Consider the following 57,671-nt stretch of genomic DNA (forward strand, 5'->3'; position numbering starts at 1 on the left):
CGGCGCAGGCAGCGGTCAGGGCGGCGCAGGCGGCGGTCAGGGCGGTGCAGGCAGCGGTCAGGGCGGTGCAGGCGGCGGTCAGGGCGGCGCAGGCGGCGGTCAGGGCGGCGCAGGCGGCGGTCAGGGCGGCGCAGGCGGCGGTCAGGGCGGCGCAGGCGGCGGTCAGGGCGGTGCAGGCAGCGGTCAGGGCGGTGCAGGCGGCGGTCAGGGCGGCGCAGGCAGCGGTCAGGGCGGTGCAGGCGGCGGTCAGGGCGGTGCAGGCAGCGGTCAGGGCGGCGCAGGCGGCGGTCAGGGCGGTGCAGGCGGCGGTCAGGGCGGCGCAGGCGGCGGTCAGGGCGGCGCAGGCGGCGGTCAGGGCGGTGCAGGCGGCGGTCAGGGCGGTGCAGGCGGCGACCCATGCCAAGAGTGCTACGAGGGGCCTCCGGGGACGCTCGGCGTTGGAATCTGCAAGGCTGGGATACAATGCATGGACGCGTCCTACCCATGCATGGGCGAAGTCGTGCCGTCGCCGGAGGTATGCGACGGCCTGGACAACGACTGCGACGGCGTGGTGGACAACGGAGCTTTGGAGGGAGGACAGCCCTGCGTGGTCCCGGGGCAGCTCGGCGTATGCGCGCAGGGGGCGTCGACATGTGTCAACAGCCAGCTCGTCTGCGCGCAAGTCATGTTTCCATCGGCGGAGCAATGCGACGGCCTGGACAACGACTGCGACGGCGCGGTGGACGACGGAGATCCCGGGGCATGGCAGCCCTGCGTGGTCCCGGGGCAGTTCGGCGTATGCGCGAAGGGGGCGACGAAATGTGTCAATGGACAGCTCGCCTGCGCGCAGCTCGTCCAGCCGTCACCCGAGGCGTGCGACGCACTCGACAACGATTGCAACAACGTCGTCGACGACAATCCTCCTGCGCTCTGCCCGGGCATCAGCGTTTGCTACAATGGCACGTGCCCCATCGTCATGTGTATCACCTGCGGAGCGCCGCCCTGCCCCCCCTGTGACGTAGGCGCGCCCTGCGTGAAAGACACGGAGTGCGCCAGTGGCATGTGTCATGCCGGCAAGTGCGTCGCCTCGATCAACGGTTGTGATGTGATGACGGCCGTCGAGAAGACGACCGTCCCTTCCGTGGCAATCACGTTTCCCGGGCCCGGGCTCGCGTTCTCCCCGGCGTGCATCAAGGTGAAGGTCGGGACGAACGTGACCTTTTCGGGAGATTTCTCCCTTTACCCGCTCGAAGGTGGGCACGTGGAGAATGGCGCCGTGATTCCCGCCGCCGCCGGGCCCTTCGTCCCCGCGACGAACGCTGGGACCTCGAAGACGTTCACGATGGGCAAGGCGGGCACATTCCCGTACGTCTCGCCCGCCCACGCGAATGCCGGGATGATCGGGGCGGTCTTCGTGGTCCCCTGAGCGTGTTACTTCTTGCGCGGCGCCTTGAGCGTGAGCTTCAAGAGCACGTCGTCGCGGATGAGGTCGTCGGGCTTGCCCGCGATCGTGATGTTGAAATCCTTCCGGTTGATCGAGAACTCCGCGGTGCCCGTAGCGGCATCCGCCGCGATCGTGATCGTCACGGGGAACGTGATCGACTTCTTCACGCCGTGGAGGTCGAGATCCCCCGTGACCGTGTGCGTCGCGCCGTTCGTGCCGCCGGCCTTGATCGCCGTCGACGCGAACGTCGCCTTGGGGAACTTCTCGACGTCGAAGAAATCGGCGTTCTTCAGGTGCTTGTCGAGGTCGGCCGCGTCGGTCTTGACCGACGCCGTCTCGACCTCGAACGAAATCCGGCCGCCCTCGGCCTTGCCGTCCGCGAGCGTGATCTTGCCGGCGATCTTCTCGAACTTGCCCTCGTGCTTGCCGGTGACCTTCGAGCCGATGAACCCGACCGTCGAGGCCGTGGCGTCGACGTCGAGCGTCTCGGTGGTCGCCGCGGCGGCGGGCTTGGTCTCGGCCTGCGCCGACGAGGCCGGCGCGACCGTCGCCTTGGGCTTGTCCTTGGCCGGATCCTCGCAAGCTGCGAGCGAGAGCAGGGCGGGAACGGCGGCGGCGAGAACGGCAAATCGAATCGTGCGCATGGTCGGATCGTCCCTTCGGGGTGGTTTCGAGGGCGTACCATGCGCCCCGAACGGCCGCTTGATTAGGGGGGCGGACCGGGTAACACTGTTCGCCCAGGCGAACAATCGATGACGGCAGCGCTCGACGATGTGGTCTCCATGGCGGTCTTCGCGCGCGTCGTGGAGGCGCGCTCCTTCACGGGCGCGGCGGCGCTCCTCGGCCTGTCCAAATCGGTCGTGAGCGCGCGGATCTCGGGGCTGGAGGAGCGGCTCGGCGTGCGGCTCCTGCATCGTACCACACGCCGCCTCTCGCTGACGGAGGAAGGCACGCGTCTTTACGAGACGTGCGCGCGGATCGTCTCGGCGGCGGACGAGGCGCAGGGCGTCCTGGAGAGCGCCTCGGCGGAGCCCGAGGGCCTCGTGCGCGTCACCGTACCGGTGGGCATTGGAATCCTGCAATTCCCGAGCATCCTGCGCGAGCTCCACGAGCGATATCCGCGGCTCGTGGTCGAGCTCTCCTTGTCGGAGCACCGCATCGACATCGTCGCGGAGGGCTTCGACGTGGCCCTTCGTGTCGCCGATACGCTCGAAGATTCGGCGCTCGTCGCGCGCCGCATCGGCGCGGTGCGCATGAACCTCTGCGCGTCGCCCGACTACCTCGCGCGCCGCGGGACGCCGGACTCTCCGCAGGATCTCGTGCACCACAATTGCCTGCGCCTCTCGCCGGTCCGGCGCGAATGGTCGTTTCGATGCGGCCGCCGCACGCACCTCGTCGCCGTCTCGGGCAGCCTCATCACCGATAACATCGCCGTGCTCCGCCAGGCGACGCTCGACGGGATCGGCGTCGCGCGGCTGCCGCGATCGTTCGTCGCGACGGACATCGAAGAAGGCCGGTTGCGGCGCGTCCTGCCGGAGCACGCGCTTGGCGAGACGAACGTCTTCGTGGTGCACCCGTACCACAGGCACATGCCGACGAAGGTGCGGGCCTTCGTGGATTACGTGGTCCAGCGGTTTCGCAGCGCGCGTGACGAATAGAGGCGGGCGGGCTGTGGCGCACCCGGGCGCGCGGGAATGAGAAAGGGATCGCTCCGAAGGGACATCTTGTCGCCCCTTCCCGCAGGCTTTATCGTCGCTCTGCCATGGCCTTCCCAAAATATTTTCTTCTTCCGCAGCTCCTCTCGTACGCCGTCCGCGCGCCGCGTGATCCGGCGAAGGCGTGGGACCGCTTCTGGAGCGGCATCCGCCGAACGGGCCATCACGGGGAGGTTCTTTGGGACACGGAGGACGCCCGCGAAATCGAGGAGGTCACGAGACGCGTCTCCAGCCATTTCATCCCCGATCTCCCCGTGATCGACATCGGCTGTGGCAATGGCCGTTTCACGCGGCTCCTTGCCGCCCGGTTTTCCAAGGTTGTCGGGCTCGACGTTTCGAGCCACGCCATCGAGAAGGCGCATGCGGAGTCCGTCGGAATCACGAACCTCTCGTTCCACGTCGCCGACGTCAGCATGCCCTACGCGCTCCGATGGATCACGGACGAGCTCGGCGAGGCCAACGTCTTCATGCGCGGCGTCCTCCACGTCCTCGATCCGCAGCGCCGCGCCGTCGCGGTCGAGAACATGCGCGGCGCGCTCGGCCCGCGGGGCGTGCTTTATTTGTCGGAGAGCAGCATCGACGGCGATCCGCTCGATCACATGGTGCTCCAGGGCGCGACCCCGACGTACCTGCCCGAGCCGGTGCGCAAGGTCGTCGCCGCCGGCGTGAGGCCGCCCTCCCGCTTCGGCGACGCCGAGGTGCGCGAATACTTTCCCGGCGCCGCATGGGAGATCCTGGAGAGCGGCCCCACGGTCATGTACACGCTTCCGTTGCGAACACCTGACGAAATCGAGGCGCTCCCGAGTTATTTCGCGGTCGCGCGCCGTCGGGGATGAGGCCTACTTCATTCGAGGCACGTAACGCTGCACCGAGACGTACTGGTTCGGCCACGGCATCACGTATCCCTGCTCCGCCGCCGCGTGCCGCGTCCAGTAAGGGTCGAACAGGTGCGCCCGCGCCAGCACGCAAAGATCCGCTCGTCCCGCGGCGATGATGCTGTTCACGTCGGCATAACTCTGGATGTTGCCCACGGTCATCGTCGGGACCTTCGCTTCGAGCCGCACGAGCTCGCTGAAGGGCGTCTGAAAGAGACGACCGTACACCGGCCTCGACGACGGATCCGTTTGGCCCGCCGATACATCCACGATGTCGACCCCGTGCTCCCGCAGCGCCGCGGCGAGCCGGATCACGTCCTCCGGCGTGATTCCGCAGGGCGCCCAGTCCGTCGCCGAGATACGCACGCTCGTCGGTTTGTCTTTGGGCCACGCCGCCCGCACCGCGTCGAAGATTTCGAGCGGGAAGCGCATGCGGTTTTCGATCGAGCCGCCGTAGGCGTCGGTCCTCCGGTTCGTGATCGGCGACAAGAAGCTCGCGAGCAAATACCCGTGGGCCATGTGCACCTCGACGAGGTCGAACCCCGCCTCGTCGGCCATCTTCGTCGCTGTCACGAAATCGGCCTTCACGCGGTCCATGTCCTCGCGATCCATCGCGCGCGGCACGGGGCTCTGCGGCAGGTAGGGGATCGCGGACGCGGCGAGGAGCGGCCAGCCGCCCGATTCGAGCGGCTGATCCATGCCCTCCCACATTCGCTTCGTCGCGCCTTTTCGGCCCGCGTGGGCGATCTGTACGCCGATCTTCGCCGTGGAGCATTGATGCACGAATTCGGTCACGCGCCGCCACGCGGGCACGTGGCTCGCGCGGTAGAGGCCCGTGCAGCCGGGCGTGATGCGGCCTTCGGGGCTCACGTCCGTCATTTCGGCGATCACGAGGCCCGCGCCGCCGACCGCGCGGCTGCCGAGGTGCACGAGGTGCCAATCGTTCGGCGCGCCGTCCTCCGCCGAATACTGGCACATCGGCGAGACCACCACGCGGTTGTCGAGGAGGAGCTTGCCGAGTCGGTACGGCGTGAACATCGGCGGCGGCGGCTCCTTGCTCTCGATCCGCACGCCCGATTGCGCCTCCGCTTCCTTCGCGACCCACGTATCGACCGCGCGCACGAGCGCCGGATCCCGCACCTTCAGGTTTTCGTGCGTCACGCGCAGGCTGCGCGTCAGCATGCTGAAGTTGAACTGCATCGGGTCGAGATCCATGTATCGCTCGGTGTTCTCGAACCACTCCAGGCTCACCTGCGCCGCGCGCTGGAGCGTCTCCACCTTTGGACGCCGATCCGCCTCGTACGCGGCGAGCGCGTCGGACAGGCGCGCGTGCCCGTCGAGCGCGTCCGCCAGGCTGATCGCGTCCTCCAGCGCGAGCTTCGTCCCCGAACCGATGGAGAAATGCGCCGTATGCACGGCGTCCCCCACGAGCACCACGTTTTCCCAGGAAAACCGCTCGTTGTGCACGGTGGGAAAGCTGCGCCACACGCTCTTGTTCTTGAGCAGCCGGTGTCCGGCGAGCCGCGGCGCGAAGAGCTTCTCGCAATACGCGAGCGTCTCGTCCTCGGTCGCCTGATCGAGCCCGGCGCGGCGCCACGTCTCCTCGCGGCACTCCACGATGAACGTGGATCGTTCGGCCTCGTAGCGATAGGCGTGCACCCGGAAGAGGCCGTGCTCGTTCGCGTCGAAGTAAAATGTGAACGCGTCGAACGGGAACGTCGTGCCGAGCCAGACGAAGCGGTTCGGCCGGCCGTCGACGCGCGTGCCGAAGTGCGGCTGGTAGCGGCTCCGCACCGCGCTGTTCACGCCGTCCGCCGCGATCACGAGATCACTCGTGCGCCGGATCGCGTCGAAGTCCGTGGCCTCGTGCTCGAAGCTGAGGACGACGCCGAGCTCCTCGGCGCGGGCCTGCAGGATGGCGAGCAGGCGATGGCGGGAGAGGCCGCTGAAGCCGTGCCCGGTCGAGACGAGCCGCTCGCCGCGGACGAACGTGTGGATGTCGTCCCAGTGCGAGAGGCTCTGCCGGATCGCGTCGTACACGGGCCGATCGACGCCCTCCAGGTTGTCGAGCGTCGCGTCGGAGAACACCACGCCGAAGCCGAACGTGTCGTCCGGCCGGTTGCGCTCGAGCACCACCACCTCGCGCGAGGGATCGCGCTTCTTGGCCAGGATGGCGAGGTAGAGGCCGCTGGGTCCGCCGCCGATGCACGTGATCTTCAACGTCGATCCTCCGGTTCCTGCGCGGAGGGGAGACCACGATGGCGAAGGCGTCAAGGGGTATGGTACACGCTGGAGGGCATGACTCGCTTCGCCGCGCTCGCCTTCCCGCTTGCCGCGCAGTTGGCCTCATGCGCGTCGGCTCCGACCGAGCAGACCCGCGGAAACCCCGCGCTGTCGCCGCGGGAGCCCGCGGCCGCGGAGGTGCCCAAGCCCGCGGCCCGCGCGCCCTCGCCGCTCGTCCGCGTGGCGGCGCCGGACAAACTCCCCGCGAACCTCGTGATCGACGGCAACGTCGCCGAGTGGGGTTCGCTGCTGCCGCCGCCGCCCGCGGGGAGACCACCTTCGGCCGATCCGAATCCGCGTGACGCGCCCTCGCATCTGGCCTTTGCGCTCACGAAGGACGGCGCGTTCGTCGCGGCGGACCTCGCCGAGCTCTCGAAAGACGGGATCTGGCTCGCCTTTGGGTTTCCGCCGTCGGCGCCCGCTCCCTCCGGCGGCGTGGAGGCGCACGAGGCGCGATTCGAGCGGATGTTCCGGCTCGACAAGAGGGGCCTTTTCCAGGTGAACGAGGGCGGCGCGCTCGTCCCGGTCCCGGGCTCCGTCGCGTCCATGGCATTCACGGCGCGCGGAATGACCATCGAGGCCCGGATCCCCGTCGCGGCGTATCCCCGCGCGTCGGCCGCGCCGATCCCCGACGTTCTCGTCCGCGCCATTGCGGCATCGACCCCCACGCCCCCGAAGGCCTCCGGCGACGATCGAATCCGCGTCGCCGCGCCCGAGCCCGTCGCATTCGAGCCACACGTCGATCTCCGCGCCGCCGTCTATCGGCAGAACCTCGCCGAGCGTCGACCGTTTGGCCTCTCGTATTCCCCCGCGGCCCCCGACCTTCTCGAAACGGCCCGCCACCCAGGCAAGGACACCTCCTCCGTCGTGACGTCGGAGCACCCTCTTTACGTGCCCGAACGAAAGTTCGGCGAGGTCGAGATCGGATATTCGAACGCCGTGGTGCCCTCCATCGCCGTCTTCAAGGGGGGCGAATTCGTGGATCTCGTCGACATCGGGGACATCGGGGAGGAGCCGATGGGCATCGTTGAACGAAACAAGCAGATCCACGTCTTCAGTTATTCGCAGACGGACACGCTCGACACGGCGGGCACCCAGGCAGGATGGTCGGTCCTCGCCGTGGGCGAGGACGGCTCCGTTTCGTATCCGTTCAACGGGGAGACGGGGGTCGGCCGCTGGGAGAAGGTCTACGAGATTCATTCGGAAAAATTCGATTGGTTCGGGATGCGAGGCGTGCCTCGCGAGTATGCGGACGAGGAGACGCCGCGGGCGATCGAGATTCTGTGGCGCTTCGACAAGCAGTTTGGCGGTTACATGCCGACGACACGCCCGCTCACCACGCTGCCGGCCCCGAGGCCGAAGCCGAAGAAGAAGCCTTGATCCGAGGGCCGGACCGCAGGCCTTGCGGCGCCGGCGCTCCTACGCCATCCTGCCGGCCATGAACGGATCGCCCCGCCTCCTCCCGCTGCTCGTGATCGCCGCGCTCGGCCTCGCGGCGTGCAAGGATGACAAACCCGCCTCCACGAAGGCCGATCCGGCCGCCGCAGGCGCGAACCCCCACGCGGTCGATGAATCGAAGCCGCTCGAAGTGGGGGATGCCGCGCCCGACATCACGCTGAAGCTCAACGACGGCAAAGAGGTCAAGCTGTCGAGCCTGAAGGGCAAGCAGGTCCTCGTGTATTTCTATCCCAAGGACGATACGCCGGGGTGCACCATCGAGGCGCAAGGCCTGCGCGACGGCTGGGCCGACATCCAGGCCGCCGGGCTCGAGGTGTATGGCGTCTCGACACAGGACGCCGAGAGCCACAAGGCGTTCATCGACAAATACAAGCTGCCGTTCCCGCTCGTCGTGGATACGGACGCCGCCGTGTCGAAGGCGTTTCGTGTGCCGCTGCGCCTCTCGTTCGCCGCGCGGCAATCGTTCCTGATTGGCAAAGACGGGAAGATCAAGCACGTCTGGCTCGAGGTGGACCCGAAGGAGCACGCCTCGACCGTGATCGCCGCCGCGAAGAGCTGAGCGAACAAGGGGGCCCGGCACGCGCCGCGCCCCCTTTGTTCATTTCTGGGTTTCCCGCAGGATCAGCTCACTCCTTCGGCGCGCCGTTCTTCGCGAGATCGTCGAGCGCCGCCTTGAAGTCCGCGGGCACGTCCGCGAGCGCGGGCACGCCGAGCTCGGACAACGACGCCTGGAACAGGCCGCAGCTCGCGAGGTCACCCTCGGAGGCCGCGCTGTCCTCCGTGCCGTTCGTCGAGGTCTTGAACGACAGATAGCTCTGCGCGAGCGCGTCGTCCCAGCACTCGATCGCGTCCGCCACCTGGCCCGATGCGAGATCCCCGCCGGCGGCCCGCGCCTCGGCGCGGCCCTGGCCTTCGTTCACGAACGCGAGGCGCACGCCGACGTCCTCGGGCTTCGCCATCGCGGGATCCTCGTGCACGTCGAACGCGCTCTTCCAGTCGACGAAATCGATCTTGTTCGCGCCGTCGTCGACGCGGCCGTAGAGGTAATCGAGATCCGCGGGCATCGCGCCGGGTTCGTCCTTGGACACGAAGCCGCGCAGGGCCGCGAAGACGAGCGTCAGATCGCCCTTGTCCGTCGCGTCCTTGCCATAGACGGCCACGAAGCGGCCGCGGTCCATCGGCATGTTCGCGCCGTTCGGGTTGTTCGCCTGCTCGAATGCAGCATTCGCCTCGAAATCGATGAGCGTGATGCCGGAGCCGTGATCCTTCGTGTCGGGATCCGGGTTCGCGCCGCCCCAGAGGATCGGCACGAGGCCCGCGACGTCGTTGTCCTTGCCGCGGAGGATCGCGTAATGGTAGCGGAAGTCCTGCCCCTCGCCCGCGTCCTTGATGTACGCGGCGATCGTCCCGAACCCGTTTTCGTTCTTGTACGGGCCCCAGAAGAACTCCTTCGTGTCGCTGTTGTAGACCGTGGGCTCGATGCTCACGATGAGCTCCAGCCCCGTGAGGATGTACTCGATCGAGCCATTGATCCCGAGCACGATCTCCGCCGAGCCGGACGGATAGAGCGCCGGATCGCCGATCTTCGCCCCGCTCGAGGCCTCTGGCGAGGAAGCCATGATCTGCGCCTCGCTGGGGATGGCCGCGCGGTATTGCGCGAGCAGCGAGGAATCGATCGCGTCCCCCTCACCGCCGTCGCTGCCGCCGCAGCCCACGATGCCCACGGACAGCGCAATGCCAGCGTACTTCGCAAGTGCCTTCATGTCGTCGTTCCCCTCGTTAAGAAAATGCCGGCGCACGTGCGCCAGGATGGCCAGAAAATCGCGAATGCGGACCCCTGTCAAGCCCCCGAGAAGGAGCGGGTCATGGCGCCTTCGCGAGGGCGTTCCTGTTTACGTGGGAGGGGGCGTTTCGGATCAAACGCGGAACAAATGGCGGAACGATGCCACGATCACTTCGCGGTAATGCCACGTGAGGGCCCCGCCGAGCGCGATGACGGCGAGCACGATGACGATGCGGCCCACGGGCACCTCGTCTTCGCCGGAGACGAAGACGGGCAGGACGCTGCGCTCGCGTACGCTCCCCCGCGGCAGCGGCGGCACGCGCGTGAAGCGGAGGCTCAGGTTCCGCCGGAGGTAGATGCGGACGTTGAACGCCCAGCCCGACGCTTCGAGCAGCGCCGAGACGTCGCGCTTGCGAAGCTTGAGCCAGCCGAGGAACCCCGAGACCGTCATCACGCCGAGCGCGACGCCCGCCACCGCGAGCAAGGCCTTCAGCGGGTTCGTATTCGAGAGCGTCTGGAGCGCGAACGCCGCGGCGGAGCCGACGGCCGCGAATGCGATGCCGCCGCCCACGATCGAGCTTTGCAACCCCGGAGCCACGACGGGCGTCGCGGCGGGCGTGCTCGGCGGCGGGGGCGGCGGGGGCGGCGGAGGCGGCGGGGGCGGCGGGGCCGTCGGCGGGCCGGCCGTGATCTGCGCGTCGACCTGCTGGGAGACGCTCTTCTCCATGGCTTCGAGCTTGCTGCCGAAGAGCTTCGCCACCTTGTCGCTGATGAAGTCGCCGAGCTTCACGAAAGGCGCGAACGCCGCCTCCTGGATGGAAATGGGTTTGACGATCACCTCCGTGACCCTCGCGTCCCATTCCTTGCCTTCGCGATCGTAAAACACGCCGCGCTTGCCCACGGAGATGCCGCGCCGCGAGCCCGACGTCACGCCCGCGGCGATGTGCATCTTCGTCGTCAGGTCGCCCTCTTTGCGATCCAGATTGACGTACGCGACGAAGATGTTGCTCGTCTCCGCGATCGGCAGGTGCTCGGCCTTGTCGGGGACGCGGACGCAGAGGTTGATCTCGCGCCCATCGAGCACGAGCGTGCCGACCTCGAACAAGCACCGCTCCCCGACGGAAAAGAGCGCGGGGAAGCTGACCATGTTGTTCGCGAGATCCAGGATCCACCGCTGCAGGAGCGCGAGCTTCTCCAGGTCAAAGAGCCCCACGAGCTCGGCCGAGGCCTTTTCGTCCTCGGTCACCAGCGCGCGCAGCGCCTCCGGCAAGGGACCTTCGAGCAAGGCGCGGAGCTCGTCGCCCACGAGCCCGCTCGGCAAAGGTGCGGGCCGCTTCGATTGCCACGCGCGGTACGGCTCGAAGAGCGCGCGGACCCGCTCCCAGCTTGGGCGATCGAGCTTGCGCACGGGGCCCGGCTCGCCGAGCGCGCGCGGCAAGACGTCGACCGAGAGCCGCCGCACCTCGTCCGCGAAGAGCGGATTCACGCTGGATTCGAGGTCGAGCACGCCCGAGCGGTTCGGCGGCGCGAGCGGGGCTTCGCGTAGGTACCCCCGGATCGCCGCGGCATCGTTCACGTCGAGCTCCGCGAGCCGCTCCGGTTTGACGGCGAGCCTGTCCTCCGCGACCGGGCCTTGTCCGAGCAGATCACATTGCGCGAAGAATTGATCGAGCTTGCCCGCGAGCGTGTCCACGACCTCGAACGCGGCCCCCGTCCCGGCGCCGAAGGGCAGCACGAGGCTCGCCTCCGCGTTCCCGCGCAGCGCGCCCGCCGCCTCCCACGCGAGCTCCGCGTGGCCGAGCGCGAGGAACGCATCGAGCTTCGTCGCGTCCACGCCGAGGTCGCCCGAGAGATCCATCACGCCGCCCGTGGCCTCGACGATCAATGTCGCGAGGCGCGCGAGGGCCGGATCCTTGATTTGGGAGGGCGCCACGATCCCGTCCCCGTTCGGCGATTTTCGCGCATAGCCGTCGCGGAAGGCGCGAATCTCGGCGAGGGAGAGCGTCGCGCCGGCGCGCGTGGCCTGCCCGCTCGCCTTGATGCGTTTTTTCGCGAGGGCGCGGAGGCGCGCGCCTTCGGGCTGTGAGGGGTCGAGGTCGTCGAGGTGGACCGTATCGGTCCGCTCGGTGATGCGGTTCATGTTCCGCAGGCGCGCCCGCAGCCAATCGTGCGCGGCGAGCAGCTCTTGCACGCGAATGCGTCGGTTCTTGTCGACGTCGATGTACCGCAGCAGCGCCTCGTCGCAGAGGAGCTGGTCGATCGGGACGCTCGTCGCGGACCAGCGGGCCGGCGGGAGCGCGTGGATCAGCTCGAGGTCCTCGGCCGTCTCCAGCTTGAGCTGCACGAGGCCACGATAATCGTTAAAAATGAAGGGCCCTTTTGCCACGTGGGGACGCTCTTGCCACGGTTTTGCAGACCAGGCAATGCCTTCGCGCGTGGAACGTGGGCGGATTCACCGTCAGCAGACCCACGATGTTACGGGACATCGGTTCCGTGCGTGACGCACGCGGGGGTTTCTCCGGGCTGGATAATTCTCGGAATGCTGCGTGATCATGGGGGATCTCGGGGCATGGACACGAAACGCGGCGCCTGGATCGCGCTGTTTTCTTGACTTTCGACCCGGCATTTCGTAATGCGCGCGAGATGCCCAGCGAGCCTCGGACGTTCGTGCTCGGGAGCCGGCCCACGGCCGCGGGGGCTCCGCGCGCCGAGCGCCATGTCGGGCGTCGCGTCGTTATGGGCGCTTGCCTCGCGACGGCCCTCGCCGCCCTGGCGCGATACACGTTCCTCTCGGGGTCGGCGGCCGGGCGCCGCAGCGCGGAGAACGTCTTCCAGGCCGCTCGGGAGGCCTCCCAGGCCCTCGCCGCCGGGCGCGTTTCGCCCGCGACGTGGCAAGATCTCGTGGAGCACGCTTTCCGCGGCGCCTCCCCCGAAGAAATCGCCCGGGCCATCGACGTCGAGTCGCTCGTCGCGCGTGCGCCCGCGGCGATCCGGGGCGCCGCGGTCGTACCGTTTTCCCCCCCGCTCCCCGAAGACGAGGGCCCGCGGATCGTAACCAAGCTCTTCGTCCTGCGCGCCGGACGGGCGAACCCGCCGCACGCGCACGACAACATGGTCTCGATGCATTACGTGCTCCGGGGCCGGTTCCGCGTCCGCCATTACGATCGCGTGCGCGACGAGCCCGGCGGTATCGTCCTCCGGCCCACGATCGATCGGATCCTCGGCCCGGGCGAGGCGACGAGCATCTCCGACGCGCGCGACAATGTGCATTGGCACGTTGCCGAGACCGACGGCGTCCTGCTCGACGTGCTTTGCGCCGATCTCGGAAGCCAGCCGACGGACACGCACCTCGTCGATCCGGTGCACGCCGAGCCCCTCGAAGGAGGCCTGCTCCGCGCGCCGCGCTTCTCCACCGTGGGAGAGGCGCTCGAGCGATTCGGCTGAGGGGACGTTCCCGACGCACCCAGGCGGTGCCGCGGCGTCCTGGCCGACGCTTTCGTGTGCGCGCGGGGCGCGCGGCTCCGTCCTCGATTCGGGCGCGCGGCGCACCGCGGGCGGTATGGTTTCTCATTGCACGGCCCGCGTACGTCCGCGGACCGAAATACGTTCGCGGCCGCGCGTCGTAGCCGGCGTGCGAGCCCATATCGCACGCTCCCGAACGACCATGGCGCGCCGCCCCCGCGGCCGCGACCTTGCAATGCTCCGGGGCGCGCGGCACGCCGGCGAGCCGCTGCTTGATGTAATGAAGCGCCGGCCCTTCTCGCGTCGATGTTGGGCGCGAGAGGAGGCAGAGAACCGAAAAGGGGGTTTTCATGAAGAAGTCGCTCCGCGTCCTTTCCGCTGCGTTCGCTTCTGCCATGCTCCTCGCTGCTTCCGACCAGGCGATCGCGGGGGGCTGGGGCCTCGATGACAGGTTTGGAGCCGGATACTATGGCGGATACGGAGCCCGCGGCGGGGTTGGATACCGTGGCGGGTACGGATACGGCGGCTACGGCGGGCCCCGTGGCCCGTTGGGCGGCTATTACGGCGGCGGCCTCGGCGGCTTCGGCGGCCTCGGCGGCCTCGGCGGCCTCGGCGGCCTCGGCGGCTACGGCTACGGCGGCTACGGCTACGGCGGCTACGGTGGTTACGGTTATGGCGGCAACTTCGCGTTCAACGACGTCAACGTCTGCTTCGACGGCGACCAGATTTTCTGCCGCTTCGAGGCCGCGGGCTTCGTGGCGAATCAGGTCGAGATCAACGCGTTCCTCACGGGCGGCGCGACCTGCGGCGGCCTCGGCGGCCTCGGCGGCATCGGCGGCGTCGGTGGCGTCGGTGGCATCGGTGGCATCGGCGGCATCGGCGGCGGGTGGTACGGCAATGACGGGCTCTTCAGCGACGTCGCGATCGGCGGCTACTACGCCTACCCGCTCGCCGGCGGAAACCTCTGGCAGGGCGCGATCGATCTCGACGGCTACTTCGACGATTTCTGCGGCGGCGGCGTTTACGGGGGCGGCCTCGATTTCAGCCGCGTGAGGCTCGCCATCGCAGGCCGCGAGTTCGCCTTCAACGATATCGGGCCCTGCGGCGACGGCTGGTTCGACTGAGCGAACCGCGCGTTCCCTCGCGCAACCCCGACGCGCCGTGGTCCCCGAGCTCGCGCTGGGCTCGGGGACCCCTGGGGGAAGGCACGCGGGCCTGTGGGTCCGTCCGCTCGTTTTTCCCGGGCAGCCGGGCTCGACGTCCGAGTTCGATGACGTGCGCCCCGAAACCGACTAGAACACCCGCCATGACGCAGCGCGCCCCCCGCGTGGGGATCATCATGGGCAGCACGAGCGACGCGCCGACCCTGCGAAAGGCGGCCGAGATGCTCGAGCGCCTGGAGGTGCCGTTCGAGATGCGCGTGGTCAGCGCGCACCGCACGCCGGACCTCCTGTTCCGCTACGCAGAAGAGGCCGAGGCGCGCGGGCTCCAGGTGATCATCGCCGGCGCAGGCGGCGCCGCGCACCTGCCCGGGATGGTGGCCGCGAAGACGGTCCTGCCCGTGCTCGGGGTGCCGATCCTGTCGCACGCCCTGCATGGGCTCGACTCGCTGCTTTCCATCGTGCAGATGCCGGGCGGCATCCCCGTGGGGACCCTGGCGATCGGCGATGCGGGCGCGAAGAACGCCGCGCTCCTCGCCGCTTCCATCCTCGCGCTCCACGACGCCCCGCTGCGTGAGCGCATCCAAGCATTCCGCGCGGAGCAGACCCGGGCCGCGCTCGAAAGCGAGGTTTGACGACGTGACATCCCGCGGCCCCATTCTCCCCGGACGCACGGTGGGCATCCTGGGCGGCGGACAGCTCGGCCGCATGTTCGCGATCGCGGCGCGGCGCATGGGCTACCGCGTGCACGCGCTCGACCCCTCGCAGGACGGACCCGCGGGGCAGGTCGCGGACGTCGAGGTCGTCGCGCCGTACGAGGACGTGGACGCGGCGCGGCGCTTCGCCGAGGCGGTCGACGTCGTGACGTTCGAGTTCGAAAACGTCCCCTCCGAGACGCTCGCCGCCGTCGCGGAGATCAGGCCCGTTCACCCTTCGCCCGCCGTGCTCGACACGTGCCGCCACAGGCTGCGCGAAAAGCGTTTCCTCGCGAAAGGTGGCTTTCCGGTGGCGGGCTTCGCCGAGATCCGGACCGAGGACGAGCTCCGCGCCGCGCTCGTTCGCCTCGGCACGCCGGCCATTTTGAAGACGGCGGAGTTCGGCTACGACGGCAAAGGCCAGGTCCGGATCGACGCGCCCGAGAGCGCAGGCCGCGCGTTCGAGGCGCTCGGCGGAAAGCTCGGCGTGCTGGAAGCGTTCGTCCCGTTCGCGTGTGAGCTCTCCGTGGTCGTCGCGCGCTCGCACGCGGGCGACATCGTCCCGTTCGAGGTCGCCGAGAACCGGCACGCGCGGCACATCCTGGACGTCTCGCTCGCGCCCGCAGGTGTCCCCGCGGCGGCGCGCGCGCGCGCAACGGAAGTCGCCTCGGACATCGCGAAGGCGATCGACCTCGTGGGCGTGCTCGGCGTGGAGATGTTTTACCTGCCAAACGGCGACATCGTGGTGAACGAGCTCGCCCCGCGGCCCCACAACTCGGGGCATTACACGTTCGACGCCTGCGTGACGAGCCAGTTCGAGCAACAATTGCGCGCGGTCTGCGGTTTGCCCCTCGGCGAACCCACCTTGCTTCGGCCCGCGGCGATGGCGAACCTGCTCGGCGATCTGTGGGAGCACGGCGAGCCGCAATGGGATCGGGCCGCGGCGTTCCCGGACGTGAAGATTCATCTGTACGGAAAAACCGAGGCGCGGCCGGGGCGGAAGATGGGGCACCTCGTGGCGATGGCGGAGACGGCGGAAGAGGCCTCCGCGCGGGTGCTCGCGGCGCGTAGCGCGCTCGTCAGCGGCCGACCGGGGGCAGACCCGTGCCCGTGAGCAGGTGGCGGACCCGGGCCTCGTTCGCCTCCTCGAGCCTCCCCGCCGCTTTCTCCCGCGCGTGGTCGTCCGCGTAGCTCTGGACGTACCCCGCGTACCAGACGAACACCTGCCCGCGGATCTTCTCGACCGCGCGCGTGGCGAGCGCCGCCTCGATGTCGCCATCGGAGGGAGGACGCAAGGGATCCCCCGCCGCGACTTCCTTGCATCGCCCGGACTCGGCGCGGAAGGTCTCGTCCGTCGCGCGCATCGAGATCGGATCCGGCGGCAAGGTCACGGCGCTGGTCTCACCGAGGACGTGGGCGCGGAGCGCGAGGGACGTCGCGGCGCTCCACGTGTGCAGCTCGACGCCGTAGTTGTGCGCGCAGATGCGATCGACGAGGATCGTCGTGGGCGTCCGCCGGAGCTCGGCGACGGCGCGCTCCCAGGCGTCGCGCTCGTTCGAGACCGTTTGCTGGGCGTCCGCGTGCTCCTTCTCTTTGCGCTCGGCCTCGCGCCGCGCCTCGTCCTCGCGCGTCTCGGCCTCGGCCCGCGCGCGGCGCGCGTCGTCGTGGCGATCGTCCTCCGCTTTGCACTCGGAGGGCAGCTTGTGCGTCGCGCGGCATTGATCGAGCTCGCGCTGCAGGCGCTTCTCGTCGGCCTTGGCGCGGTCGTGGAAGCTCGTCGCCGTCGTGAGGTTGCGGCGCGCGTCCTCGGCGGTCTTCTTCGTGCGGCGGGCGGACCCTTCGGCGGCGCGCGCGCGTCGCTCGGCCTCGTCGACCTCGCGCGAGGCGGCGTCGTAGGCGGGGTTCGGGAGGCGATCGGTCCCGCACACGTACTCGCAGGTGCGGCCCTGCGTGGCGACGTCGTGGTCCCGGGCGATCGTGTCGAACGCGGCCTGGATCCGCACGCCAGCCGCGTTCGGCGGCGGCTCCTGGCTGGTCGCCGCGACGAGCCGCGCGCGCGAGTCGCCCCTCCACCGGAGCAGTTCGGACTCGACGAGGGCGGAGACGCCGCTCGCCTTCGTGTCCGCGGGCTTCTCGATCACGAGGAAAAACCGGAGCTCGTCTTCGAGCGAGCGACGGATCTCGTCTGCGCGTTGCTTCGTGTCGCGGAAACCCGGGCGGGCGGCCTCGACGTCGCGAAACGCGAGCAGGGCGTTGCCGCGTTTGCCCTCGGCGGCGTACTTGACGGCGCGGTCGTAGGCGCGTGTCGCCATCCGATCGAGGATGCGGCCTTCGAGGGTGGCGGCGGCTTGATCGTTCGGATCGCACTGCCGCGCCGCGCGCGCGAGGGAGAGGGCCGCGTCGTCGTGGTCGCTCGCGAGCAGCTCCTCGGCGCGCTTGAAGACGGCGGCGCGCGTCTCGACGTAGGTGCGGCGCGCCTCTTGGTTCACCGGATCAAACGCGACGGCGTCGCGGGCGAGGAACAGGGCCTTTTCGAACTCGCCGCGCCCGAGCGCCTCCCGGCTTTCGACCGTACGCCCCTCCGACTGCTTGCGGCGCGCGCTCGCGAGCTTTTGCTGCGCCAGCTCCTCGTCCGGATCGATGCGCGTCGCGCGCTCGTACTCTGCGGCTGCGGCGTCCCAGTCGCCGGCGCGGGCGAAGGCGTCACCGCGCTCCATCGCGCGCTTGTAGGCGCGTCCGCAGCCCGCTGCGGAGAGCGCGAGGGTCACGGCGAGGAGCAAGGCGGGGAGGGCAGGGCGGCGGGGAAGCATTCGCATTTTGTTCGAACGACGCCCCTCGACGTATGGAATTCGCGGGCGCGGGCGTCAAGAATTTGCGGCGGTCACGCGCGGCGGGCGCGGCGCGTCAGGCCTGCATCCGGGAGAACGAGCGTACCGCGAGCGCGCCCATCAGGGCGAGCGTCCCGAGCACGACGCCCGCGTCGAGCAGGATCGGGAAATGGTGCACGCCGACGCAGAGGCCCCGCGTCGCGTCGACCGCGTACGACATCGGGTTCAGCCGCACCACGACCGCGAGCGCGGGCGGCAGGCCGTCGAGCGGATACAGCGCGCCCGAGAAGAAGAAGACCGGCTGGATGAGGAAGTTCACGATCCCGCCGAAGCCCTCGAACGTCTTCATGCGCGAGGCCACGGTGATCCCGAGCGCGCTCACGGCCATGCCGAAGGCGACGAGCAGGGGGATCGCGAAGAGCGCGCCGAGCGGGTCGATCCGCGCGCCGAGGAGCGGCGCGACGAGCAGCACGACCGAGACCTCGAGGAGGGACGTCACGCTGGCGGAGATCATCTTCGCGAGGACCAGCGTGGCGCGCGGGACGGGCGCGACGAGCAGCTCCTTCAGGAAGCCGAACTCGCGGTCCCACACGATCGAGATCGCGGAGAACATGCTGGAGAAGAGCACGGCCATCGTGGCCACGCCGGGCACGAGGAAGGAGACGAAGTCGACGCCGGTCGCGCCCAGGTCGAACGCCCTGCGGAGGCCGAAGCCGACGGCGAGGATCCAGAGCAGCGGGCGCACGAGCGTCGCGACGAGGTTCTGCCGGTCGCGCAGGAACTTCACGACGTCGCGGCGGGCGAGGTGGTAGACGACCTCCGCGCGCATGCTCATCTCCGCCGCGCCATGGCGCGCATCCTGTCGCGCCCGGCGTCGCCGTTGCCGTTGCGGATCTGTCGGCCCGTGAGGGAGAGGAACACATCGTCGAGCGTCGGGCGCCGCACGGCGATGCCCGTGACCGCGACGCGCGCCTCGGAGACGAGCCGCACCACGAACGCCTCGCCGTCCTCCACGCGGAAGCAGAGGCCCTCCTCGGTTCGATCTGGCGTGAGGCCGTACCGCTCGGCGAGCACGTCGCAGAGCGCCGCGGGCTCGTTCGTCCGCACGAAGACCACGTCCTTGCCCACGGCGCGCTTCAGCGCCTCGGGGCTGTCCTCGGCCACGATCCGCCCGTGATCGATCACCGCGATTCGATCGCAGTGCTCGGCCTCGTCCATGTAATGGGTCGTCAGGAACAACGTCATGCCGTTCCGGTCGCGCAGGCCGCGCAGCACCTCCCAGGTCGCCTTTCGCGTCTGCGGATCGAGCCCGGTCGTCGGTTCGTCCAGGAAGAGCACGCGCGGGCGGTGCACGAGGCCGCGGGCGATCTCGAGCCTCCGCTTCATGCCGCCCGAGAACGTGCGCACGAGGTCCTTTTTTCGATCCGCGAGATCCACGAACGCGAGGGCCTCGTCGAGGCGCGCGCGGCGCTCGGCGCGGGGCACGCCGTACACGACGGCGTGGAGCAGGAGGTTCTCGTCCGCGGTGAGGCGATCGTCGAGGGACGGGTCCTGAAAGATCACGCCGATGGCTCGCCGCACGTCGTCGGGGCTCTTCGTGACGTCGAAGCCGGCGAGCCGCAGGACGCCGCTCGTCGGCGCGAGCAGCGTGCAGAGCATCTTGATGGTCGTGGTCTTGCCGGCGCCGTTTGGCCCGAGGAACCCGAAGATCTCGCCTTCCTGCACGGTGAAGCTCACGCCGCGGACGGCCTCGACGTCGCCGAAGCGCTTCGAGAGGTCACGGACCTCGATCGCGGGGGAGGAGTTCATCGTGCGGGGAGCGGGCCTGCGGAGGCCGTCTTCATACGTCTTGCAAGCCGGGGGCCGCAAGGGGAGGGGAGGCGCGCGCGACGTCGAGGACGCTCAGTCGTCGTCCCAGTCGCTGCTGCCGCCGGTGCTCGACCGGGCGCAGGCGATGTTGATGTTGTTGGTCACGTCGGCGCAAATCGTCTGGAATGCGTAGGCGCGGATCTGCACGTCGTCGCACGAACTCGCTTGGATGAGCTTGACGCAGCTATCGACGTCCACCGTGGCGGAGCAGCCGGAAATGCTGCTGCAGTTGGTCGTCGACGTCGAGCAGACGTCATTCTCGTCGACGGCGGGCTTGCCGCAGGTGCTCAGCACGCCGTTCGCGGCGTCGGTGAGCTTCTGGCACGCGGTCGCGCCGTCGAACTCGTCCTCGTCGCAGCTACAGCCGACGCCGAGCAGGGCGGCGAGGCCAAGGGAGAACGAGATCGCGAGCACGCGAGATAAGGGATTCGTTCGCATCGTCAAGGATCTTTCCAGGAAGGAGCTATCGCCGGACGGAACGGCCGGGGCGCGCCGACGCTAGCAGGAAGCCCGTACCCCTGCAAAGCCGCACCGCTGCGTCGTTTGCCCATCTCGTGACGAACAATGTCCGCTCTGACCTCCGTGTTCGCCATTCTCGAACGTAGGGTCGAACAATGTCCGCCCCATAGGAATCGTCAATGGACAATCGCGTCGAATGGACGCACATTGGACGAACCAATCGCGACGCGGTCGCGACCTACGGAGGGCTTCGTTATGATCGACAATAGGATCGAGGTCGTCTTCTCTTTCGACACCACCGGCAGCATGTACCCCTGCTTGACGCAGGTCCGGCGCAAGGTCGGCGAGACGGTGCGGCGATTGATGAAGGAGATCCCGGGGATCCGGATCGGCATCATCGCCCACGGCGACTATTGCGACGCCGGCTCGACGTACGTGACGAAGGCCCTCGATCTGACCGACGACGGCGACGCGATCGTGCGTTTCGTGGAGAAGGTCGGCCCCACGGGCGGCGGCGACGCGCCCGAGTGTTACGAGCTCGTCCTGCACGAGGCCCGGTCGATGTCCTGGACCAAGAACTACACGAAGGTCTTCGTGCTCATCGGCGACGACGTGCCGCACGGGCCGAACCAGAACCCGAAGAAGCTCGATTGGCGCAATGAAGTCGACGCGCTCGGCGCGGCCGGCATCCCGGTCTACGGCGTGCAATGCCTCGGCCGCCGCCACGCGACGCCGTTTTACGCGGAGCTCGCACGGAAGAGCGGCGGTTTCCACATCGGCCTCGACCAGTTCGCCTACGTGACCGACATGATCCTCGCGGTCTGCTACAAGCAATCGTCCGACGAGAAGCTCCAGGATTACGAGCGCGAGGTCAAGAAGCAGGGCCGCATGAACCGCGGCCTCGACAAGATGTTCGGCGCGATGATGAAGCGCGAGGCGTCCGCCGAATACGGCGACACCGACCTCCGCGCCGTGCCGCCCGGCAGGTTCCAGGCGCTCGAGGTCGACCGTGACATGCCCATCAAGCAGTTCGTCCTGGAAAACGGCCTGACCTTCAAGGCGGGCCGCGGCTTCTACGAGTTCATGAAGACCGAGACGATCCAGGGCCACAAGGAGGTGGTGCTGCTGGACCGCAAGACGGGCGATCTCTACAGCGGCGAGCGCGCCCGCGAGATGCTCGGCTTGCCGCCCGGCGCGACCGTGCGCATCAAGCCCGCGAGCCTGGAGAAGTACGTGGTCTTCGTGCAGAGCACCTCGTACAACCGCAAGCTCATCGGCGGCACGCGCTTCCTTTACGAGGTCGAGGACTGGGCCAAGGCCGAGGCCGCCTGAATCGAAGTCCGATACGTGCTTTCAGGGCTCGGTCCGCCTGCCTCCTCGGGCGGCGTCGGATATGCTTCCGTCAGCCGAGGACCGTCCCTGGAGGTAAAGATGCGGCGAAACCTTTTCCTCATTTCCGTGATCACCGGCCTGGGCGTGGTGGGGTTCATTCCTTCCACGGCCCAAGCTGGCCTTTCGCTGGGCGCCGACATGAACGTGGGCGTGGTGACCAGCGGCGCGGGTCCTGTCGGCGACGTCGGCAGCGGCATCGGCGGCCGGATCGGATACCGCGCGAACCTCGGGCCTTTCGCGATCACCCCGGAGATCGGAGGATCCTACCTGCGCCTGAACGCGGTCGAGACCCCGATGCGCGGGGTCGTGGGCGGGCGCCTGGCCTTGCGCGGCATGGTGCAGCCCTCGATCTTCGCCCATTACGGGATTGCGATCGTGCAGCAGGACGTCCGCGGACCCACGTACGACCTGGGCGCAGCGGTCGATTTGAGCGCCGCGATCGTCCGGGTCGGCGTGCACGCGGGGTACGTTGCCGTGCAGAGCACGGCCGATCGAGGGCTCGATTCGGTGTACGTGCCCCTCGAATGGGTCGAGCTCGGCTTGCACGCCGGCCTCGGGTTTTAACGGAAGAGGTCTTCGAGCGCGTCGAGCTCGCCGAAATCGAGCCATACGCCGCGGCACTCGATGCACGTATCGACCATCACCTCGGAGCCGAAGCCCCAGTTGCGCGCGGCCATCTCGCCCCCGCACGACGGGCAAACGAGCGCGGCGGCCTCTCCCTCGGTCCCCGCGCCGCGCTCCCGGGCGTGCGCGTAGACGCGCTGGAGGGCCGTCGTCGGGGTGCGCGTCGGCTTCGTTTCGCCGTTCGCCGCGGCGATCTGGATTTTTGCGAGCTCGCCGTGATCGAGGAAAACGCCGCCGCACCCCGTGCAGCCGTCGAGCTCCACGCCGGCTTCGTGCGCGATGGTTTCGAGCCGCTCACGGCGGTGATGGCGCTCGCCGGCGCCGCGGTAAGGGTCGTTCGTCAGGTCGAGCTTGCAACGAGGGCATTCCATGGGTTCCCGATACTACCAGATCTTTCGACGTATCCCAAAGCGAGGACACCACCTCCGAGCCCCCTGCGCGCCCCTCGCGCCTGTCGTTCGGTCGGTCCGCGTGGATATGCTGCTCGGCGCGTTCGGGGCCGAGGCGGAGTTCTCCGATCCGCGGTTTGCCCGGACATGCGATCTGCCGCCCAGCGTGACGACGGAATGAAATCGAGGATTCTCCGTTCGTTTGGCTTGCACGCCTCGGGCCCCCCTGCTATTCACCTCTCGCGCGCCGCGTGTTGACCTATCCCCCCCCGAGGTCCACGTGGCGCGTCTTTTTTTGTGCGCAGTTCGGCGCGTGGCCCCGTCCGATTCGTGCGTCTTCCGGGCTTACCCGGCCGACCGGGCCGAGGGAGAGCGCGATTTTTTGAGGCGCTGGTCCTTCGCGACCCGTTACACTCGGTGCGTCGAGAGGCACCGATGCGTATTGCGCTCCTGTATCCCCCGCCCTGGAAGATCCCGGCTCGCGGCGAGCCGTATGACATGCGCGGCGACGGGCCGCCCGCCGAGTACCGCGAGGGGGATCTCGACGCGGATTTCTACCAGATCCCCTATGGCTTGTTGTCGATCGCGGCGCAGGCCCTTCGCGCCGGTCATCAGGTCAAGGTCCTGAACCTCTCGGCGATGACGTGGGCGAAGGTCGAGGAGGTGCTCGCCTCGCTCGACGCCGATCTCTACGCGATGTCGTGCTGGACCGCGAACCGCCGCGGCGTCGCGCTCGTCGCGAAGGCCATCCGCGCGCGCCGCCCGAAGGCGCCCATCATCGTCGGGGGTCCACACGCGAGCCCGTTCGCGAAGGAGATCCTCGAACACTGGCCCGAGGTGGACGTCGCCACGATCGGCGAGAGTGAAATCACGTTCCTGGAGATCGTGGATCGCCTCGCGGCGGGTCGCAGCTTGCGCGGGCTCGCGGGCGCGGCGTATCGATCCGAAGGCCGCGTGGAGATGGGGCCGAGCCGCGCGTCGATCGAGGATCTCGACACGCTCGCCTCGCCGCACGCGTTTTTCGACACGCACATCCTGATGACGTCCCGCGGCTGCCCGTGGGCGTGCACGTTCTGCGGGGCCGAGAACACCTGGGGACGCGGGTTCCGAGGGCAATCGGTGTCGCACGTGCTCGACGTGCTCGAAACGACCGTGGCGCGGTTGCCCGTGAAGATGATCCTCGTCAAGGACGACACGTTCACCACGAACCGGAAGCGCGTCCTCGACCTGTGCCGCGGCATCCGGGAGCGGAACCTTCGTTTCTTGTGGAGCTGCGATACGCGCGTCGACGTGCTCGGCGAGGAGCTGCTCTACGAGATGCGCCTCGCGGGCTGCGAGCGGCTCTCGCTCGGCGTGGAGAGCGGCTCGCCGCAGATCTTGAAGGCGGTCGACAAGAAGATCACGGTCCAGAAGATCCTCGATTCGACCGCGCTTGCGAAGAAATACGGCATCAAGGTCCGTTATTTCATGATGCTCGGCAACCGCGGCGAGACGGCCGAGACGTTCCGCGAGACCCTCGCGTTCCTCGACCGCGCGCGGCCCCACCAGTACATCTTTTCGTGCCTCTCCATCTACCCCGGCACGCGTGATTACGACGAGGCGACGGCCTCCGGGTGGCTCGACCCGGAAGTGTATTTCACGGGTGATTTCCAGGAGCTCAAGGTCCCGTTCGACGCCTCCGAGGAGGACACGAAGCTCATGAGCGACTGGTTCCGCGAGAACAGCGGCCTGCGCGATCATTTTCGGGAGAGCGCGGCGGAATGCGAGGCGATCCTCGCGCGGCTCGGCGAGCACCACGCGGCGCACCTCGACTGCGCGAGCGCCCATTACCGGGAAAACAACCTGGACGCGGCCGAGCGGCACGCGGCGCGGGCGCTCGAGCTCGGGCACCCCTTGCCCGGGCTCTGCTTGAACATGCTCGCGGTGATCGCGGCCCGGCGCTCGGCCTGGAAGAACATGCAAGACCTCTTCACGGAGGCCTGGCACAAGGACCCGCAGCATTGGGTGCTCGTGCGCAACGTGCAAAAGGTGAAGGCGTGGCTCGATCAGGCGGGGCCGCTGCGGGGCATGCCGCTCGAGCTCGAAGCGCACAACGAGTTTCAGCTCCTCGAACGGACCGTGCAGCCGATGCTCCCGGGGCCGCTCCCGCCCGATTACGCGGCCTGGAGCGCGACCGCGTCGCGCGCGCAGAACCCCGAGATGCGCGCCCCGCAGGCCGGCAGCCACGCTTCCTTCCAGCCGAAGACGCGGCTGCGCGTGGTGACGTGAGGGCTCAGTTGCAGCTCGCCTCCGTCGCTCCGCCGAAGACCGTTGTCCAGTACACGCCGTAATCGCCGCCGCCGGTCGCGCGGCCGATGCCGATCACCGTGTACGAGCTGCCGAGCATGTTTGCGTTGTGTCCGGACGAGTTCTTCCATTGCGTGAAGACCGCGTCGGCGGTGCTGTTGCCCGCGGCGATGTTCTCGCCCATCGCGGTCTGCACGGGACACGCGTGGTCGTAGCAGGCGTCGCACGCGCGGTCGCTGAAGCCCGAGCCGTTCTGGCCGGTGTGCGAGAAATAATTCTGGTCGCGCATGTCCTCGCTGTGGCCCTGCGCGGCGCGGTTCAACGAGGTGCACGCCGCGAGCGGCGGCAGGCCGCTCGTCGCGCGGTAATCGTTCAGGATCGCTAAAAATCCCTTCTCCTCGGCGTCGAGCGCCGTCGTGGCCGCGCCGGCGCCCGTGCACATCGCGCACGCGCCGCAATCGGAGGCGCAGTTCATGCACGTCTCGGCGCCGCTGCAAACTCCATTGCCACAACACGCGCCGCAATCCATCGGGCACGTCTCGCAGCTCTCGCCGCCGCTGCACGTCTTGTCCCCGCAGCCGACGCCGCCGCCGGAGCTCGCCGTGGACGAGGCGCCTCCACCCCCGGCGCCTTGCCCCGCGCCACCCGTGCTTGTCCCCCCCGCACCACCGCCGCCCGCGCCGCCTGCACTGCCTGCGCCGCTGCTCGCAGGGCCATTGTGCACGCCCGCCGAGCCCCCTTCACCTTCGTCCGGGGCTTCGCCATCGTCGGTCCCGCCGATGACGCCGGTGCAGGCGCCGAGCGCGAGCAAAGAAAGGAGCGCGAGGGACGCCGTCACGAAAGCCGAGCGAATTTGCATGCGCCGATTCTACGCCGGACGCGGCGCGCACCTCTACCGAGAACATGCACGATTGCGTGCTTTGCGGGCGGTATCGGTTTGCCGCCGGCGCATTTTTCCGACAAGGGAGCGCTTGTTGCGCTCCGCGCGCGGCGGCAAGCCGCATGCATGGGGGAGAGACCTGTCTCATGCGAGCGCGGCTCCCGACCCCGACCGTGCACCGGCTGATCAGCTCCCCGCTCGGGGCCCTGCTCGATACGCCCACCTATGAACGATTCAAGCTGGAACGTTTGCCGTTCGAGCTGCGCCTCCTGCGCCTTGGCGCCATGGCCGCGGCCCTCGGCTCGTCCGACGCGGACGAATTGATCGCGCGCCTCGGCGTGAAAGACGAGGTCCCGACGACGATGCGGCGCCGCCTCGCCCGTGGGCTCACGCAATTCGCGCGGGCGCGCGCGGCGCGGGAGGACATCACGCGCCGCTGGGAGCGCGCGCTCTGGGGTGAACCCTGGCCGTCGCCCGGACGCGACGAGCTCATCCGGCTGGAAATGGAGCGGCGCGTGCGCGCGCGGCGGTGCCTCGTCCCCCAGCGAACGCTCGGTTTCTTCGCTGCAAAGATCCCCTTTGATCCGATCGCCTTCCACGTCCCCTCGCCCGGCGAGGTCGCGGCGCGGTGGGCGCGGGAGATTGCGCGGCCGGAGCTGCTCTATGGATTGCCCGCGGAGCTGCCTTCGATCGAGCGGTCCCGCGCGCTCCCGGGGCCTGTCGGACCCGAATACTTCCTCCGGTTTCGTTCGCCCTCGCGCATCGGCGATATCGTTCACGCCCGCGTCTTCGAGCCGGAGCGGCGCGAGGAGATCGCGGCGACGTTCCTTTATGCAGGCGGCCTCTTCACGGCCTGCGACGACGATGTGTATTGGCCCGAGGAGGAGGCCATGGGGCGCGGGCTCGCCGCGCGGGGGCATCGCGTCATCCTGCTCGCGCTGCCCTGGCATGGGAGGCGCGCGCCCGCCGGAAAGGCGAGCGGCGAGGCGAGCCTTTCGGCGGGGCCCGAGGGGCTTTTTCGTTTGTGCGCGGCCGGCGCCCAGGAGATGGCGGTGCTCATTGCGTGGGCGCGCGAGCTTGGTTCGTCCGTGGTCGGCATCGGGGGCACGAGCATCGGGGCGCTCGTGGCGCAGGCGGTTTGTGGCCGCGCGCGGAGTTTTCCCCGCGGGATGCGCCCCGACGCCGTCTTCCTCGCCGGCGCGGCCCTCCGGCTCGACGAGGCGATCCTCGACGCGCCCCTCGCCGAACGAATGGGGCTGTCGCAGGCGATCCTGGACGCGGGCTGGACCCGTGAGGCCCTCGCTTGCCTGCGGGATGTCTTTGATCCCCCGAGCGAGCCAGGCATTCCGCCGGAGCGAATTCACGCTGTGCTCGGGCTCTCCGACCCGTTTCTCCCGGCCACGCTCGGGCGCGAGCTTCTGCGCGCGTGGCACGTGCCGGAGGGGAACATAACATTGCGGCCCGGGGGCCAGGTCGGTTTGCTCCTCCACCTCGTTCGGGATTCGGATGCGCGCCTCACCATCGCGGGTGCGCTTCACCGCGCGGCGCGGGCCGTTCGCGCGTGACGTCGGGCCGCGAAGGTGTATCCTCCGCGCCCGCTCATGTCGAACTGGTCGACCTTCACCCTGCCCTTCGAGGGCCTGGAGCTGCCGCGATTCCTCCTCACGCTGGAGCAGTCGCTCGCCGCGTTTCCCGGCGCCCGCGTCACGTTCGTCGAGCTCGACGTCGCTGACGACCCCGACGAACCCCTTTGCGGCATCGAGATCGCCCTGCCGCGCCCGCTCGTCGAGCACCACCGCGCGCCCGACGACCCCGAATTGCCGGAAGAGGAGGACGCCCCGAGCGCCGAGATCACGCTCTCCGCCGAAGGCGAAGAGACGACGCTCGCCGTGGACCTCGAACGAAACGCCTTCGTGATGCCGGTGCTCGTCAAGATCGTCGAGGATGTCCTGCGTCGCCTCGAGGTGATCGAGGAGGACGAAAACGAGGACGAGGAAGAGGACGACGAGGAATTCGAGGACGAGGAAGACGAAGACGAGCTGGACGAGGACGAAGACGAGGAAGAAGACGAGGAAGCGGAAGAAGACGAGGACGACGAGGACGAAGACGGCGAGGACGAGGAAGAGGACGAAGAAGACGAGGTTGGCGAAGCCTTCGAGGCGCTTCGGGTCGTCGCCGCGCGGACGTTCGGGGCCGTAGAAGCGGGCGAGACGTCCTTTTCGTTCATGGTCTCCTGGGAGGAGCCGCCCCGCAAGAAGGGCGTCCGCGTGCGCGCATTCGAGCCCACGTTCGCCATGGGCGAGGGCGCAGGCGCGTCGTGGGTCGCGCTCGAATGCGAGGTTTGCCCACTCGCGGCGCTCGCGCCGTCCGAGGCCGTCGGCATCAATACGGCCGCCGATTTCCAGATCTCCCTCGACGGCGAGACGTACCTCCTCACGACGAGTTATCCCGTGCGCGCGCTCGACGCGTCGTTGTTCCTGGAGATCTCGCTCGCGCTCGCCGAGCAGGCGGACATCCTCGGTCTGGCCATCGAAGAAGGCAAGCTCGCCCGTTCCTGAGAGAAAACCATGCCCCGTCCGTTTTGCTTCACGCTGCCCTACGCTCGGTTCTCCCCGGCCCACGCGCTCGCGAGCCTGGAGGAGGCCATGGCCTTTTTTCCGGACGCGCGCATCGCGCGGGCCATCGTCGACATGGAGCAAGAAGCCCCGCAAGGGCTCGACGTCGACATCGAGCTCGGTCCCTCGCTCCTGCCCGAGTCCGCCGGGGAGGAGCTGCGCATCGGGACGCTCTCGGTGCGATTCGACGGCCAGGCCGTGTCGCTCGTGATCGACCCGCGAGATTCGAGCGCGGTGCTGCCCGCCATTTTCGCAATCGCCGAGACCATGCTCGCGAGCGTGCGAGACCTCGCCGCAGTGGCCGCAGGCGAGGATGTCGAGGAAGAGGAAACGACCGAAGCAGACGTGGATCCGTGGAGCAAACCGGCGTCCTTCGACGATCTCGCGCGTCGCGCACGCCACCTGTTTTCGCTCGATGGGCGTGGCGAGACAGCCTTCGGCGTGACGGTCGCCTGGCAAAAGCCGGTGGGACGAACGCAAGGCCTGCTCGCACACGCGCACACGCCGCGTTTCGAGGAGGAGAGCGGCGGTGAAGGAACGTGGGTGACGCTGGAGAGCCCCGTTTGTCCCAAGAATCGTCTCACGCCGGAGGAGGCGCTGCGCCGGAGCCGCTCGCTCGACGTGGGCGCGCTCTGCGAGCGAGCCGAGCATTACACGATCGTGGCGCGGTATCCGCTGCGAGCGCTGGACCGGGCCCGCTTCGTGGCTATCGCAATGGCCATCGCCGAGCAGGCCGATCGGCTGGAGGCGATGCTCACGGGTGGGAAGGACGAGCTGTAGAGCGAAGCGCGGACAGCTCGATGGCCAACGTCCCGTCGCATGACGTCGTGTCGTGATGCGGTGGCCTCACCTTCCAAACGGCACGCCTCCGTCCCACGCCGCGATGGGGCCGTAGGTCTTCGGCGACGAGCCCGTCTCTCGACGCCACGAGCCCGCCGCGCCTTCCATCGCCCTCGTTCCTCCGAGGCACGACCCCGTATCTCCGGAGACTCGGCCGCACGCTTCCGAGACACGACGTCGTTCCTCCGAGGCACGACGTCGTGTGTCCGGAGACTCGGCCGCACGCCTCCGAGGCACGTCCTCGTTCCTCCGAGGCATGACGTCGTGTGTTCGGAGACTCGGCGGCACGCCCCCGAGACACGTCCTCGTTCCTCCGAGGCATGACGTCGTGTGTTCGGAGACTCGGCGGCACGCCCCCGAGACACGTCCTCGTCCCTCCAAGGCACGACCTCGTGTCTCCGGAGACTCGGCGGCACGCCCCCGAGGCACGACGTCGTTCCTTCGAGGCACGACGTCGTGTGTCCGGAGACTCGGCCGCATGCCCCGATGGTCTTGCCACCGGCCCGCTGGAAGAACTGCGCATCGCGCAGTTCTTCCACCTTCGGTCCAGGGCTGGCCCTGCAAAGGGGGGCGGACAGTTACAAATGATTTCCCCGCATCGACTGCGCTTCGCGCAGTCGATGCTTAGAGGTCCAGGGCTGGCCCTGGTTCGGGTCGAGGGGCGAACAGCCCCCGCGGGGCCCGGGGCAGCGCCCCGGCGCGACGGCTTACGCGTGAGACGCCTCAGCCCATCGACTCGAGCACGAGCGCGATGCCTTGGCCGCCGCCGATGCACATCGTGACGATGCCGTAGCGCTTCTTCGTCCGGCGCAGCGCGTAGGCGCACGTGAGCGTCAGGATTGCGCCTGTTGCGCCGAGCGGGTGGCCGAGCGCGATGGCGTTGCCCATCGGGTTCACGCGCTCCGGGTCGATGCCCATTTTTTCGAAATCGCGGACGCAGGCGATGGCTTGGGGGGCGAACGCTTCGTTGATTTCGACGATGTCGACGTCCTTGCCCGTGATGCCTGCCTTCGCGAGCGCTTTTTTCACGGCGGGGACGGGGCCCCAGCCCATGATTTGCGGGTCGCACGCGGCGACGCCCATGCCTGCGATGCGCGCGAGCGGGCGTGCGCCGTGACGCTCGGCGTCTGACTCTTTGCCGATGAGCATCGCCGCCGCGCCGTCGACGACTGCGCTCGCGTTGCCTGCCGTGATGATGCCGCCTGCCTCGAAGGCGGGCGGCAGGCGCCCCATCTTTGCGGGGCTCGGATCTTCGAGGATGTGCGTGTCGTATTTGAGGACCGTGGGATCTCCGCCGTCGTCTGCGGGGAGCGCGACCGGCTCGATCTCCTCGTCGAAATGGCCTGCGTCGCGGGCGGCCTTCGCGTTCTTGTGGGAGCGGTAGGCGAATGCGTCGGCCTCCTCGCGCTGGATGCCATACCGACGACCGAGCTCCTCGGCCGTGTTTGCCATGGCCATCTTCGCGCTCGGGTCGTAGAGGCTCATGAGGAGCATGTCCTGCAGGTGCGTGCCCGCGGGCAGGCCCTTCGCCTCGATGGGGCCGTATTTTTGCGTCGCTGCGCCGACCTTCTTGCCGCGGTAATCGTAGAGGCAGAAGGGGTATTGCATGCTCTCGGCGCCGCCGACCACGGTGAATGGGCGCTCCTCGTCGTTGCGCAGGCCCGCGAGGAGGATCTCCGCGCCGACGCAGATCGCCTCGGCGCCGCTGCCGCAAATGCGCGCGACCGTGAGGGCCGGGACGTCTTTGCCGAGGCCGCCACGCCAGCGCATGCCCTGCGCGCCGTAGATCGAGTCCCGGTGGCTGTGCTGGGCCATGCCCATCACCACGTGGCCCACGAGGCTGGGGTCGATCTTCGTGCGCCCGAGCGTCGCCTTGATGGCCATGCCGCCGAGCTGGGTCGTGGAGAAACGCGAGAAGAGGCCCGGGGCCTTGTTGTCCACGAGGATGTCGGCGCGCGGGGTGCGACGCCCGCCGTCGAGGATGACGATGCTGGTCTCCTTGCTCATCGAACGCTCCGATCTCATTCGTGGAGGAACGCCGCCGGTACACGCGGGCCGTTCTGGATGAAGTTCTTCATGCCGATGTCGAGGTCGACCGTCTCCTTGCATTGCCCGAAGCCCTTCGCTTCGAGCGCGAGGCCCTCGGCGAGCGGCAAGGCATTGCCGCGGCGGACGACGGAGACCAGAATCGCGTCGATGGCCCGCGAATGATGGCCGAGGTCCGTGGCGGGGAGTTTTTCGGGGACCGCGATCGGGGCCGCATCGACGGGCGCGAGCTTGATCTCGCCCGCGAGGTGCTTTTGCACGAGGGCCTTCGCCTCCCCGAGGAAATCCTTCACGGGGGCGATCGTGGCCCAGCCCCAGGCGTGTGCTTCCTTCGCGCCGACCGAACGGCCCGTGCGGAGGAGGTCGAGCGCGCGCTCGAAGCCGATGAGCCGCGGCAATCGTTGCGTGCCGCCATAACCGGGGATGATGCCGAGGTTCACCTCGGGCTGGCCGAGGACGAGCTCCGGACCGACGACGCGGCCGTGGCACGCCATCGAAATCTCGGCGCCGCCGCCGAGGACGGGGCCATTGAGCGCTGCCACGACGGGCTTCTTCATCGAGGCGATCGTGTCCAGCACCGCGTGGCCGAAATGGCAGATGGCTTCGCAATCGGCCGGCGTCTTCAGCGAGGCGAGCTCGCCGATGTCCGCGCCCGCGAGCGCGCCGTCCTGGCTCGTGAAAATCACGCCCTTGACCGTGTCGTCTGCGGCGAGCTCCTTCATCGATGCCTCGATCTCGGAGAGCGTCTCGCGGTTCAACGCATTGCGCACCTCGGGCCTGCGCACCGAGACGAGCGCGAGGTCGCCGTCCCGCGTGACGACGACGTTCTTGCGGAAGCGCGGGAGGTTCTTCTCGGTGATGCTCTTCGGGACGTGGAATCCCGGATGCGCAGCGGCGTACGTGGTGCAGACGGCGTGCACGCGCTCGATGCCGAACTCCTCGGCGAGCGAGAGCAGGCCCTTGCGGAAGCCGAGCGACATACGCGTGAGCCAGTCGAGGTCCGAGGGGGCGCAGATGTTCTCGTCGGCGACGAAATAGGTGCGCGCGAAGAGCACGGCGAGGATGCGATCGAGGACCGTCTTGCCGAGCGCCGCGTCGTACCGGCCGTCGCCGCGGTTCTTCGGGTCGTGCCAGGGGCGATTGCCGACCTCGCGCAAAATGGCCGGCGGCTCGAACCAAGCGCTGCCCGTGGGCGCATCCCGCATGAGCTCCTGGCAATGGACCGTGAGCAGGTTGCCCCGGGTCAAGTCCATCACGTTGAGCGGGCCGCCGCCGCCGATCGCGTCGTTGACGATCGCGTCGACCTGCGCCGGCGTCGCCACGCCCTCGGCGACGATACGCGCAGCCTCGGAGACGTAATTGCAGAAAATGTCGTCGGCCGCGAAACACGCGACGTCCGCCGTGATGATGGGGACCTTGCCGAGCTTCTCCAGCGTGCGGATCATCCGCTCGCCGAACGTGTCATCCCCCGAGAGGACGACCTCGACCGGGAGAGCGCGCCACGCAGGATAAAAGGGGTGGTTCACGAAGCAACGTTCGGGGTGCTTCGTGCCTTTCGCGATCTCGGCGCGCGGGATGCCGCTCGTGGCGAAGCCAATCAGGCAGTCGGGCCGGACCGTGGCCTCCAGCGCGGCGATGATCTTGCGCTTGATGGGGAGATCCTCGGTCGCAGCCTCGAGGACGTAATCACACGCGGCGAGGTCCGCGAGGGAGAGGGTCGGGACGAGGGCCTCTTTCACGGCGCGCGCGGCGCTCTCGGAGAGCTTGCCGCGGGCAAGGGCCTTCGTCACATAGGTCCCGATACGAGCCATGCCCGCGTCGAGCGCCTCTTGCTTGATGTCGTGCAAATAAACGCGGCCACCTTCCCTGGCGATGGCAGATACGAAGCCGTACGCCAGATCCGGGCCGATCGATCCCGAGCCGATCACGCCAACGATCATGTGTGAGAACACCTCCGGCGCGTCGGGGCGGCCCGCGGGCCGGGTGCCTCCGAAGCAGGGCCGGCCCTTATCACCGGAAGGCCGCGGCGCCAAGGCTCGGCGCGGTTCGCTGTCGACGGCGCAGAGCTGGGGCGTTGCCCCAGGCCCCACCCGGGGCTGTCCGCCCCGGGACCCGGACCAGCGAGGCGCTGGACCCAGGACGATGAACTGCGCGACGCGCAGTTCATCGAACAGCCGGGGTCAAGACCGCCGACGACCCTGCCAACGGAAGCCGCTGCGCCGCAGGCTCAACCGGCAGCGTGCCCGTCGCCCGCTTGAACCCCACCTCCATGGTCTTGCCACCGGCCCGTTGGAAGAACTGCGCATCGCGCAGTTCTTCCACCTTCGGTCCAGGCCGTGCCTGGTCCGGGGTCGAGGGGGCGGACAGCCCCCCGCGGGGTCCGGGGCAGCGCCCCGGCGTGCCGGCCGTCCCCATTGTGGGCATGCGCATTGCAATTTCTACCCGGAACGGTCGCCGCGGACCGACGGTCTTGGCGTGCGATCGAGCGGTCACAACCCTTTGCGAAGGAGGCGCGTCATGGTGAACCCGTTCGTCGATCAGGTCCGGGAAGGGATGGAGGTCCGCACCTTGGACGGGCACAAGCTCGGCAAGGTGGTGTCGGTCCATGCGAATGACTTCGTGGTGGAGAAAGGGTTCTTTTTCCCGAAAGATTACATGATTTCCTGCGACGACATCGCGGAGGTCCGCGAGGAGACGCTCGTGCTTTTGCGGCGCCGGGAAGAGCTCAGCTTCGAGGGCGGGGCCTTTTCGTCGCGCGCCGCGACGCACCAGGAGCCGCTTCAGTCCGCGTTGCGGCTCGAAGAGGCGGAGCGGACGGAGGAGGCTGCCCGGTTGGCCTTGCACGAGGAACAGGTGCAGGCGACGACCCACACCGAGCAAGTGGGCGAGGTGCACATTCACAAGGACGTGGTGACGGAGGAACGGCTGCTCACGGTGCCTGTGAAGCGCGAGGTGGTGACGGTCGAGCGCTTGCCCGTCGCCGCGCAAGGAGCGCGCACCTCCGCCAGCGAGGGGAAGGTCTTTCAGGAAGAATCGATCGTCGTTCCGATTCGCGAGGAAGTGGTCGATCTCCACAAGCGCTCCGTGGTGACGGAGGAGATCGTCGTCATGCGGGCGACCGAGCAGACCGAGGCGCCGGTGAGCACGACGATTCGGCGTGAGGTGGCCGAGGTCATTTCGGAAGGGGAGGTGGATACACACGAGGTGCCGCTGCGCAAGACGGGCACGTGAAGGCAGGCGGCGTCAGCGGAGCGAGCCGGCGAGGCTTTGGGCGAGGCGAGCCGCCTCCTCGGGGCGCTCGTCCGCGAGATTGAAATACCCCTCGGGATCCGCTTCGAGATCGACGAGCACGCTCCGCTGCGCGCGGACGTCGAACGAATAAAACCACGGGAAGCGGACGATCCCGATCTCCATGGGGATCGCTCTTTCGGCATACCCCACGTTCTCGAAGACGAGCGAGCGAGACAGGCCCTCGGCGCCCCCGGGAGAGATCTGCAAAGGGCGACCGGGGAGATTCGCGTCGAGGATCCCTGCCGCGGCGAGGAGCGTGGGCGCCACGTCGGCGTGACCCACGGCGGATGCTTCGATCCGCGGCGCGACACCGGGAAAACGCGCGACGAACGGAATGGTGATGTGAAGCGGATGCGCGAGGCCGTGGTGGACGAGGCCCCGCTCGCCGAGCCCTTCGCCGTGATCCGCGAGCACGAGGAGCGTGGTCGCGCTCCAGCGCGGCGAGGCGCGCAGAAAGGAGACGAGGCGGCCGAGCTCCTTGTCCACGAGGCGGACGGCCTCGGCGTATCCGGCGGGGATCGGCTGCGGGAGCTGCGCGTGATCGTGCGGCTCCATGAAATGGATCCAGGCAAAGAGGGGCGCGCGGCGGTCGGGGCGTGAAGCCACGCGGGTGAACGCGTCCACGAGGTCCGGCGCGCGGAGCGGGGCGTGGTCGTTTTCCTCGACGACCCGGGAAAAACCGAGCGCGAGGGAAGGGTAATACGAGACGAGGCGGCCGCCGACGAGGGCGACGGTCTCGTACCCGAGGGCGCCGAGGCGGCGCGCGACCGTGTTCGTATCGGGGGAGAGCGGGGCGGGGACGCTGCTGCGGACGGCGAGGTGGACGAGGTCGCGCTCGGGTTTGCCCGTCATGATGCGCGTGACGGCGCCAATCGTGGCCGGCGCGGACGCATAGGCGTGGCGGAAGACGACGCTCTCGGCCGCGAGCGCGGCGAACGCGGGCATGTGGGTATCGATGACGCGGTCCGGGCCATAAAGGCGATCGGCGCGGAGGGTATCGATCGTGACGAGGAGGATATCGTCACGCGGCGCGGGCGTGTTCGTCGTGGGAGGCTCCGCGGCGGCCGTATTCGTGGGCGGCGAGGCCGTGGCGCGCGTGACGGCGCGCGTGAGCTCGTCGGCGAAAGGCTCGGGGCGAAGGCGCGGGAGCTCGCGCAGGAAGGCCGAGGGCAAGGTGCGACCCATGCGGAGGAGGTGATAGCTGCGCGCCGAGGTGCCCGTGATCGATATCGCAGCGACCCAGGCGAGCGCGCCGAGGGAGAGGGCGGCCTGCGCGCGGCGCGAAATGCGGCGGAGGAGCGAGAAACACGCGAGGCAGGCGACGCCGAACGAGGCGGCGACGAGCGCGATGTACGTCTGCTGCGAATGCGGCGAGCGCAAAAAGGAGACGATCGCGGCGAGCTCGCTCGTGGCGAGGAGCACAGGCAGGGCCCAGCGCCGGGCCGCGAGGAGGGAGAGGGCGAGGTCCACGGCGCGCCGCGCGAGGCCAAACGCGAGGGCAAACGCCGCCGTGGCGAGGAGCACGCCCGCCGCGACGAACACATGCCGCTTGAGCGTGGCCGGCAGCGTGGTGGCGTGGTTCGTCAGGGGGATGATCGTCAAGGACAAACCACCGACGAGGAGGAGCGCGGTGATCCGATCGACCCGGCGGGCGCGCGCCTCGGGCGCATCGGGCGCGGAGGCGCGTCGTCGCGAGAGGACGGTCGCGAGGGCGAACGCGGCGCCGCCGAGCAGGCCCGCGCCGAGATACACGGCGCCCGCGGCGGCGAGTGCGCCTGCGATCTCACGCAAGGGCGCGGGCGGCGTGCGCGAGCGGAGGACGAGCAAGATGGCGTCGGCCAGGGTGGCCCCGAGGCCCCCGGCGGCCCCCGCGGAGAGCGCCGCGAGCAGCGTCCCCCGCGAGGGTGCGTGCGGCGGGGTCACCCGTCGCCGTGACCGCCCGAGGGCGAACGGGGGGTGACCGGGATCCGAACCGTGGCCGGCGTCGGCGTGCGCCCGCTGACCGGCCCCCGCAGGCTCGCCGGTGTGCCCGTGCTCTGCGGGACGCCGGCGCTCACCGGCTGCGCGCTGATGGGGCCGCCCTGCTCGCGCCGCTCGATGACCTCACGCAGGCGCGCCCGCTCGGGCAAGGTCACGATGTCACCGAGAAAGTTCTCGGCCTCGCGCACCTCGCGGAAGGCGCGGCGCTGCGGGTGGAAGGCGTCGCGGAGGATGCGCTGCATCTGGAGCGAGAGCGTGGGGCTCGCGCTGAGGACCAGGGCCGCGCGGAGCAGGCGCGGCTCGTTCCGCATCGTCGCGACGTACGCCTCGACCATGTCGGGCGGGAAGACGTTCGCGTCGCTCAAATCGACGAAGACGATGTAGCTCCCGAGCACCGACTGGAGCATCGCGTCATGATCACGACGCCAGCCAATGGCTTCTCCCTCACCGACCGGCGACCAGAACCGGACCTCGATCAGCCTGCCGACGTGGCTCTCGATGCTGTACATCGTCGGGAGCAAGCGTAACCGAGGTACGCTTCCCCCTCAAGGCCGGCGTGCCCACGAGGGGCCCCGACGAACGGAGCGCCGGGGCGCGAGGCATGGGTCCCGGACGGATCCCTGCGCGACAAACCTGCGGGGTTGTCCGGGCAATACGCTGGATCAGATGCCGTATTGGCGGAGCTTCTTGTGCAGGCCCTCGCGGGTGATGCCGAGGGTCTTGGCGGCGTTCGTCTTGTTGTTGTTGTGATCGCGCAGGGCTTCGAGGAGGAGGTATTTCTCCACGACGTCCATCATGTCCTTGAGCGTGCCGCGCGCGACACCGGCGCGGTTGACGAGGCCCTCGACCTGGCGGATTCGCGGGGAGAGGAGGTCGGGCGTGGCGAACGCGCCGGGGTCGAGCTGGATCACGATGCGCTGGACCTCGTTCTGGAGCTCGCGCACGTTGCCGGGCCAGTCGTAGGCGACCATGAGCTCCATCGCCTGCTGGCTGAAGCCGCCCACGTGCTTGCCGAGCTCCTCGGCGTAACGCTGGAGGAAATGCGAGGCGAGGAGCGGAATGTCCTCGCGGCGCTCGCGGAGCGGCGGCAGGCGGAGCGGGAACTGGCTCAGGCGATAGTAGAGATCCTCGCGGAAGCGGCCCTTCCGGACTTCCTCTTCGAGGTTTCGGTTCGTCGCGGTCACGATTCGCACGTTGACGTGCTTCGGGGTCGTGGCGCCGACGGGGCGGATCTCGCCCTCCTGCAGCGCGCGCAGGAGCTTCGATTGCAAGGAGAGCGGCGTCTCGGTGATCTCGTCGAGGAAGAGGGTGCCGCCGTCGGCGATCTCGAAGAGGCCCTTCTTGTCCTCGGTCGCGCCCGTGAACGAGCCCTTCTTGTGGCCGAAGAGCTCGCTCTCGAGGAGCGTCTCGGCGAGCGCGGCGCAGTTCTGCGCGACGAAGAGCTTGTCGCGGCGGTTCGAGCCGTAATGGATGCGCGCCGCCATGACCTCCTTGCCCGTGCCGGTCTCGCCTTCGAGCAGGACGGTGACGCGCGTGTTCACGACCTTCTGGATCTGCGCGAGGACACGCTGCATCGGCTCGCTCTGGCCGATGATGACGACGTCCTTGCCGCCGCGGCGCTTCTCCTCGCGGCCCTTCAAGAAGGTGTTCTCCTTCTGCAAGCGCTCCTCGGCGGAGACGAGGCGCTTGATGAGGCGCGCGTTCGCGACGGCGAGCGAGGCGTTGTACGCGAGGACGCCGAGGAGCTCGACGTCGTGCGCGTGGAGCATGCCGGGCGCGCTGCGGTTGTCGATCTGGAGGACGCCGATGATGTCCTCGCCGCGGAAGAGAGGGACGCCGATGGTGCTGCGGATGGAGGCGCCCATGATGGACTCGGTGCGGCCGACGTCGGTGGGCGCGTCGGCGGCGAGCACGGCGGCGCGCTCCTTGACGACCTTGCGATAGACGCTGCGCGCGACGGGCACGGGGCCGCGCGGCGGGCCGCCCGCGCCGTTCGCGAGGCGCACGCGGGTCATGACAGGCACGTAGGCAGCAGCGCCGGGATCCCGGCCGTCTTCGTCGTCGCGCAGGATGACGGTGGCGTGCGTCGCGCTCGGGACGAGGAAGAGGGAGGCGTCGGCGACCTCGATGAGGACCTGATCGAGATCGCTGCCCGCGCCGATGCGCTTCTGCGCGGCGTAGAGCTTCGAGAGCAGGCCGGGATCACGCTCGATCGCCGCGGCGGCGGGGACGATCTCCTCGATCGGCTTGATCTGCACGACGCGGGCTTTGTCGCCGTCGTCGGAGAGGGTGACGCGGAGGGCGGCCACGTTGTCGCCGGTGCCGAGCTCGACGATGTCGCCGGACTCGAGCTCGACGGGCCCGGTCTCGGGCGTCACGCGCCTGCGCTCCTCGCTCCGGACGAGCGTCGTGCCGTTCGTCGAGCGCAGGTCGTGCAAGGCAGCGCGATCGGCGCCGACGACGATGCGCGCATGCTCCCCGGAGACGTGCTGGTCTTCGAGCACGACGTCGTTCGATGGAGCGCGCCCGATGCGAACGACCTCCTCGCCGATCTCGAACGTTCGACCCGCAGCGATCCCCTGCGTTACCTCCAGCACGAGCATAAAGCGGCGGGATACTACGCTTGGTTGCACGCGCGCCGAAAACAAAACCCCCGCGCGCGCGAAGAACCAACCCCACGCAACAAAACCCCCGGGCTTCGAAACGAAAACCCCCTCTCCCGGAAGGAGAGGGGGCGGGGGTTTGGGGGCGTAGCTCGGCTCGTCCGAGCGTAGCCCCCATCGTTCACTGCGGGGTGTGGGAGTTCCAGTTTACTGGCTGCGCGCGTTCAAGCGGTAGATGACCGTCTTGAAGGGGTTGACCGCGGCGATCTTGTTGCTGTCCTTCGTCGCCTCGGCCTCGTCGACCATCTTCTGGAGCTGGCCGGCGATGGTCGCATCGCCCTTCGCCGAGCGGCGGTCGATCACCTGCACCGAGATGAACTTCGCGGCCGCGTTCGTGACCTTCGGCAGGATCTCGACGAGCTTCGGGCGCGCGGCGTCGCCGCCGAGCACGCCGATCATGTACGCGCTCTTCATGCCGATGAACTGCTTGTCGCCGACGTGCGAGTTCGGATCGCTGAGCTTGCCGTAGTAGCAGTCGAGCTTGTCGCCGCACTCCTTCAGGAGGTCGGTGGCCGTCTTGTATTCCTTCTCGTAGCCCTTGCCGAGCGTGGAAGGCTTGCCATCGGGGCCGTTGATCTTGGAGTTGAAGAGCTTGTCGACCTCGGGGATCTGGTCGGCCTTCATCAGCTTCATCGCCGTGAGCAGCGTCGCGGCGCGCATCGGCTCGAGGTCGGCGTCCTCGCCCTTCGCGTCGAGCGCGTTCTTCACCATCCAGGGCACGAGGTTCGCGTCGAAGAGGTAGCCCATCGTCTCGAGGAGCTGATCACGCGCGCCGACGCCGGGCGGGATCGTCATCGTGATCGAGGTCTTCTCGTAGACGCCCTGCACCGCCTTGAGGCTCGTCTCCGAGGCCGGGAGCTTGAGCAGCTCGCGGGCGATGACGACCTTGCCGGTGTCGTCGGCCTTGGCGATCGCGTCGATCATGGGCTGCACGGCCTCCTCGCGGCCGATGCTGCCGAGGATGAGCGCGGAGGGCGCGACGTGCGCCGTGTCCCCCTGCTTCGTGGCGGCCTCGGGCACCTTGCCGTCCTCGCCCTTGTTCGCGAGGAGGAACTCCTCCTTCGCGTACTTCATGAGATCGGCGTCAGCACCCTGGAGGAGCTTCACCGTCGGCTCGATCGAGGGCTTGCCGATCTTGATGAGCGCGTAGATCGCCGTCGCTTGCGCGTCCGCCTTCGTGGGCGAGAGGACGATCTTGATGAGCGGCTGCACCGCCTTCGCGCTCTTGAGCTGGCCGAGGATTTCGCCGCAGGTGATCTGCCAGTAGAACTGGTCCTTGAGGACGTTGATGTCCTTGCGGTCGGCGATCGGGACCTCGATCTTCTTGATGCAGTCGGCTTCCCAGGAGGGCTCGGCGAGCTCGAGCAGCGCGTCGTGCACGTCGCGCGTGATGAGCGAGGCCTTCGGCTTCGAGTGGCGGAGCTTCGAGAACGCCTCGAAGAGCGGGCCCGCCGCCTCCTTCGCCTTCATCGGACCGACGCCGCGCGCCGCGGCGCGCACGTCTTCTTCCGTGCTGTCGGGCTTGTAGTCCTTCAGCGTCTTGATGAGGCACGGCGCGCCGCGAAGATCACGCGCGTCGGAGAGGAACTTGACGACCTTCGACTGCGTCTTCTCGTCGAGATCGCCGGTCGCACAGATCTGCGACATCGGCTCGACGATCTTGTCGAGCAGCGGCTTGACGTTCGGACCGTTCCTGTCCTTGGCGTCCTTCGTCATCGCGTCTTCGAAGAACTGGACGAGACGGCTCACGGCAGGCACGCGCGTGGCCGGATCCGAGAGCTTCTTGACGTGCGTCAGGGGGTCGTTCTCGTCCCCCCCACAGCCAACGATGGCGCTCGTGGCGACAGTCACCCCCGAGGCGACGACAGCCCCCAAGAGGAGCGAACGAAGGGTGGGGTAAATTCGGCGTGCAGTGCGGACCATGTCTTCCTCCGGCGTTCCCTCAGGAGCGGCCTTGGCACGGCGGTCGTGCGTTGGATGGGTCCTAGATGCCCCCCGCATCACGACGACCACGGTGCCACTAGCGAGCGGAAACGAATGACAGCGCTTTGCCGAAGACCAGCGGGCTCGCGTTCCCCGGAAGGCCAAGTCCCCCGGATGACTACAGAAAGCGACCCAGCTCGCCTGCGATCTAGGGTCCGCACGCTATGCGTGGTCGCTCGACGTGTCAACGAACCCGCGAAAGCGCGAGCGCTCGGCGCAGCCCCAGCGCGAATAAACGGTCAGGCATCACACCGCGTAGGGTCGTCATCGCGAACCCGTCCCGACCGACGATCGTCCGGAACGGGGGAGACGGCGCTCCGACGAGGCGCGCGAGGGTGCGACCCACCTCGTCCGGCGGTGGCGCACGCCTGGCTCCACCGATGGCGAGATCCTCGATCCTGCGGATGAGCGGTCCGTAGGGGCCCTCGTCGGCGACGTGCGCGCCGCGCTTCATGTTCTCGAAGAAGATCGGCGTGCGGAAGGTGCCGGGCGCGACGACGAGGACGTCGATCCCGAAGGGCTCGACCTCCCAGCGCAGCGCTTCGCTGAAGCCCTCCACGGCGTGCTTCGTCGCTGCGTAGATCGAGAGGCACGGCATGGCGACGCGGCCCGAGGTGCTCGACACGTTGAGGATGCGGCCGCGGCCGGCGCTGCGCATCGAGGGGAGGATCGCGCGCGTGGTCGCCATGAGCCCGAGCACGTTCGTCTCGAGCTGCAGGCGCACGTCTTCTTCCGACTGCTCTTCGAAGGGCCCGCCGATCGCGATGCCTGCGTTGTTGACGAGCGCGAAGAAGGGTCCGTACTTGAGGACGAGCTCGCGGATCTTGTCGCCCGCGCTCGACGAGGTCACGTCGAGCTGCTCGATGTCGACCGAGACGCCGCGCGCTTTCGCGGCCTGCTCGAGGGCCTCGCGCCGTGCGAGGTCGCGCATCGTCGCCACGACTTGGTGTCCCGCCGCCGCGCACTCGATCGCCGCGGACAAACCGATGCCGCTCGACGTCCCCGTGATCAGGACAAGCTTTGCCACGCGCGGCAGTTTAGCCGATGATCATGCTTTCCGAGAGCAACTTGCCCTCGGCGAACCTGCGCAGGTTCCAGCGGTCGAAGAGCGGCAGCTTCGTGCCCTCGGCGATGTGCTGCGCGAGGAGCTTGCCCATCACGGGCGCCATCATGAAGCCGTGGCCCATGAAGCCCGAGGCTTGGTAGAAATGTTCGATCGCATCGACCTCGCCGACGATGGGGTTCGCGTCGGGCGTGAGGTCGTAGCAGCCCGCCCACTGGCGAAGGACCTTCACCCGGCCGAGGAGAGGGACCGTGCGCGTGAGGGCGCGCGCGTAGAGCGCGAGGAAGCGGTGGGACGAGCCCATGTCGAGGCCCTCGGGGACGTCCTCGTTGGAGATGCCTCCGACGATCTCGCCGCGCATCGACTGCGAGAAGTACAGGCCGTTCGAGAGGTCCGCGACGAGCGGCTTGAGCCAGGGCTTGAGCGGCTCGGTGGAGCAGATCTCGTGGCGGTGCGGGCGGTTCGGTAGCTCCACGTCGAGCAGGGCCGCGAGCTCTGGGCTCCACGCGCCGCAGGCGTTGACGACGCGGTTCGTGCGGATTCGGCCCTTGTTCGTCACGACGCCCTCGATCCGCGCGCCGCGCGTCTCGAAGCCCGTGACCTCGGTGAAGGTCTCGATGTCGACGCCGAGCTTCTGCGCGCACTCGGCGTAGCCCCAGACGAACGGCCAAGGGAAGACGACGGCGTCGTCGGGGTTGTAGCTCGCGAGCAGGACGCCCTCGATGTCGAGTTCGGGCACGATGCGCTTGGCCTCTTTGGGTTCGAGCAGGCGCGTCGCGAGGCCACACTCGTTCTGCACGCGCACGCTCTTTTCGAGGTTCTTCCGCGCGGGTTCATTGCGGACGAGGAAGAGGTAGCCGCCCTGGCGGAACCAGACGTTGATCTTCATCTCGGCCGCGAAGTCGCGGCACATGCGGATGCTCTCCTGCATGAGCCGGATGTTCTCTTCGCTGCCGAACTGGGCCCGCACGCCGCCGCCGTTGCGGCCGCTCGCTCCGCCGCAGAGGTAGCCCTTCTCGACGACGACCGTGTCCGTGATGCCGTGGTCTTTCGCGAGGTGCCAGGCGACGGACAGGCCCATGATCCCGCCCCCCACGATCACCACGCTGGCTCGATCGCGCATGGTGGGCGGAGCTTAGCGCAAAGAGGAGATGGCTTCGATCACGGTGTCGTAGAGCGCGGCGTTCGTCGCGACGAGGCCGTTTTCGAGCTTCAGCCCGCCGTACGCGTAGTCGATCGGCGCGCCGTCGAGGTCCGAGAAGCGGCCGCCCGCAGCGACGAGGATCGCCTCGGGGCCACACGTGTCCCAGAGCTTCGCGCCCGTGCCGCCGTGCACGTAAATCTCGGCTTCTCCGGTGCAGACGCGCGCGACCTTCACCCCGACGGATCCACACGGGACGATACGGCGGACGCCGATCCGCTGGGCGAAGGGCTCGGTGAGGTGCGGGCGGTGCGAGCGCGAGACCATCAACGTCGCCTTCGAGGGATCTCGCTGATCGGTGACGCGAAGCGGGCGACGCGTGCCGTCCGAGGCTTCGAGGAAGGCGACGGGGGACGCGCCGACGCGGCCGCAGAGCGCCTCGCCCGACTCGGGCATCACGACCACGCCGAGCGTCGCGCGGCCGTCCACGGCGAGGCCGATCATCACGGCGAACTCGGGGTTCCGGTCGGCGAACTCGCGCGTGCCGTCGAGGGGATCGACGAAGAAGACGCGGCTCTTCTGGACCATCTGTCGTGCTTCGGCCGCGGTCTCGGGCGGGGTCTCCTCGGCGATGATCGGGTCGCCGGGGAACCGTTCGGCGAGGCGCGCGCAGATGAGCGTGTTCGCCTCGCGATCGGCGCGCGTGACCGGATCGTTCGGGCCCTTCATCTCGACGGCGAAGGCCGTCCGGTAGACCGCGCGGACGATCTCCGCCGCCTCGCGGGCGATGGCCAGGACGGTCTCCAGCTCGGTGTCCATGCTTGCGCTCTCCATGGTGTTCCTGCGCAGGCTCCGTCAGACCTCGACGCCCACGGCCTTCAGCCGCGCCGCGAGCTCGACCATCACGGTGTCCTTGAGGTACGGCGGTTCGCCCGCCTCGCGTTCGAGCTGGTCGAACTGGGCGACCGAGCGGGGGCCGAGGATCGCCGAGGAGACGAGCTGGTTCGCGAGGACGAACCGGAGGGCCACGGAGCGGAGCGTCCCCACGTCCTCGGCCTTGGTGAAGGGGCGGAGCGCGTCGAGTTGCTGGATGCGCTTCGCGAGTTCTTTTTGGCTCCAACGATCGACGCGGTGGTCGCCCGCGTAAAACTCGCGCTCGGGGCTCCAGTGGCCCGTGAGCAAGCCGTGGGCGAGGACGCTCCGCGCGAGGACGCCGACGCCGTGCTCCTTCACGTCCGCGGAGAGCGCGTGGAGATCCTTGGCGACGAAGACGTTGTACGCGAGCTCGAGGACCTTGGCCCCGGCGCGGATCGCGGCGCGCCCGACCTCGACCGATCCGGCGCTCACGCCCCAGGCGCGCACGAGGCCGCGCTCTTCGAGTTCCTTCATGAACGCGACGGTCTCGGTCCGCGTGAGCGTGTGCTCGGTGGGGTTGTGGAGGAGCACGACGTCGAGGGGGCTGCGATCGAGGCGCTCGCGTGAGCGCTCGAAGGCGACGCGCAGGTAGCTCGGATCGAAGCGCTTCTGCGCGGGTGAGGCGTCGAGGTCGGTGCCGATCTTCGTGACGACGTAGGTCGTGTCCTTCGGCAGGCGCGCGCCGAGCTTCTTCTCCATCGCGCCGCGGCCGTAGACGTCGGCGGTGTCGAAGAGGTTCACGCCGGAGGAGACGGCACGATCGAGGACACGATCGACCTCGGGCAAGACGACGGGCCCGTACCCGTCACCCGAGAGCCCCCACGTGCCGAGGCCGAGCTCGGAGACTTCGAGGGAGGTTTTGCCGAGAGGCCGCTTTCGCACGGGCCTGCATTTACAACGTACGGCGGTGTCCGTCCATCGTGCATGGCGCGGGCCCTCGCTCGCACCGGGCTCCCGATCGAGCCGCCCCGGAACCAGGGAGGTTTACGAGGGAACCATGGCGAAGGAGCCGTTTTTCGCGTCGAGGACGGAGGGCGAGAAGACCTCCGAAGGTCGGGATGTGGAGGCGGCAGACGGCGCACACAAAGCGCTCGAGCTCGTCGCGCTGCGTGGCACCGAGGTGCTCGGCGTGCGCCACGTGCTCGATGGCGGCGTGTGCTGGATCGGGCAGGCCCCGGAGTCGATCGCGCGGATCCCGATGACCGAGTACGGAGGCCACCCCGTGGTCGTGGCCGAGGTCAAGGAAGGGCAGTTCGTGCTCCACGTGCCTCCGCACGCGAGAGGACGAACACACGGAAAAGATGGGCTCGGCCGGCTCGTGACGGGGCCCGTGTCGTTCGAGGTGGACGAGGGGGATCGGGCGGTGATCGTGCTCGGGCCGGTGCAGATCCGCGCGCGGCTCGTGGCCATCGAGGCGTCGGGCAAGGAGCGCGTGCGGATCCCGAACGAGACACGTCGGCTGCTCACCGTGATGGGCGCGCTCTACGTCACGGCGCTGGCGCTCTGCGCGGCGATCGCGCCCGCGCGGCCTGAGCGGCTCGCGAACGGCGCGGTCCGGCGGGCGATCGCGACGGTGGCAGAGAGCGTGGTGAGCGTGAACGCCGCGCGCGAGCTGGACCGGCCGTGATCCGCGGAGGCTCTGGCGTCACTGGTAAAGCCAGTAGTGAAACGCATGGAACACGCCCGCTTCGCGCGGCGTGACCTCGATCTCGGTCCGAGCCCAGACGCGATCCGGCGGGATCTCCACGACACGCTCGACCCACGCGCCGGCAGGGAGCCGCGCCGAGCCGATCTCGATGCCCCCCGCGCGCACGACGAGCTCGACATCGGTGTCGGCTGAGGCGCGCAGGACGAGTGACGCCGGGCGGCCTTGCGCGAGCGTCGCGGTGAAGCGGTCGAGGGAGCGGCGCATGCGGCCCGCGTCGGCGATCTCGGCGGTGGGTGTTTCTTCGCCGGATCCCGCGTCGTCCCGCCGTGGTGGTTCGGCCATCACCACCACGTTGTCCTGGTCCGACGCGCCGAGGCGCGCGTAGCCGTGTGTGTCCTCGGACTCGAGGTCGGAGACGTCGATCTCGTCGGCGAGCGTGCCCTTCGGCGCCGCCGCGCGCGGCAGCGCCCCCGAGCCGAGCAGATCCCAGCGCGCCTCGTGGGCGATCATCGTTTGCCCTCCAAGGATGGACTGATCGACCACGGTCTCGCGGTGCAGCTCCTCGCCGAGCACGGGCGGGCAGGCCATCCACTGCGGATACACGATGAAGTGCGAGGGGCGGCGCTCGGCGGGCAATTTTTCGTAGTGCTCGAAGCGCGAGCCGGCGCCGAACGTCCAGTAGCGCGACTCGCCCTCGGTCGTCAGGCCGACGACGTCGAAGGTGCGCCGATCGGAGACGTAGGCGATCGCGCCCGTGTCGTTCACGCCGATGCGCGCGTCCGCCGGGAGATGTTCGCGCGCCCAGTCGCCGAGCGTGACCTGCTGGTGATCGATCGCGCGCGCGCTCGTCGCGAGGTCGGAGAGCGTCCACGGGAGCTTGGTGACGAGGGCGCCGGTGAACAGGCCGAGGACGAGCGGCGTGACGGGCGCGCGCGCGCGGAAGAAGCGCCGCGCGAGGTCACCGATCTCGCGGGCGAGGCAGGCGAGGAGGACGAAGTGCGCGGCGTAGAAGGGCCAGACGTAACGGACGCGGTTCCAGAGGAAGCTCAGGTACGTGCACGGCAACGCCGTCGCGAGGACGATCGCGAGGACGAACGAGCCGTGGATCGGGAGCGCGCCGCGGTGCGCGCGATGGACGAGCGCGAGGGCGCCGAGGAGCGTGGGGACGAGGAGGTTCTCGGGGACGAAGATCGCGGACCACTCGCCGCCGTCGAGCACGCTCTGCCAGAGGGTGCGCAGGTTCGACTGGAGGAACGCGATCATGCCGGCGCGGTCGTACGCCGGGTTCGCCGGGAGCCACTTGACCATCGTGGTCGAAGAAGCCGCGTGGCCCGCGATCACGAGGTGGAGCAGCGGCACGAGGAGCGGGCCGAGCGCGGGGACGAGCGCGACGAGGCGCCGCGGTTTGCCCTCGCCGTTCGGGCGTGACGCGAGCGCGAGGACGGCGAGCGCCGAGGCGACGGCGCCTTCGGGGCGCACGAGGGGCGTGAGCAAGCCGAGCGCGGCGACCTCGATCGCCTGGCGACGGCCCGGCGCCGGGGACGCAGGATCCGGCTCGCAGTACGCGGCCGCGACGCGCGCCGTGCGCATGAGCATCCACGCGAAGGGGATGGTCTCCATGCCGCTCCAGGCGAACCAGGTGAACGCGCCGAAGCCGAGGCACATGAGCATGGCGCCGGCGCCGGCAGCGCGGCCGGCGAGGCGAAACGCGAGGCGCCCGGTCTCGACGGCGAGCGCAGCGTGCGCGAGCGTGCCGAGCAGCCACGCAGCCCAGATGAACGAGAGCCCGCGCAGGCCGAGGAGATGAAACGGCGCGAGGAAGATCGGCCAGAGCAGGCTCGTCGCGCCGGTCGTGTAGCCCTCGCCGGGCACGTACGAGAAGAAGTGGCCCTCGGCGAGGCGACGCGCGTACTGCAGGTGGATGAAGGCGTCGTCGAGCGGGAGCGCGGGGCGACCGGCGCGGGTCAGGATCCCGCGGATGGCGAGGGCGCCGAGGGCGAAGCTCACCGCGAGGGGAAAGGCGTAAGGGGCCAGGCGTTTGCCCACGTCCCGAGGCGTCACGGGCGCGACCATACCCACCCCGTCAAAGGCCCGCTACCCATCCGGCCGACGTTGTGCTTGTTTGCGCCCGCCATGGTGTTCCGGCCGCGCCCCAACCATCCGTATGCTCACGCCGCTCGCTTCCCGGACGAGGGGCCGGTCGACATCGGCTCGATCCTGCCCGGCGAGGGGCCCATCGAGATCGAGATCGGCCCCGGCCGCGGCGGCTTCCTCTTCGAGCGCGCGGCGGCCGCGCCCGAAAGCCGGCTGCTCGGGCTGGAGATCCGGCTGAAATGGTCGTCGATCGTGGACGATCGGCTCAAGAAACAAGGGCTCGGCGCGCGGGCGCGCGTGCTCAACGCGGACGCGCGCGAGGCGCTCTCCCGGCTCGGGCCGGATGCCTCGATCGACACGTTTTTCATGCATTTCCCCGACCCCTGGTGGAAGAAGAAGCACGCGAAGCGCCTCGTCATGGGGCCGGGCCTGCTCGACTCGATCGCGCGGCTCTTGCGGGACGGCGGCGCGTTTTACGTGCAGACCGACGTCGCGGAGCGGGCGGAGATGTACGAAGCGCAGGTCGGCGCGCACGAGGCGTTCGAGCCGAGCGGCGACGAACCGGGTTCGGCGCGGATGGTCGAGAACCCGTACAACGCGCGGAGCCCGCGCGAGCACCACGCCATCGCGGACGGGCTGCCCGTGACGCGCTTGCGGTATCGCCGCCGGCCGCGCGTCTCGGCGTGACTAGTTCAGCTTGAAGGCCGCGCGCGCGACCTCGCCGGCCTTCACCGGCACGGCCTGCGACTGCGACGCGCCGCCGCTGTCGGGCTTGCACGTGACGCGCGCCGTGCCCGCGTTGACCACGGCCTCGACGGGCGTGGACCCGTAGCCGACGCCGTTGATCGTCACGTTGCAGAAGCCGCCCTTCGACGTGACGCGCACCTTGCCGCTGCCGCCGCCTCCACCACCCGCGGCGCTTGGGCTGCCCGTGCCCGCGGCCGCGGCGGCGCTGTTCGGATCGGCCTTCACGAGCCGCTCCTGGATGACCTTGGTCTCGCCCTGCTCGGCGGTGAACGTGATCGTCTTCGGCTGGTAGCCCGAGAGCTGGAGGACGAGCTTGTGCTCCTCGCCCGCGGACAGGCCTTCGAGCTTCTCGACCACGCCCTTCAGTTGCTTGTTGTCGAGCCACACCGTCGCGGGGGGATCGATCTTCAGCACCACCGTGACCGATCCGGTCTTCATCACGGCCTGGATGGCGCGCGTCGGCGCCTGCTCGCTCAGCGTGATCGACTCGCGGTGCGCCTCGAAGCCTTCCTTCGTCAGCTTGACCTTGATCTCGCTGTCGAGCGGTAGGCCCTCGACCTTCGCCGGCGTGACCTGCTTCTGCAGCTCGCCGTTGATCCAGATCGAGCAGCCCTCGTCCGCGCCGCACTTGATGTCGAGCGCGCCCTTCGTCTCCTTCGCGCGCACCGCCTGCGCCTTCTCGGCGTCGGCGCGCATCTGCGCCTCACGCTCGGCGGCCTGCTTGCGCATGTAGAAGAAGCCGCCCACGCCGACGAGGACCACGGCGGCGAGCGCGATCCAGAGACCCACGCTCGAACGCTTCGGCTGCGGCGAAGCGCCCGTCGCCGACATGCCCCCGCCGCCCGTCACCGTGCCCTCGTACATCGAGGGGCTGTGCTGCATGGCGATGATGTCGGCGAGCTGCTTGACGTCCTGCAGCGCCTCCTTCTGCTGCTCCAGTTTGTCCTGGAACAGGGACTGCATCCACTGCGTCAGGCTGATCTGCGAGACCGGGATGCGCTCCTCGCGGACGAAGGATTCGAGGTCGCTCTGCATCTCGCGCGCGCTCTGGTAGCGATCCTCGCGCTTCTTCTCGAGCGACTTCATCACGATGCGCTCGAGCGCGGGCGGGTAGCCGGGTTTGACCTGGCTCGGGCGCGGATAGTCCTTCTCGCAGATGAGCTTCAGCGTCTCGAACTCGCTCGATCCCTTGAAGAGACGTTTGCCCGTGGTGAGCTCGAAGATCAGCACGCCGACGGCGAAGATGTCGCTGCGCCAATCGACGTCGCTGCCCGACGCCTGCTCGGGCGACATGTACGGGACTTTGCCCTTGAGCTGGCCGTCCTTCGTGTCCTCGCCGACCTGCGAGCTCGACTTGGCCACGCCGAAGTCGACGATCTTCACGTCGCCCGAGAACGTGCAGACGATGTTCTGCGGCGAGATGTCGCGGTGCACGATGTGCAGGAGGTTGCCTTCGAGATCGCGCTTCTCGTGCGCGTAGGCGAGGCCCGCGCAGGTGCCGAGGCCGATCGAGACGGCGTGCTCCAGCGGGAACTCCGTGAGGCCTTTCTTGCGCATCGCGCGGACGATGGAGCGGATGTCCTCGCCGTGGATGTGCTCCATGGCGATGAAGTACGTCCCGTCGACCTGCCCGACGTCGAACGTCTGCACGATGTTCGGGTGCGACATCGTCGCGGCGACACGCGCCTCGTGCAGCAGCATCTCGATGAACGCCTGGTCGTTGTTCATCGAGGGCAAGATCCGCTTGATGACGATGAGCTTCTCGAAGCCCGCCACCGAGCGGTGCAAGGCGAGGAAGATCTCCGCCATCCCGCCGGCGGCCAGCCGACGCAGAAGCGTGTACTTGCCGAACTGGCGCGGCAGGTTCTCTTCAGGGAGCGAGGCCAGGTTGAACCCCGCGTCGTCCTCTCCACCCGCGCGCTGCACCATTCCGTAATCCCGTCTGTCCGTTAAGGCTACGGCGCAGCATCATGACATGGTCACTCCCGGTGTCGACGGATTCTTCCAGCCGCGCGCCCTCGCGACCCTCTGTCGTGGTCGAGGGGGCCTCCGGCTGGAAATGAGCGCAAGATCCATGCTAGGCAGCGTCGTGTCCCCGTCGCCTTCGCGTCCGCGCGCCCTCCCTCGCATCACCCTCGCGCTTTCCATCACGGCGGCGCTGCTCGGGGCCTCGGTCGCAGCCGAAGCCGCTTCGATCCGCAAGGGACCGTACCTGCAAGCGCTCGGCCAGACGGCCGTCACGATCAAGCTGGAACTCTCGACGCCGGAGCCGGCGACGGTCCTCGTGACAGGGCCCGCGGGGTTCACGTCGTCGAAGGTTTCGGAATCGGAGAAGCGCTTCCACGCGATCCGCGTCGAGGGCCTCGCGCCCGCGACGACGTACGCCTACCGCGTGAAGGTCGGCGACGTGGAGAGCAAGCCCGTGGATTTCACCACGGCGCCGGCCGATGCCCGCCCCTTCAAGTTCGTCGCCTATGGTGACAGCCGCTCGGACGCCGCGGCGCACGCGGCCGTGGCGCGGGCCATCGACGCCGCGCCCGCCGATTTTTTCGTGCACACGGGCGACATGGTCCAGGACGGGGACAACGAGGCGCAGTGGCAGGAGTTCTTCGGCATCGAAGGCAAGCTGCTCGCGAACCGCTGCATCTTCGTCGCCGTCGGCAACCACGAGCTCACCGCGCCCGATCCCACGGGGCAGGTGAATTTCCTCCGCTACTTCGCGGCGACCGAGACCGACGGGCGGGAGCGCCCGCACCTCTACGGCTCGTTCCGCTGGTCGAACACGCGGTTTTTCCTGCTGAATGCGATGGATACGTGGACCGGCGACGAAAAGGAGTGGCTGCGCGCAGAGCTCGCGCGCGCGCTCGACGAGCCGGGCCTCGTGCATCGGATCGCGGTGATGCACCACGGGCCGTTCTCGAGCGGCCACCACGGCGGCAACAGGCGCCTCGCGTCACAAGGGATCCTCCCGATGCTCCGCGACAACAAGGTGGAGCTCGTGATCGCGGGGCACGATCACATCTACGAGCGCGGCGAGGGGCAGGGGCTCAAGTACATCGTGTCGGGAGGCGCGGGCGCGCCGCTCTACCAGCAACGCAGCCGCGCCCCGGAGCAGCAGCACTTCGAGTCGGTGCATCACTTCCTCGAATTCTCCGTGGACGGCCCCGAGGTGAACGTCCTCGCCCGCCGCGCGAGCGGGAGCGTCATCGAGCAGTGCAGCTACCGGGGCACCGAGAGCTGGTCCTGCAAAACTGACGAGAAGAAGCCCGGATCCGCCGCCACGCCCGCGACGACCCAGGCGAGCACCGCCTGCGCCTGCGCCGTCCCGGGGAGCACGTCCGGGGACGCGGGCGGGGCCCGAGCGCTCCTCGCCCTCGCCGCGCTCGGGGCCCTCGGGGCGCGACGCCGCGTTTCGTCCGCGGGAGATACTTGATCCCCGGCCGAGCCCGGGGATACCCTCCGCGCATGCCTCGTTTGGCCTCGCTCGTCTCGACCCTGTCCGCGTTGGCACTGCTCGGCAGCGTGCTGCTCGGCTGCGCCACGTACCGTCAAGATCTGGAGCGGGCGCAGAAGCACTACGAGGAGAACCAGTACGAGAAGGCGCTCGCGCTCTTCCGCGTGCTCGAGCCCGACATCGACTCGCTCTCCGACGCCGAGCAGGCGAAGTACGCCTACCTCCGCGGCATGACGGACTACCGGCTCGCGGGCCTCCAGCTCGCCGCGAACGTGCCGGGCGGCGTGGCCGATCCGAAGCGTGGCTACCGCGACAACGCGCGCCACTGGCTCGCCGTCGCCGCCGCCACCGAGAAGAACACGCCGGGCGGTCTCTCGGGCGACGAGAAGAAGCGGCTCGAAGACGCGCTGACGGATCTCAACAAGGACGTGTACGGCGGCATCGAGAGCGTCGAAGACAAGGTCGACGACACGAAGAAGGGCGAAGACGCCGCCGAGAAGAAGGCCGATCCCGGCGCGGCCCCGCCCGCGGCCCCGGCGCCGAAGTAGAGCTCGCCGAGGCCCGAAACGCCGAGAGCGCCGCATCGGTCTTGCCGATCGGCGCTCTCGTTCGTTCGAAGGGGTTCTCTCGCGCCCGGTCGCCCCGCGTCAGGATGTTCCCCGGCGGAGGGCGTGGATCTCGTCCTTCGCCTTGAGCTTTTGCTTCTTCAGCTCGGCCATCTCGAGCTGCTCGTCGGGCGTCAGGTATGCGTGCCGCCCGAGCTCGGCGAGGCGCGCATCGAGCTCCCGATGGCGCATCTCTGCATGGTTCAGCCGCTCGGCATCGGAATCGGTCTCGATCTCCCGCTTCATCATGCCCACCTCCAGGTGAGGGCTCCCGTTCTTTGCTGCGATGAGCCCCGCTTGCTGGTCCATCATCGAGCCGGCCCCCGAGGACGGGGAGCCGCGCTCGATGTTTTCAAGGTACCCTAGGACGCGCGGCCTCGGATCCCCTTTCCGCGTGGCTCATGTGCTTCCTCGGTCGACATTTCCACTCCGGTCGGGTTCGTCCGCGTCGCCTCCGGCCGACCTCACGCAGGCGCGCGGAAGACGTGGTCTCGGGGGATGGAGACACGTGAAACCAGGGGCCGCTCGGTGGGGGTAGGGATGTTTTTTTTCACGAACACGCGCCTCGCAGTCACTCTCGTCCTCGCCGGCTTGCTCGTGGGGTGTGGTTCGTCCGGACCTCGCCCGGAGGTTCGTCGGCCTGCGCCGAAGGCCGACGGCGGACCCGTGATCGAGGTCTCGCCCGTCGTGGTCTCGTCGTACACCGAGGCCGGCCTCGTGCAGGAGTTCGAGCGCGCGAAGGCGCTCTTGCTCGGCGGAAAGCACCGGGAGGCGGCCGAGGTCTTCGACAAACTGGAGCGTCACGCGCCCGACGGCGAGATCGGAGCGGCGAGCCTCTACAACGCGGCCGTGGGGTACGAGGCGCTCGGGGAGCGGGAGGCTTCGGCGACGCGGCTCCGCGAGCTCGTCCGGCGCTTCCCGGGCCACGCGCTCGAGCGCAGCGCGCTCTTTCGTCTCGGTCGGGCGCTCGCGTACCTGGAGCGCTGGAGCGAGCTCGTCGCCGTGGCGGAGAAGCTCATCGCGCGGCAGGACCTCGCGGTGCTGGAGGTCATCGAGGCGCGCGGGGCGCGGGCGCTGGGGCTCGTGGAGCAGGACCTCGTGGAGGAGGCGGCGCGCGAGATCTCCGTGGCGCGGGACCTCGTGGAGCGCGAGCGGCTGGGCGAGGCGGGCAAGCCGCCGATCGAGCTCGCGCAGCTCTGGTTCGCGCTCGGCGAGGTGCGGCGGAAGCGGAGCGAGGCGATCAAGTTCGAGCCCATGCCGCCGAACTTCGCCGAGACGCTCGAAAAGCGCTGCCAGGGGCTCCTCGACGCGCAGGGGGCGTACACCGAGGCGATGCGCAGCCTGGACGCGCACCGGTCGGCGATGGCGGGCTACCGCGTGGGGCAGCTCTACCAGGAGCTGCACCGCGACGTGATGCGGGTGCCTCCGCCCGCGGCGGCCGACACGCTTCGCAAGAAGCAGCTCTTCGAAGGGGCGATGCGGCTGCGTTACCGCGTGCTCCTGGAGAAGGGGCTCAAGATGATGGAGGGGACGGTGCGGCTCGGCGATCGGACGGGCGAGGCGTCGGCGTGGATCGGGCGGGCGCGCGAGGCCCAGCGGGCGCTCGAGCTCGCGCTCGCCGACGAGAAGGCGGCGCTCGCGCGGCTCCCGTTCACCGAGGACGAGCTGCGCGAGGCCTTGGAGGCGTTGAAGAAGAAGCCGTAGAGCGCCGAACCGCTCGGCGGCGCTTCAATGGATGTCGGGCTTGCAGCCGAAGAGGATGTCGAGCTTGCCGTCCGGATCTGCCTGGACGACCTGGCAGGAGGCGGGGCAGAGCAGGATCTTTTGCGCCTTTTTCGGGTCGTCGTAATACCAGCCGGGGCCCACGCCGCAGTCGGCGGCGCTCTTGGCGTGGGGGATCTCCGTTTCGATGCCCGCGCCGTTCGTGTGCTTGACCGTGGCCTTGTCGAGCTCGAGCGGGTCGTCGCCGGAGGGCTCGGGGACCAGGAATTCGCAAGCGAGGGCCTTCGTGCGGATCTCGGTCATCTTTTGCGCGAACTGGGAGACGTTCGCGGTGATGTCGTAGGACTTCGTGGTCCCGCCGGCGGCGGCGATCTGGTCGAGGTTCAAGACGCTCGCGCCGTTGATGGCGACGACGTACGTCTCGACGCCGTTGTAATCGAGCGCGGCCTTCGCCAGGCCCGCGATGCTCGGGATGTCGTTCTGGTTGCCGGGACAGCTATTGGGATCGCCGTCGCTCGCGAAGACCAGGATGACCTTGTGGCTCGGGTGCGCGTCCTTGTAGGCGGTCGCATTGAAGAGCGCGCCTTCGAGCGCGCCGTACATCGGCGTCGAGCCGCCGTTCGGGCTCTCGCCGTTGATCGACTGGACGAGGGCCGGCGCGTTCCCGGGCAAGGTCCCGACCGCGACGGAAAGGTCGTCGTAATGGTTGTGGTTGCAAACGAGCCCGTCCGGCGGGGCATCCACGGGGAAATACAGGATACCAACGTTCATCCCTGCCGAGGCCGGATCCTCCACGAATTGCTTGAGCGCGGCCGTCGCGCCGTTCCAGTTCTGGCCGTACATGCTGCCGGAGCGGTCGAGCAGGATGACGAGATCGAGCTCGACGGGCTCGGCCTTTCCGCCGGTCTGCGCGCAGGTCTCGTCCCCGCCTGCGCCGCTGCTCATCATGCCGCCGTCGAAATCGAACATGTCGCCGCCCGTGCCGGTGGCGCTGCCCGGATTCGCGCCGCCGCCACCCCCCGTGCCGCTCGTCTCCTCCACGCCGTTCGAGGCTTGCCCGTTACGGTCCCCGGACGCGCTGCACGCGAGTCCGAGCGAAGAGACGCAGAGCGCCGCGAAGGCGCAGAGGGTCTTCGGGTGTGCGCCGCCGAAGGCGAGGGAGCGCCCCAAATGTCCGACCTGCGTTGTGCTCGTCATGCGGGATGCGCGGAAAAACATGTTTACTCCTGGGAAACTGGAGAAAGACGACCATCCGCTCGGTGCCTCGTCATCCATCACCGATCGGGGAGCTTTGCGCCGCCGGGAGGCCGTGCACTCGATGGATTCGAGGCGCTCGGGGGGCGACGACGGAGCAAGATCGATGTATACGGCGCGGACGTGCGCGGCAAGCACCCGCGAATGGAGGATGGGGTTCGACGAGGGCATCGAAGGATCGGCATTCGTCGAAAGGATGGCCTTGCGAAGTCTGGATCGCAATCGGGGGACGTCTGATTGCGATCTCGGACGTTCAATTTGGAAAAACTGGTGCGTCGCGGCTACGCGCGACGTTCCGGACAAGGGTGCGTCGCCGCGCCGTATGGGCGAGGATTCGGGCCTCGCCGCGGCAGAGAGGTGGGTCGACGATGAAGGAATGGATGAATTGGGGGCGCATTCTCGCCGTGTCCGTGAGCTTCGTCGCTGCGGGGTGCGCGCGGCAGGTCTCCGATGCCGAACGTGGGCAGGGCGGCGGCAGCGAAAGCGACGCGCAGGGCAGCGGCGGAGAAGGCGGGGCCACCCTCGGGGCGATGGACTGCCCCGTGGATTGCTCGCTCATCGACACGCCGCCTTGCCTCGTGTCCGTCTGCGACGCGGAGACGAAGCGTTGCGCCGTCATCCCTCGCGCCGCGGGGACCTCCTGCGAGGATGGCCTCTTCTGCACCGTGGGCGATAGCTGCCAGGGCGGCGTTTGCGTCGGGGGCGGGCCGAACCCGTGCGGCATCGAGGCTGCGCCCTGCTCGGTCGTGACCTGCCACGAGGCCACGGCTTCCTGCGACGAAGGACCTGCGCTCGATGGCGCGCCATGCGTGTCGAGCGACCCGTGCATGGTCTCCGCGACCTGCAAGGGCGGCGCCTGCGCCGGGGTCCCGAAGAGCTGCCACTTCGCGCCCGTGCCCGACGATTGTCACGTCGCGGTCTGCAACCCCGCGACGGGCGGCTGCGAGCCCGTCCCCGGCAACGAGGGCGTCGCGTGCGAGAACGGCGGCGACCCGTGCCTGACGGGCAAGACCTGCGCCGCAGGGATTTGCCAGGGGGGAGGCCCGAAGGACTGCACGGGCGCCGCCGACGACTGCAACGAGGGCGTTTGCGACGCCGCCACGGGGGCGTGCGTGGGGACGCCGCGCGGCGCGGGCCTCTCGTGCACCGAGGTCGCCGACGAGTGCAACACGGGGATGTGCGACGTGTCGGGCGTTTGTCAGCGGGTGCCGACGCCGGGCGTGGCTTGCGCGTCCGCCAAGAACGACTGCAACGAGGGCGTCTGCGACGCGGCGGGCGCTTGCGTGGGCGCGCCGGTCAACGAGGGCGGAGCTTGCGAGGATGGCAACGCGTGCACGGTGGGCGAGACGTGCTCGGCGGGGTCCTGCACGGGCGGCAAGGCCGAGGGGTACGTCGTGTACCTGCACGAGACGTTCGCGGACAACACGGCTGGCTGGACGCTCGAAGGCGAGTGGCAGATCGGCCCCGCGAAGGCCTCCCCGGGCAACGCGTCCCATGGCTCCGAGGATCCGGACACGGACCGCACGTCGACGGCCGACAACGGCATCGCGGGCGTGAACATCGGGGGGTATGCGGCCGAGTCCGTTCACCCGCCCGCGTACCTCGTGAGCCCCGCGATCGACACGAGCGGCACGGGCTCGTTGTGGCTCTCCTTCTACCGGTGGCTCAACAGCGATTACGCGCCGTACATGACGAACACCATCGACGTCTTCGACGGCAGCACGTGGGTCTCTGTGTGGAACTCGGGGGGCCCGCCCGCGCTCAAGGACGCGGCGTGGACGCTCGTGACGTACGACCTCACGGCGTACCGCAATCCGGCCCTACGCGTGCGGTTCGGCTTCGAGGTGGGCAATGGCGGCGTGTTCACGGTCTCGGGGTGGAACCTCGACGACGTGACGATCGCGAACGCCGTCTGCGAGGTGGCGGACCCGCCCGCGCCGGAGCCTGCGCCCACCTCCGCCATGGATTGACGGAGCGTTTGTCGGGGGGGCACCTGGGCGAAGGAATTCGTGGCGACACGGTTCCTTCG

General features: G+C 69.0%; 46 protein-coding genes. 22 read left to right on the forward strand and 24 right to left on the reverse strand.

The window, feature by feature from the left end:
• Window positions 1-1,405: MopE-related protein (locus QHF89_RS09430; RefSeq protein WP_284720287.1), on the forward strand; the 1,405-nt coding region annotated here is incomplete at its 5' end.
• A gap of 5 nt (window positions 1,406-1,410) precedes the next feature.
• Here QHF89_RS09430 and QHF89_RS09435 read toward each other — a convergent pair.
• On the reverse strand, window positions 1,411-2,067 hold the full coding sequence (locus tag QHF89_RS09435) for a YceI family protein (protein ID WP_136965729.1): 657 nt from the start codon (window positions 2,065-2,067) through the stop codon (window positions 1,411-1,413).
• Window positions 2,068-2,175: 108 nt separating this feature from the next.
• Here QHF89_RS09435 and QHF89_RS09440 point away from each other — a divergent pair, with 108 nt between their 5' ends.
• The gene (locus tag QHF89_RS09440; RefSeq protein WP_136965728.1) at window positions 2,176-3,081 is read left to right on the forward strand and encodes a LysR family transcriptional regulator; all 906 of its coding nucleotides are present in this window, start codon (window positions 2,176-2,178) and stop codon (window positions 3,079-3,081) included.
• Between the two features lie 104 nt (window positions 3,082-3,185).
• Window positions 3,186-3,974, forward strand: coding sequence for a class I SAM-dependent methyltransferase (locus tag QHF89_RS09445; RefSeq protein ID WP_136965727.1), 789 nt, complete (start codon window positions 3,186-3,188; stop codon window positions 3,972-3,974).
• A 3-nt stretch (window positions 3,975-3,977) separates the two neighbouring features.
• On the opposite strand, the gene QHF89_RS09450 is transcribed toward QHF89_RS09445, so the two are convergent.
• Window positions 3,978-6,233, reverse strand: coding sequence for a bifunctional salicylyl-CoA 5-hydroxylase/oxidoreductase (locus tag QHF89_RS09450; RefSeq protein WP_284720288.1), 2,256 nt, complete (start codon window positions 6,231-6,233; stop codon window positions 3,978-3,980).
• 78 nt (window positions 6,234-6,311) lie between these two features.
• On the opposite strand from QHF89_RS09450, the gene QHF89_RS09455 reads away from it, so the two are divergent.
• The gene (locus QHF89_RS09455) at window positions 6,312-7,676 is read left to right on the forward strand and encodes a hypothetical protein (protein WP_136965726.1); all 1,365 of its coding nucleotides are present in this window, start codon (window positions 6,312-6,314) and stop codon (window positions 7,674-7,676) included.
• A gap of 58 nt (window positions 7,677-7,734) precedes the next feature.
• Window positions 7,735-8,313 carry a peroxiredoxin gene (locus QHF89_RS09460; RefSeq protein ID WP_136965725.1) on the forward strand — a complete coding sequence of 193 codons (579 nt, stop codon included), beginning with the start codon at window positions 7,735-7,737 and terminating at the stop codon, window positions 8,311-8,313.
• 67 nt (window positions 8,314-8,380) lie between these two features.
• On the opposite strand, the gene QHF89_RS09465 is transcribed toward QHF89_RS09460, so the two are convergent.
• Complete coding sequence (locus tag QHF89_RS09465; protein ID WP_284720289.1) at window positions 8,381-9,517, reverse strand: hypothetical protein; 1,137 nt, start codon at window positions 9,515-9,517, stop codon at window positions 8,381-8,383.
• A gap of 153 nt (window positions 9,518-9,670) precedes the next feature.
• Window positions 9,671-11,881, reverse strand: a complete 2,211-nt coding sequence (locus QHF89_RS09470) for a hypothetical protein (protein WP_284720290.1) — start codon at window positions 11,879-11,881, stop codon at window positions 9,671-9,673.
• A 299-nt stretch (window positions 11,882-12,180) separates the two neighbouring features.
• Between QHF89_RS09470 and QHF89_RS09475 the strand changes: the two genes are divergently transcribed.
• The 4 genes from QHF89_RS09475 to QHF89_RS09490 all read left to right on the forward strand — a co-directional run bounded on the left by QHF89_RS09475 (window position 12,181) and on the right by QHF89_RS09490 (window position 15,968).
• Window positions 12,181-12,981, forward strand: coding sequence for a cupin domain-containing protein (locus QHF89_RS09475; protein WP_136965723.1), 801 nt, complete (start codon window positions 12,181-12,183; stop codon window positions 12,979-12,981).
• Window positions 12,982-13,349: 368 nt separating this feature from the next.
• Entirely contained in the window at window positions 13,350-14,123 is a 774-nt protein-coding gene (locus QHF89_RS09480; RefSeq protein ID WP_284720291.1) for a hypothetical protein, read from the forward strand.
• Between the two features lie 182 nt (window positions 14,124-14,305).
• A complete protein-coding gene (purE, locus tag QHF89_RS09485; protein WP_136929568.1) occupies window positions 14,306-14,794 on the forward strand; it encodes a 5-(carboxyamino)imidazole ribonucleotide mutase in 489 nt (162 codons plus the stop codon).
• 4 nt (window positions 14,795-14,798) lie between these two features.
• Entirely contained in the window at window positions 14,799-15,968 is a 1,170-nt protein-coding gene (locus QHF89_RS09490; protein ID WP_284720292.1) for a 5-(carboxyamino)imidazole ribonucleotide synthase, read from the forward strand.
• Here the strand turns inward: QHF89_RS09490 and QHF89_RS09495 are convergent.
• From QHF89_RS09495 to QHF89_RS09510, 4 genes are all read right to left on the reverse strand, one after another.
• A complete protein-coding gene (locus QHF89_RS09495; protein WP_136965721.1) occupies window positions 15,934-17,664 on the reverse strand; it encodes a hypothetical protein in 1,731 nt (576 codons plus the stop codon). The two genes, QHF89_RS09490 and QHF89_RS09495, sit on opposite strands and share 35 nt — an antisense overlap.
• A 94-nt stretch (window positions 17,665-17,758) precedes the next feature.
• On the reverse strand, window positions 17,759-18,517 hold the full coding sequence (locus QHF89_RS09500) for an ABC transporter permease (RefSeq protein WP_136965720.1): 759 nt from the start codon (window positions 18,515-18,517) through the stop codon (window positions 17,759-17,761).
• On the reverse strand, window positions 18,514-19,491 hold the full coding sequence (locus tag QHF89_RS09505; RefSeq protein ID WP_136965719.1) for an ATP-binding cassette domain-containing protein: 978 nt from the start codon (window positions 19,489-19,491) through the stop codon (window positions 18,514-18,516). Before QHF89_RS09505 ends, QHF89_RS09500 begins: the two co-directional genes overlap by 4 nt.
• A 93-nt stretch (window positions 19,492-19,584) precedes the next feature.
• Window positions 19,585-19,989 (reverse strand): hypothetical protein, encoded by a 405-nt coding sequence (locus tag QHF89_RS09510; protein WP_136965718.1) that lies wholly within the window; start codon window positions 19,987-19,989, stop codon window positions 19,585-19,587.
• Between the two features lie 276 nt (window positions 19,990-20,265).
• On the opposite strand from QHF89_RS09510, the gene QHF89_RS09515 reads away from it, so the two are divergent.
• Window positions 20,266-21,342 carry a vWA domain-containing protein gene (locus QHF89_RS09515; RefSeq protein WP_136965717.1) on the forward strand — a complete coding sequence of 359 codons (1,077 nt, stop codon included), beginning with the start codon at window positions 20,266-20,268 and terminating at the stop codon, window positions 21,340-21,342.
• 99 nt (window positions 21,343-21,441) lie between these two features.
• Window positions 21,442-21,966: a hypothetical protein gene (locus QHF89_RS09520; RefSeq protein WP_136965716.1), complete on the forward strand. Its 525-nt coding sequence runs from the start codon at window positions 21,442-21,444 to the stop codon at window positions 21,964-21,966.
• Here QHF89_RS09520 and QHF89_RS09525 read toward each other — a convergent pair.
• Entirely contained in the window at window positions 21,963-22,397 is a 435-nt protein-coding gene (locus QHF89_RS09525) for a TFIIB-type zinc ribbon-containing protein (protein ID WP_136965715.1), read from the reverse strand. The genes QHF89_RS09520 and QHF89_RS09525 overlap by 4 nt on opposite strands.
• Before the next feature lie 453 nt (window positions 22,398-22,850).
• Here QHF89_RS09525 and QHF89_RS09530 point away from each other — a divergent pair, with 453 nt between their 5' ends.
• A complete protein-coding gene (locus tag QHF89_RS09530) occupies window positions 22,851-24,683 on the forward strand; it encodes a B12-binding domain-containing radical SAM protein (protein WP_136965714.1) in 1,833 nt (610 codons plus the stop codon).
• 4 nt (window positions 24,684-24,687) lie between these two features.
• Here the strand turns inward: QHF89_RS09530 and QHF89_RS09535 are convergent, their stop codons facing one another.
• Window positions 24,688-25,560 (reverse strand): CAP domain-containing protein, encoded by an 873-nt coding sequence (locus QHF89_RS09535; protein ID WP_170229123.1) that lies wholly within the window; start codon window positions 25,558-25,560, stop codon window positions 24,688-24,690.
• Between the two features lie 167 nt (window positions 25,561-25,727).
• On the opposite strand from QHF89_RS09535, the gene QHF89_RS09540 reads away from it, so the two are divergent.
• From QHF89_RS09540 to QHF89_RS09550, 3 genes are read left to right on the forward strand one after another with little or no spacing between them, the layout of a single operon-like run.
• Window positions 25,728-27,146: a hypothetical protein gene (locus QHF89_RS09540; protein ID WP_284720293.1), complete on the forward strand. Its 1,419-nt coding sequence runs from the start codon at window positions 25,728-25,730 to the stop codon at window positions 27,144-27,146.
• 36 nt (window positions 27,147-27,182) lie between these two features.
• Complete coding sequence (locus tag QHF89_RS09545; protein ID WP_136965711.1) at window positions 27,183-28,139, forward strand: hypothetical protein; 957 nt, start codon at window positions 27,183-27,185, stop codon at window positions 28,137-28,139.
• Between the two features lie 9 nt (window positions 28,140-28,148).
• Window positions 28,149-28,976, forward strand: coding sequence for a hypothetical protein (locus tag QHF89_RS09550; protein WP_136965710.1), 828 nt, complete (start codon window positions 28,149-28,151; stop codon window positions 28,974-28,976).
• 783 nt (window positions 28,977-29,759) lie between these two features.
• On the opposite strand, the gene QHF89_RS09555 is transcribed toward QHF89_RS09550, so the two are convergent.
• Window positions 29,760-31,043, reverse strand: a complete 1,284-nt coding sequence (locus QHF89_RS09555; RefSeq protein ID WP_284720294.1) for a thiolase family protein — start codon at window positions 31,041-31,043, stop codon at window positions 29,760-29,762.
• A 14-nt stretch (window positions 31,044-31,057) separates the two neighbouring features.
• Window positions 31,058-33,022 carry a 3-hydroxyacyl-CoA dehydrogenase/enoyl-CoA hydratase family protein gene (locus QHF89_RS09560; protein ID WP_136965708.1) on the reverse strand — a complete coding sequence of 655 codons (1,965 nt, stop codon included), beginning with the start codon at window positions 33,020-33,022 and terminating at the stop codon, window positions 31,058-31,060.
• Between the two features lie 577 nt (window positions 33,023-33,599).
• On the opposite strand from QHF89_RS09560, the gene QHF89_RS09565 reads away from it, so the two are divergent.
• Window positions 33,600-34,313 carry a YsnF/AvaK domain-containing protein gene (locus QHF89_RS09565; protein ID WP_284720295.1) on the forward strand — a complete coding sequence of 238 codons (714 nt, stop codon included), beginning with the start codon at window positions 33,600-33,602 and terminating at the stop codon, window positions 34,311-34,313.
• Window positions 34,314-34,325: 12 nt separating this feature from the next.
• Here the strand turns inward: QHF89_RS09565 and QHF89_RS09570 are convergent, their stop codons facing one another.
• The 8 genes from QHF89_RS09570 to QHF89_RS09605 all read right to left on the reverse strand — a co-directional run bounded on the left by QHF89_RS09570 (window position 34,326) and on the right by QHF89_RS09605 (window position 45,000).
• Window positions 34,326-36,296 carry a sulfatase gene (locus QHF89_RS09570; protein ID WP_136965706.1) on the reverse strand — a complete coding sequence of 657 codons (1,971 nt, stop codon included), beginning with the start codon at window positions 36,294-36,296 and terminating at the stop codon, window positions 34,326-34,328.
• Window positions 36,293-36,874 (reverse strand): hypothetical protein, encoded by a 582-nt coding sequence (locus tag QHF89_RS09575; RefSeq protein WP_136965705.1) that lies wholly within the window; start codon window positions 36,872-36,874, stop codon window positions 36,293-36,295. The genes QHF89_RS09570 and QHF89_RS09575 overlap by 4 nt, the downstream gene beginning before the upstream one ends.
• Before the next feature lie 141 nt (window positions 36,875-37,015).
• Window positions 37,016-38,956, reverse strand: coding sequence for a sigma 54-interacting transcriptional regulator (locus tag QHF89_RS09580; protein WP_136965704.1), 1,941 nt, complete (start codon window positions 38,954-38,956; stop codon window positions 37,016-37,018).
• A 207-nt stretch (window positions 38,957-39,163) separates the two neighbouring features.
• Window positions 39,164-40,939, reverse strand: a complete 1,776-nt coding sequence (locus QHF89_RS09585; RefSeq protein ID WP_136936050.1) for a HEAT repeat domain-containing protein — start codon at window positions 40,937-40,939, stop codon at window positions 39,164-39,166.
• A 244-nt stretch (window positions 40,940-41,183) separates the two neighbouring features.
• Window positions 41,184-42,026, reverse strand: a complete 843-nt coding sequence (locus QHF89_RS09590; protein WP_136965703.1) for an SDR family NAD(P)-dependent oxidoreductase — start codon at window positions 42,024-42,026, stop codon at window positions 41,184-41,186.
• A 10-nt stretch (window positions 42,027-42,036) separates the two neighbouring features.
• A complete protein-coding gene (locus QHF89_RS09595; RefSeq protein ID WP_136965702.1) occupies window positions 42,037-43,185 on the reverse strand; it encodes an NAD(P)/FAD-dependent oxidoreductase in 1,149 nt (382 codons plus the stop codon).
• A 12-nt stretch (window positions 43,186-43,197) separates the two neighbouring features.
• Window positions 43,198-44,037, reverse strand: a complete 840-nt coding sequence (locus QHF89_RS09600; protein ID WP_136965701.1) for a 3'(2'),5'-bisphosphate nucleotidase CysQ family protein — start codon at window positions 44,035-44,037, stop codon at window positions 43,198-43,200.
• 21 nt (window positions 44,038-44,058) lie between these two features.
• Window positions 44,059-45,000, reverse strand: a complete 942-nt coding sequence (locus QHF89_RS09605) for an aldo/keto reductase (protein WP_136936054.1) — start codon at window positions 44,998-45,000, stop codon at window positions 44,059-44,061.
• 115 nt (window positions 45,001-45,115) lie between these two features.
• On the opposite strand from QHF89_RS09605, the gene QHF89_RS09610 reads away from it, so the two are divergent.
• Complete coding sequence (locus QHF89_RS09610; protein WP_284720296.1) at window positions 45,116-45,745, forward strand: hypothetical protein; 630 nt, start codon at window positions 45,116-45,118, stop codon at window positions 45,743-45,745.
• 18 nt (window positions 45,746-45,763) lie between these two features.
• On the opposite strand, the gene QHF89_RS09615 is transcribed toward QHF89_RS09610, so the two are convergent.
• Window positions 45,764-47,827, reverse strand: coding sequence for a hypothetical protein (locus QHF89_RS09615; RefSeq protein ID WP_284720297.1), 2,064 nt, complete (start codon window positions 47,825-47,827; stop codon window positions 45,764-45,766).
• Window positions 47,828-47,899: 72 nt separating this feature from the next.
• On the opposite strand from QHF89_RS09615, the gene trmB reads away from it, so the two are divergent.
• A complete protein-coding gene (gene trmB, locus QHF89_RS09620; protein ID WP_136965699.1) occupies window positions 47,900-48,547 on the forward strand; it encodes a tRNA (guanine(46)-N(7))-methyltransferase TrmB in 648 nt (215 codons plus the stop codon).
• Here the strand turns inward: trmB and QHF89_RS09625 are convergent, their stop codons facing one another.
• On the reverse strand, window positions 48,548-50,536 hold the full coding sequence (locus tag QHF89_RS09625; RefSeq protein WP_136965698.1) for a serine/threonine protein kinase: 1,989 nt from the start codon (window positions 50,534-50,536) through the stop codon (window positions 48,548-48,550).
• 160 nt (window positions 50,537-50,696) lie between these two features.
• Between QHF89_RS09625 and QHF89_RS09630 the strand changes: the two genes are divergently transcribed.
• Window positions 50,697-52,040 (forward strand): metallophosphoesterase, encoded by a 1,344-nt coding sequence (locus QHF89_RS09630; RefSeq protein WP_284720298.1) that lies wholly within the window; start codon window positions 50,697-50,699, stop codon window positions 52,038-52,040.
• Window positions 52,041-52,072: 32 nt separating this feature from the next.
• Window positions 52,073-52,609, forward strand: a complete 537-nt coding sequence (locus QHF89_RS09635; protein WP_136965696.1) for an outer membrane protein assembly factor BamD — start codon at window positions 52,073-52,075, stop codon at window positions 52,607-52,609.
• A gap of 99 nt (window positions 52,610-52,708) precedes the next feature.
• Here the strand turns inward: QHF89_RS09635 and QHF89_RS09640 are convergent, their stop codons facing one another.
• Entirely contained in the window at window positions 52,709-52,978 is a 270-nt protein-coding gene (locus QHF89_RS09640) for an HP1242/YdcH family protein (RefSeq protein ID WP_136965695.1), read from the reverse strand.
• Between the two features lie 228 nt (window positions 52,979-53,206).
• On the opposite strand from QHF89_RS09640, the gene QHF89_RS09645 reads away from it, so the two are divergent.
• Window positions 53,207-54,370, forward strand: coding sequence for a tetratricopeptide repeat protein (locus QHF89_RS09645; RefSeq protein ID WP_136965694.1), 1,164 nt, complete (start codon window positions 53,207-53,209; stop codon window positions 54,368-54,370).
• Between the two features lie 24 nt (window positions 54,371-54,394).
• Here QHF89_RS09645 and QHF89_RS09650 read toward each other — a convergent pair whose 3' ends face one another.
• Window positions 54,395-55,585 carry a vWA domain-containing protein gene (locus QHF89_RS09650; protein ID WP_136965693.1) on the reverse strand — a complete coding sequence of 397 codons (1,191 nt, stop codon included), beginning with the start codon at window positions 55,583-55,585 and terminating at the stop codon, window positions 54,395-54,397.
• A 425-nt stretch (window positions 55,586-56,010) separates the two neighbouring features.
• Between QHF89_RS09650 and QHF89_RS09655 the strand changes: the two genes are divergently transcribed.
• A complete protein-coding gene (locus QHF89_RS09655; RefSeq protein ID WP_136965692.1) occupies window positions 56,011-57,612 on the forward strand; it encodes a choice-of-anchor J domain-containing protein in 1,602 nt (533 codons plus the stop codon).
• Window positions 57,613-57,671: the final 59 nt, after the last annotated feature.

Origin of the sequence: Polyangium sorediatum (assembly GCF_029946465.1) — a bacterium.
Taxonomy (GTDB): Bacteria; Myxococcota_A; Polyangia; order Polyangiales; family Polyangiaceae; genus Polyangium; species Polyangium fumosum.

Coding starts and splice junctions, on each gene's coding strand:
- QHF89_RS09435 (WP_136965729.1), bottom strand. CDS start 2,067: ATGCGCACGATTCGATTTGCCGTTCTCGCCGCCGCCGTTCCCGCCCTG.
- QHF89_RS09440 (WP_136965728.1), top strand. CDS start 2,176: ATGACGGCAGCGCTCGACGATGTGGTCTCCATGGCGGTCTTCGCGCGC.
- QHF89_RS09445 (WP_136965727.1), top strand. CDS start 3,186: ATGGCCTTCCCAAAATATTTTCTTCTTCCGCAGCTCCTCTCGTACGCC.
- QHF89_RS09455 (WP_136965726.1), top strand. CDS start 6,312: ATGACTCGCTTCGCCGCGCTCGCCTTCCCGCTTGCCGCGCAGTTGGCC.
- QHF89_RS09460 (WP_136965725.1), top strand. CDS start 7,735: ATGAACGGATCGCCCCGCCTCCTCCCGCTGCTCGTGATCGCCGCGCTC.
- QHF89_RS09465 (WP_284720289.1), bottom strand. CDS start 9,517: ATGAAGGCACTTGCGAAGTACGCTGGCATTGCGCTGTCCGTGGGCATC.
- QHF89_RS09475 (WP_136965723.1), top strand. CDS start 12,181: ATGCCCAGCGAGCCTCGGACGTTCGTGCTCGGGAGCCGGCCCACGGCC.
- QHF89_RS09480 (WP_284720291.1), top strand. CDS start 13,350: ATGAAGAAGTCGCTCCGCGTCCTTTCCGCTGCGTTCGCTTCTGCCATG.
- purE (WP_136929568.1), top strand. CDS start 14,306: ATGACGCAGCGCGCCCCCCGCGTGGGGATCATCATGGGCAGCACGAGC.
- QHF89_RS09495 (WP_136965721.1), bottom strand. CDS start 17,664: ATGCTTCCCCGCCGCCCTGCCCTCCCCGCCTTGCTCCTCGCCGTGACC.
- QHF89_RS09500 (WP_136965720.1), bottom strand. CDS start 18,517: ATGAGCATGCGCGCGGAGGTCGTCTACCACCTCGCCCGCCGCGACGTC.
- QHF89_RS09505 (WP_136965719.1), bottom strand. CDS start 19,491: ATGAACTCCTCCCCCGCGATCGAGGTCCGTGACCTCTCGAAGCGCTTC.
- QHF89_RS09510 (WP_136965718.1), bottom strand. CDS start 19,989: ATGCGAACGAATCCCTTATCTCGCGTGCTCGCGATCTCGTTCTCCCTT.
- QHF89_RS09515 (WP_136965717.1), top strand. CDS start 20,266: ATGATCGACAATAGGATCGAGGTCGTCTTCTCTTTCGACACCACCGGC.
- QHF89_RS09520 (WP_136965716.1), top strand. CDS start 21,442: ATGCGGCGAAACCTTTTCCTCATTTCCGTGATCACCGGCCTGGGCGTG.
- QHF89_RS09525 (WP_136965715.1), bottom strand. CDS start 22,397: ATGGAATGCCCTCGTTGCAAGCTCGACCTGACGAACGACCCTTACCGC.
- QHF89_RS09530 (WP_136965714.1), top strand. CDS start 22,851: ATGCGTATTGCGCTCCTGTATCCCCCGCCCTGGAAGATCCCGGCTCGC.
- QHF89_RS09535 (WP_170229123.1), bottom strand. CDS start 25,560: ATGCAAATTCGCTCGGCTTTCGTGACGGCGTCCCTCGCGCTCCTTTCT.
- QHF89_RS09540 (WP_284720293.1), top strand. CDS start 25,728: ATGCGAGCGCGGCTCCCGACCCCGACCGTGCACCGGCTGATCAGCTCC.
- QHF89_RS09545 (WP_136965711.1), top strand. CDS start 27,183: ATGTCGAACTGGTCGACCTTCACCCTGCCCTTCGAGGGCCTGGAGCTG.
- QHF89_RS09550 (WP_136965710.1), top strand. CDS start 28,149: ATGCCCCGTCCGTTTTGCTTCACGCTGCCCTACGCTCGGTTCTCCCCG.
- QHF89_RS09555 (WP_284720294.1), bottom strand. CDS start 31,043: ATGAGCAAGGAGACCAGCATCGTCATCCTCGACGGCGGGCGTCGCACC.
- QHF89_RS09560 (WP_136965708.1), bottom strand. CDS start 33,022: ATGATCGTTGGCGTGATCGGCTCGGGATCGATCGGCCCGGATCTGGCG.
- QHF89_RS09565 (WP_284720295.1), top strand. CDS start 33,600: ATGGTGAACCCGTTCGTCGATCAGGTCCGGGAAGGGATGGAGGTCCGC.
- QHF89_RS09580 (WP_136965704.1), bottom strand. CDS start 38,956: ATGCTCGTGCTGGAGGTAACGCAGGGGATCGCTGCGGGTCGAACGTTC.
- QHF89_RS09585 (WP_136936050.1), bottom strand. CDS start 40,939: ATGGTCCGCACTGCACGCCGAATTTACCCCACCCTTCGTTCGCTCCTC.
- QHF89_RS09595 (WP_136965702.1), bottom strand. CDS start 43,185: ATGCGCGATCGAGCCAGCGTGGTGATCGTGGGGGGCGGGATCATGGGC.
- QHF89_RS09600 (WP_136965701.1), bottom strand. CDS start 44,037: ATGGAGAGCGCAAGCATGGACACCGAGCTGGAGACCGTCCTGGCCATC.
- QHF89_RS09610 (WP_284720296.1), top strand. CDS start 45,116: ATGGCGAAGGAGCCGTTTTTCGCGTCGAGGACGGAGGGCGAGAAGACC.
- trmB (WP_136965699.1), top strand. CDS start 47,900: ATGGTGTTCCGGCCGCGCCCCAACCATCCGTATGCTCACGCCGCTCGC.
- QHF89_RS09625 (WP_136965698.1), bottom strand. CDS start 50,536: ATGGTGCAGCGCGCGGGTGGAGAGGACGACGCGGGGTTCAACCTGGCC.
- QHF89_RS09635 (WP_136965696.1), top strand. CDS start 52,073: ATGCCTCGTTTGGCCTCGCTCGTCTCGACCCTGTCCGCGTTGGCACTG.
- QHF89_RS09640 (WP_136965695.1), bottom strand. CDS start 52,978: ATGATGGACCAGCAAGCGGGGCTCATCGCAGCAAAGAACGGGAGCCCT.
- QHF89_RS09645 (WP_136965694.1), top strand. CDS start 53,207: ATGTTTTTTTTCACGAACACGCGCCTCGCAGTCACTCTCGTCCTCGCC.
- QHF89_RS09650 (WP_136965693.1), bottom strand. CDS start 55,585: ATGACGAGCACAACGCAGGTCGGACATTTGGGGCGCTCCCTCGCCTTC.
- QHF89_RS09655 (WP_136965692.1), top strand. CDS start 56,011: ATGAAGGAATGGATGAATTGGGGGCGCATTCTCGCCGTGTCCGTGAGC.